We start from the raw sequence: 57671 nt of genomic DNA on the forward strand, positions 1-57671 counted from the left end.
TGCAAATGTCAGATCGTATGCGCCTGTTAGGGCGCGGCTGGTAAGAAAGCCTTACAGGCGCATCAGAAAAACCTCCGGCTATGCCGGAGGATATTTATTGTTTCTAGTCGCCGGTAAGTAATTTTTCGATGGCCGCTGACCACGGCGTCAAATCGCCGATATGGTCGCTAACCCAGGACGGATGGTAATAGGTATCCAGATAGCGATCGCCGCTATCGCACAATAACGTCACGATAGCGCCGGTTTCTCCAGCCTCGCGCATCCGGGCCGCAAGCTGCAGCGCTCCCCACATATTCGTGCCGGTAGAGGCGCCGACTTTACGGCCTAGCTGCGTTTCCAGCCAGTGTGCGGTGGCAACGCTGGCGGCGTCCGGCACGCGCAGCATCTCATCCACGACATCCGGAATAAAAGAAGGCTCTACTCGCGGACGACCAATTCCTTCAATTTTACTGCCCACCGGGCTGCGTAATGAAGCGTCGCGATCCTGCCAGTAAGGTAAAAAGACGGAATTTTCCGGATCCACCACCATGAGCTGAGTATCATAGCCCTGGCAGCGAATATAGCGCCCAATCGTCGCAGAGGTTCCGCCCGTTCCGGCGCTCATGACGATAAATCGCGGTACTGGATGGGGTTCGTTGCGCATCTGGCGGAAAATACTGTCGGCAATATTATTGTTGCCCCGCCAGTCGGTAGCTCGTTCTGCGTAGGTAAACTGGTCCATATAGTGACCGTTCAGTTCATGCGCCAGCCGCTCGGAGGCGGCATAAATTTCGCAGGCGCTCTCCACAAAATGACAGTGGCCGCCGTAAAATTGAATCTGTTCGATTTTACGTTTTGCGGTACAGGCGGGCATGACGGCGATGAACGGTAGTCCCAGTAAACGCGCGAACCAGGCTTCGGAAATCGCCGTTGAGCCTGATGACGCTTCAATAATCGGAGTGCCTTCTTTAATCCAGCCATTGCACAGCCCATAAAGGAACAGCGAGCGCGCCAGACGATGCTTGAGGCTACCGGTGGGATGCGTGCTTTCGTCTTTCAGGTAAAGCTGGATACCTGGAAATGCCGACAGGGGCAAACGAATAAGATGCGTATCCGCCGAGCGCTGGTGGTCAGCGTTAATTTCATTAATGGCATTTTTAACCCAATTGCTACTCATCATTAATATCCATTTATCATTTTGTGCCAAGAGTAGCGAAAAGTACGGAAAAAATTGTTGCTATTTGACCTTTAAATTACAATGTAAGGAGAAAAATATTCTCTATGGAGTGGGTATGTTAGATAAAATTGACCGTAAACTGCTTTGCTTATTGCAGCAGGACTGTACCCTCTCTTTGCAGGCGCTGGCGGATGCCGTTAATCTGACGACAACGCCTTGCTGGAAGCGGCTTAAACGCCTGGAAGATGACGGTATCCTGCTTGGCAGGGTCGCGCTGCTGGACCCGGAAAAACTGGGGCTGGGATTAACTGCTTTTGTGTTGATAAAAACGCAGCACCACAGCAGTGAATGGTACTGTCGGTTCGTGACCGTCGTCTCTGAGATGCCGGAAGTGCTTGGCTTCTGGCGGATGGCGGGGGAATACGACTATCTGATGCGAGTTCAGGTGGCCGACATGAAGCGGTATGACGACTTCTATAAACGTCTGGTCAATAGCGTCCCAGGACTGTCAGACGTCACCTCCAGTTTTGCGATGGAACAGATTAAGTACACCACCTCTCTGCCCATTGAATAATTCTCCCGGTATTGCCGGAAATCATATCAGGAAATAACGCGTGCGATTATTTGCTCAATTAAGCTGGTACTTTCGCCGGGAATGGCGTCGCTATCTTGGCGCGGTGGCCCTGCTTATGCTTATTGCGATGCTTCAGCTGATCCCGCCCAAAGTGGTGGGGATTGTCGTGGATGGCGTAACCGCACAGCATTTTACTCCAGGCCGAATAGCGATGTGGATTGGCACCATTGCTCTGATCGCCGTAGTGGTCTATTTGTTGCGCTATGTCTGGCGCGTGCTGCTATTTGGCGCTTCTTATCAATTAGCCGTCGAACTGCGTGAGGATTATTATCGCCAGCTGAGTCGTCAGCATCCTGAATTTTATCAGCGCCATCGGACGGGCGATCTTATCGCGCGCGCGACGAATGATGTGGATCGCGTCGTATTTGCGGCGGGCGAGGGCGTTCTGACGCTGGTTGACTCGCTGGTAATGGGCTGCGCGGTACTGATTGTCATGTCGACGCAAATTAGCTGGCAGCTAACGCTATTAGCGCTGTTGCCGATGCCGATTATGGCGCTGATGATCAAACGTTACGGCGATCGGCTGCATGATTATTTCAAACTGGCGCAGGCCGCCTTCTCCAGCCTGAACGATCGCACGCAGGAGAGTCTGACCAGCATCCGCATGATCAAAGCGTTTGGTCTGGAGGATCGCCAGTCTTCGCTGTTTGCGGCGGATGCCGAAGATACCGGCAAGAAAAATATGCGCGTGGCGCGTATTGACGCGCGTTTTGATCCAACCATTTACATCGCCATTGGCATGGCGAACCTGCTCGCGATTAGCGGCGGAAGCTGGATGGTGGTTAACGGCAGCCTGACGCTGGGCGAACTCACCAGCTTTATGATGTATCTGGGGTTGATGATTTGGCCGATGCTGGCGCTGGCCTGGATGTTTAATATCGTGGAGCGGGGGAGCGCCGCATACAGCCGCATCCGCGCCATGCTGGCGGAAGCGCCGGTAGTTAAGGATGGCGAAGAGCCGGTCCCGGCGGGGCGCGGCGAACTGACGGCGGCCATTCGTGAGTTTTGTTATCCGCAAACGACGCATCCGGCGCTGGAGAATGTGAACTTTCGTCTTAAACCGGGTCAGATGCTGGGGATATGCGGTCCGACCGGCGCGGGGAAAAGCACAATCTTGTCGCTTATCCAGCGCCATTTTGATGTGACGCAGGGAGAGATCCGATTCCATGACATGCCGTTGACGCATCTGCAACTGGATAGCTGGCGTAGCCGACTGGCGGTCGTCAGCCAGACGCCGTTTTTGTTCTCGGACTCTATTGCCAATAATATTGCACTCGGACGCCCGGAGGCGACTCAGGAGGAGATTGAACAGGTGGCGCGTTTAGCCAGCGTACATGAGGATATTCTCCGTTTGCCTCAGGGCTACGACACGCAGGTAGGTGAACGTGGCGTCATGTTATCGGGAGGGCAAAAACAGCGTATCTCGATTGCCAGAGCGCTACTGTTAAATGCGGAAATTCAGCTTCTTGATGATGCGCTTTCTGCAGTAGATGGCCGCACGGAGCATCAGATTTTGCATAATTTGCGCCAGTGGGGCGAAGGGCGTACGGTCATCATCAGCGCGCATCGTTTATCCGCGCTGACCGACGCCAATGAAATTATCGTTATGCAACATGGTCATGTTGTTCAGCGCGGCGATCACGATCAACTGGCGCAGCAGATTGGCTGGTATCGCGATATGTATCGCTATCAGCAACTGGAGGCCGCTCTGGATGACGCGCCGGAACGCGGCGAGGAGGCGGCGAATGCGTAGTTTTGGACAGCTATGGCCGACGCTGAAACGGTTGCTGGCGTATGGCTCGCCATGGCGAAAACCGCTCTCTGTCGCGGTGATGATGCTGTGGATTGCGGCGGCGGCGGAGGTTAGCGGTCCGCTGCTGATCAGCTATTTCATTGATAACATGGTGGCCCGCCACCATTTACCGTTGGGCAAGGTCGCGGGGCTGGCGGCCGCCTATGTGGGGCTACAGTTTCTGGCGGCGGGTCTCCATTACGCCCAGTCTTTATTATTTAACCGGGCGGCCGTTGGCGTGGTTCAGTCCTTGCGCACGGACGTCATGGATGCCGCCTTGCGTCAGCCGCTAAGCGCCTTCGACACGCAGCCTGTCGGACAATTAATTTCACGCGTGACCAACGATACGGAAGTCATCCGCGATCTATACGTCACGGTCGTCGCAACGGTATTACGTAGCGCGGCGTTGATCGGCGCCATGCTGGTCGCTATGTTCAGCCTTGACTGGCGGATGGCGCTGGTGGCGATTTTGATTTTTCCGGCGGTATTGACCGTGATGATCATTTATCAGCGCTACAGCACGCCGATTGTACGCCGCGTGCGGGCATACCTGGCGGATATTAACGACGGCTTTAACGAAATCATCAATGGGATGAGCGTAATCCAGCAGTTTCGCCAGCAGGCGCGCTTCGGCGAACGCATGGGCGAGGCCAGCCGCTCGCACTACATGGCGCGGATGCAGACGCTGCGCTTGGACGGCTTTTTATTGCGTCCGCTGCTTAGCCTCTTTTCCGCGCTCATTTTATGCGGTTTGTTGATGCTTTTCAGCTTTACGTCTGCCGGCACGATTGAGGTCGGGGTGCTGTATGCGTTCATTAGCTATTTGTCACGTCTGAACGAGCCGCTCATTGAACTGACCACCCAGCAATCCATGCTACAGCAGGCGGTTGTGGCGGGAGAGCGTGTTTTTGAACTGATGGATCGCCCGCGCCAGCGCTATGGCAGCGATGACAGGCCGTTACAAAGCGGGGCGATTGATATTGATCATCTGTCGTTTGCTTACCGCGACGATAATCTTGTTTTACAGGACATTACGCTATCAGTACCGTCCCGTAGCTTTGTGGCGCTGGTGGGGCACACCGGCAGCGGGAAGAGCACGCTCGCCAGCTTATTAATGGGGTATTACCCCCTGACACAAGGCGAAATTCGGCTGGATGGGCGAGAGATCTCCTCTCTTAATCATCGCGTTTTACGCCAGGGCGTGGCGATGGTTCAACAGGACCCGGTAGTGATGGCGGATACCTTTCTGGCTAATGTGACGCTGGGGCGCGATGTCTCCGAGGCGCAGGTGTGGCAGGCGCTGGAAACGGTACAACTGGCAGACCTGGCGCGCGGCCTGAGCGACGGGCTGCATACGCATCTCGGCGAGCAGGGAAATACGCTGTCCGTCGGGCAAAAACAGCTATTGGCGCTGGCGCGCGTGCTGGTTGACGCCCCGCAAATATTAATTCTTGATGAAGCGACGGCCAGCATCGATTCCGGCACGGAGCAGGCGATACAGCAGGCGCTGGCGGCGATTCGCGAGCGCACCACGCTGGTGGTTATTGCCCATCGGCTATCGACAATCGTGGAGGCAGATACCATTCTGGTTCTCCATCGCGGCCAGGCGGTGGAGCGCGGGACGCATCAACAATTGCTGGCGGCGCAAGGGCGCTACTGGCAAATGTATCAATTACAGTTAGTTGGCGAGGAGTTAGCCGCCAGCGTACACGAAGAATCCGGCCCTACGGCGTAAGGTTTGGCGCCACAGGGCAAAACCGCGCCCATCATGCACCGTCGTGGTGCGTTTTTCTTTCCCTGCTTCGATTTTGGGGCGCGTCAATATAAAGACGCGCCGCTAACCGCGCTTTTCCTCGCTCGCCAGCTTCTGGCACATCCTTTGCAATATCCATTCTGAAGAGTCCATGCGCGGCGGCAGCCGTTACCTAATTCTGACTGGAGGGTTCTATGAAGCTGGTTACCGTGATTATCAAACCGTTCAAGCTGGAGGATGTGCGGGAGGCGCTTTCTTCCATTGGCATTCAGGGACTGACCGTCACCGAAGTGAAAGGGTTTGGCCGTCAGAAAGGACACGCCGAACTGTATCGCGGCGCGGAGTACAGCGTGAATTTCCTGCCGAAGGTCAAAATTGATGTGGCTATCGCCGACGACCAACTGGAAGAGGTGATCGATATCATCAGTAAAGCGGCTTACACCGGAAAAATTGGCGACGGCAAAATTTTCGTCGCGGAGCTCATGCGCGTTATTCGGATTCGTACCGGCGAAGCTGACGAAGCAGCGCTGTAAGACCCGCCACACAGCAACAGGAAATGAAAAAATGAAGATAGCGATGATAAAAACCACACTGGCTTCAATGGCGCTGCTGCCTGGGCTAACGATAGCCGCGCCAGCGGTTGCCGATAAAGCGGATAGTGCTTTTATGATGATTTGCACCGCGCTGGTGCTGTTCATGACGATACCGGGTATCGCGCTGTTTTACGGCGGATTAATTCGCGCCAAGAACGTGCTGTCAATGTTAACGCAAGTGACCGTCACCTTTGCGCTGGTCTGTATTTTATGGGTGGTGTACGGCTATTCGCTGGCTTTTGGCGAAGGGAATCATTTCTTCGGTAATGCCGATGGGGCGATGTTGAAGAATATCGCGTTGACGGCGGTAACGGGTACGATTTATCAGTATATTCATGTCGCGTTTCAGGGATCTTTCGCCTGTATTACCGTCGGGCTGATTGTCGGCGCGCTGGCGGAGCGTATTCGTTTTTCGGCGGTACTGATTTTTGTCGTGGTGTGGTTCACGCTCTCTTATATTCCGATTGCGCACATGGTGTGGGGCGGCGGCCTGCTGGCTGCTCACGGCGCGCTGGATTTTGCCGGTGGTACGGTGGTGCATATTAACGCCGCTATCGCCGGGCTGGTGGGGGCTTATTTAATTGGCAAACGCGTCGGCTTTGGGAAAGAAGCATTTAAACCCCATAACCTGCCGATGGTCTTTACCGGTACTGCGATTCTGTATATCGGCTGGTTTGGGTTTAACGCGGGTTCTGCGGGTAGCGCAAACGAGATAGCAGCGCTGGCCTTTGTGAACACCGTGGTGGCGACCGCCGCCGCGATTCTGGGGTGGATTATCGGCGAGTGGACGCTACGCGGTAAGCCTTCCCTGCTGGGAGCGTGTTCCGGCGCGATTGCCGGTCTGGTCGGCGTGACGCCAGCCTGTGGCTATGTTGGCGTTGGCGGCGCGCTGGTTATCGGCGTTATTGCGGGTCTGGCGGGATTGTGGGGAGTCACCATGCTTAAACGTCTGCTACGGGTAGATGATCCGTGCGACGTATTTGGCGTTCACGGCGTTTGCGGAATAGTCGGCTGTATCCTGACCGGCGTTTTTGCCGCCAGTTCGCTGGGCGGCGTTGGCTTTGTCGACGGCGTTACGATGGGACATCAGGTGATGGTACAGCTGGAAAGTATTGCTATTACGGTCGTCTGGTCCGGTGTTGTCGCGTTTGTTGGTTACAAACTGGCGGATATCTTTGTTGGACTGCGTGTACCGGAAGAGCAGGAGCGCGAGGGGCTGGATGTGAACAGTCACGGCGAGAATGCGTATAACGCGTGATTGCGCAACATGCCTGATGGCGCTGCGCTGACCCAGTCTACCGTAGGCCGGATAAGCGCAGCGTCATCAGGCCATTAACGCCGCATAGCGGCATGTTTTTTAATTGTGATTACGCATTACCCCTTCCTGCACGGTTGAAGCGACCAACGCGCCATCCTGAGTATAAAACTCGCCGCGAACAAAGCCCCGGGCGCTGGAGGCGGAAGTGCTCTCCACGCTATAAAGTAGCCATTCATTAAAATTGAACGGACGATGGAACCACATAGAGTGATCAATAGTGGCGATCTGAATGCCCTTTTCCAGAAAACCGATGCCGTGAGGCTGAAGCGCGACGGGAAGGAAATTCAGATCCGAGGCATATCCCAGTAAATATTGATGGACGCGAATGTCATCCGGAACGGTGCCGTTGGCGCGAATCCATACCTGACGCACAGGCGCGGCGACGTGACCTTTCAACGGATTGTGAAATTCGACGGGACGAATTTCCAGCGGGCGATCGCAGAGAAACTTTTCTTTCAGAATCGGCGGCAGTAAATGCGCCAGCGATTGCGCGATTTCCGTTTCTGACGGTAGTCCTTCCGGCCCGACTGCCGTCGGCATGGTTTTTTGATGTTCAAAACCCGGTTCCGGCGCCTGGAATGAGGCGGTCATATAAAAGATGGGTTTCCCGTTCTGAATAGCGGCAACGCGGCGGGCGCTGAAGCTGTTCCCATCGCGCAGCACTTCTACGTCATAGATAATGGGTTTTTGGCTGTCGCCTGGCCGCAGAAAATAACTGTGGAATGAATGTACCAGTCGCGCTTCCGGCACCGTTTCTTTGGCGGCATAGAGCGCCTGGCCCACCACCTGACCGCCAAATACCTGGCGCAGCCCTAAGTCTTCACTTTGGCCCCGAAAGAGTCCTTCTTCAATTTTTTCCAGATTCAATAATGTCAGCAAATTATTCAGTGTCTGACTCATACATACTCTCCAGGTGACAACGATGCCGAAGCGAGGTAGGGCAGAGTATAACGCAATTTTGCAAGTGGTCCGATGGGTACAAAAGTCTGAATAACAGACCAATTCCAGGCAAAAATGAGTGACATGTGCCACACTTAATCACGTTATGTTTCTGTTAACCACTCTTCCGGCGGGGGGAAAGGCCTGCTGGTGCATTGATGATAAGGAGAATTGAATGAAACTCGTGCACATCGTAAGTGGTTTAGCGGTTGCGATATCTCTGGCGGCCTGCGCTGATAAAAGCGCTGATATCCAGACGCCTGCGCCAAACCCTAACATGTCGATTACAGCTAACCAGTCTACTATTCAGCAACCCAATGTTTCCGGTACCGTCTGGATCCGCCAGAAGGTCGCTCTGCCGCCAGATGCGGTGCTGACCGTGACGCTTTCAGATGCTTCGCTGGCTGATGCGCCGTCTAAGGTGCTGTCGCAAAAAGCGGTACGTACCGAAGGTAAACAGGCGCCTTTCAGTTTTGTGTTGCCGTTTAACCCATCAGATATTCAACCTAACGCGCGTATTCTCCTGAGCGCGGCCATCACCGTTGACAATAAGCTGGTATTTATTACCGATAGCGTGAAACCGGTGATTAATAATGGCGGCACTAAAGCGGATCTGACGCTGGTACCGGTACAGCAAACGGCGGTGCCTGTGCAGGCCAGCGGCGGTGCGACGACGACGGTTCCATCGACCTCACCGACCCAGGTCAATCCGTCTTCTGCCGTTCCTGCGCCTACCCAGTATTAATCCTGCGCCACCCCTCTCCGTTACGGAGAGGGTTAATACACCCAGCGATAGCGTTGTAAATCGATTTGTCCGCTTCCCGACACCACCACGCCTTCCGCCAGTAATGCCTGACGTTGCCGCTGTAGATCCGGCCCGGTAAGTGATATTGCGCCGTGGCGGTTCACCACCCGATGCCATGGTAAAGTGCTGCCTTCCGGCAGACGTTTTAAAACTCCGCCGACCTGACGCGCCGCCCGAGGCGAACCGGCAAGCCGGGCGACATCACCGTAGGTCGTGACAAATCCTTCCGGGATCGAGGCGACGATTTGCCAGACGCGTTGAGGAAATGTGTCCTGAATATCCATAATAGAATCCTGCGTTAATGCTTCAGGATAATCTGGAATAAGGGGGGAGGAAAGCCCGGATGCGCAAGAAACCAGCATCCGATGCCTGATGGGTTGCAATTGCGCGATATAGCAGTGATAATGCGCCTGCGCGTTGGTTCACAACGCTCTCAATGGGGGCTCTGTTGGTTCTCCCGCAACGCTACTCTGTTTACCAGGTCAGGTCCGGAAGGAAGCAGCCAAGGCAGATGACGCGTGTGCCGGGATGTAGCTGGCAGGGCCCCCACCCATTTGTGCCTCTCCACACTGTTCTTTTCTGCTGTGCGACGTTATAGCCGCTGTTCCGCCCAAAGAATAAATGCCGTAGCGGGTAGGGGTTTACTGTATAACCAGCCCTGACCATAATGTACGCCATGCTGGCGTAGCCACTGTTCTTGCCTGGTCGTTTCGATGCCTTCTGCGACCATCTTGAGTTTGAGCGTTTTCGCCATTTCAATAATATGCGGCGTGACGTTTTTATATTCCAGCGCATCGACAAAAGATTTATCAATTTTAAGGACATCCACATCCAGATTTTGTAAGTAGCTGAGGCTGGAATAGCCGGTGCCAAAGTCATCAATATAAATGGAATGACCCGCGTTACGGTATCTGGCGACAATGGGCGCGCTGGTTTTCGGATCGGCGAACTCGCGCTCCGTTAACTCAAGCGCGATTTGCGACGGAGAAATTTGGCTACGGTTCAGCAGCGTGCTTAACAGCGTCGGCAACGTTTCCGACGCCAGATCGGATGCCTCAAGATTGATTGAAATATGTTGTTCGGGATGGGACTTTAACCAACTCCCCATGTCTTCAAAAACGGTTTCGATGATTAGCCGGGTTAGCGGCTCCGTGAGCCCGGTTTGTTCAGCCAGCGCGATAAAAATTTCCGGCGAAAGGAAGGTGCCGTCCGCCTGTTGCCAGCGAGCTAAGGCTTCGGCACCGACAATTTTTCCGCTGCTCAGGGAGACAATAGGCTGATAGTGTACGTTAATTTCGCGATTGTCTATCGCATCCTGGAGACGGTGGCGGGGCGACTGTAGCCGACGCAAAATACGCAGAATAAAGGCCGCAGCCAGCAGACCCGTTACGATGCCCGCCGGTAGCCAGATAAACGCTTGTCGATACCAGCTCCTTTCCAGCGGAGCGGTCGGTGCCCAGCTTACGATAGTTATACCCATTTCCGGAAAGGGGTGGATAGCATACTGAATGCCTCGGTTTTCCAGCCGCAGGGGCGTCTCATGGTGAATGAGCGGAAGAATAGCGGGGTCAAGGTTACCGCTGCTGGCAACCACAGTATTGCGTTCCCGGCCAATAATAGCGACGTCAATCGGCCATGCGCCAAACGGAATCACATCGATAAAGGACGCCGGGTCGATCATCACGATATAGCTGTCGCTCCCGAGTGCCGCCATATAGCGTTTTATACCCAGATCGTTTTGCGCCGTAAACCAGGCGCGATAACCGTCGCGAGTGATTTTCATAGGCGGAGGGAAAGCGGGAATATGGCTCTCTTTTTCAAGTGAGGAGCAAACGGGAATCGAATTTTTAAGATACAGAACTTCCTGGACATACCGAAAGCTATAAGACACGCGGCGCATGGCGAGTAAATGGGCGCTGCTGCAGGGCTCGCCTTTAAAGGAGGCAATATGCGTTAACGCGGCTTTTGCCTGGTCACTGACCCTTTCTGTACGTAGCGCCACCCGGGACGAGAAGATATCCAGCTCTTCATTAAACCTTTTTTCAACTTGACGGTGCGCCAGCCACAGGCTCAATCCTATCGGGAAAAGGACAGACAGGATAAGCACTCCCGTTACCAGGCTGACCAGATGTCGTGTTGTCACAGTGATGTCCTTATAAACACAGCGTAGAGAAAGTATATCCGATCGTAAATCGCGCCCTCGAATGATAAAGCTATTTTATCGATTTTACAGATTCAGGCGCCAGACTAACGCGTTACGCCACATTGCTTTTGCCGCCAGGAAGAGATCGTGAATGTTTACCGGTTGAAAAAGGAACGTTGATAGCGTATTTTATTGTTATGTTATAACATAATTGAGAGGGCGCAATGAAACCTGATATTCATCCTGTATACCGCACCGTCGTATTTCATGACACCAGCGTAAATGAATATGTGAAAGTGGGATCAACTATCAAAACTGAACGTGAAATCGAACTGGACGGCGTGACATATCCGTATGTCACTATTGATGTGTCATCAAAATCGCATCCTTTTTATACCGGTAGACAGAAAACGTTTGATAGCGAAAGTAGCGCCGCACGCTTCCAGAAACGTTTCGGTCATTTTATCGGCGCTAAAAGGGGTAAATGAAATGCAGGTGTTAAACTCACTTCGCAATGCAAAACAACGGCATCCGGATTGCCAGATAGTCAAACGCAAAGGACGCTTATACGTGATTTGTAAAACAAATCCGCGTTTTAAGGCGGTTCAGGGGCGTAAAAAAAGACGTTAAAAAAACAACAGTTCAGGGAAAGCAGTGCGTACCAGGGAGGGTGCGCACTTTTTTATTACCGGCTGGCTTCTGCGCGGGCCAGCGTAAAAATATCGTAGAAGGAAAGTTCGCCCTTACGGGCAACCATTTTTTGCAGCTGGACTTTATGTTCATTATCCACCTGTGGAGACTGAAGAATCGTCTCAATGAGCGTGGGGGGAACAAAGCGGGTGTTGTACCATTCGCCGTTGTAACAGACCCGGAGGTCCAGCACATCGATGTCGTTATAGTGATAACGCGGGGCGATGTCGAAAAAGAAGAAGCCATTAAATGCGATAAATAACACCACTAACAGCCACACTGACCCCACCAGCGTTTCTGATTGCAGCATGACCGCCAGCGTCGCAAACCAGGCTGCATACATCGCGATAAATAACCCAGGATGCTTGCGGATAAAACTGATACTAAAACGCGGCCTGTTATCGCGTTTTTCACGGACGTTTAAGTCATCAATAGTTTCGCTAAGCAGGCGCTGTATCTCTGTCATCTTTTGCCTTCATGATTTCTGCGACATAGGGGGTAGTAACAGCCCATTTTAAAGGGAGGTGTAACGTGAAAAAAGTAACAGATTAACCACGAATTAGCATAACAGTTATCATTTTAACTACAATTTTTTAATGATTCGCGCCGGGTTTCCACCTACCACGACGTCTGGCGGTACGTTTTTTGTCACCACAGCGCCTGAAGCGACGACGACGTTATCGCCGATGGTTACGCCAGGATTAACGACGGCTCGTCCGCCTATCCAGACGTTATTTCCGATAGTGACGGGTTTACCTAATTCTCTGCCGCTGTTGCGTTCGACGGCGTCCAGCGGGTGCGTGGCGGTATAGATATGTACCCCTGGCGCGAGCATACAATTATCGCCAATATGAATTGGGCAAACATCAAGCATGACGCAGTCGAAGTTAGCGTAAAAGGAGTGACCAAGAAAAATATTATAGCCGTAGTCGCAACGAAAGGAAGGTTCAATATAGGCGTCTTCGCATCGACCCAACAGGTCGCGTAAAATCGCCTGACGCTTATTTATTTCATCAGGCGTAGTATAATTGTATTGATGGATGAGTTGACGCGCCCGCAGTCGATCCTGGCATAAAGTTTCATCGGTCGGGCAATACAGTGCCCCAGCGATCATTTTTTGTTTTTCGTCACTCATCGCGCGCTCCCCTTGGTGGATATTATCGCAATAGAAGCAATAATAAAGTATTAGAGGGAACGTTCCCTGCTATTGGTATGTGATCTATATCACTGTTCTATAATAGCCCGTTGTGTTATTAGCCAGAACGAGGAGGCAGATAACACCTGCGTGTTCTCTAAAAAGTAATGTAGCGTGATTAACGAATGAATTTCCATACTGAAGAGGGGATCTTGTCGTAGAGTTTGTTCATCGTCAATTCTGCAAGACGGTGATCCGCAGCTGAGTAAAATACAGCCAGCTCATTGTCGGACAATTCATATTTATTTTTCTCAATGACGCGCTCCAGAGTGTCAATTGTCTGACAGCGCCGTAAACGCATCAAATAATCAGTTTTAGTTAATGGTTTATCAGACATAAATTCTACCTATGATTGTAATAATTTTTAACAAGACAAACTAACAGGATTAGCCCTGGTGGCGTTGACGAAACAACGGAACAGGCGGTTGCCCGATTTACGCCATTTTTGCAAATCCTGCGTATTAATACCATAGCTGCTGAACAACATAAAGGTGTCGTCCAGGTATTCATCTATCTGCGCAATCAATTTATTGTCTTCATTATACTTAATTTTATAATTAAGCGCGAAAGTTGCAATATGCTCTATCAGCTCATTGAGCTGCAGGTTGACTGCTGAGGTCGGGTCATTAACCCAGCCATGGTTGCTTTCTTCAAGGTTTGCAAGACAGTCATGATACAGGGTTTCGCAAAGAAATTTAAGCTGTGCTATATCATGTCTTTTGGGTGAGTATTCGTCCATAATGCATCCCCTTTTTAGTGGCTTAAACTAACCGAACACCTTCGGGATGGATACAACTAACTAACCTGGTACTTCCCACGTCACCTTATGATTTAACTATAATCTACTCTAAAAAACTTTTCATCGTCATATTACGAAAAATTACAATTGCGTGAAAGCCGCGTGTTGCCATACTTTTTCGAATTTTAACAGTGATCGTCGGTCGCCTAAAAAGGAACCAGTTTTATTGTTTGTGTAATCATTGGGTTAACGTTTTTTAGCTTTTCAGGCTAAAACAATAGACTCTGACAGGAGAAAATAGCCAGGAATATTCTTAATATTTCTTAATTAATGGATGAATTAAGAAATGGCCAACTTTCCTAAGAAAAGCCTTTAACGCAGTAAGGATTATACCTTTTATTAATATGGCAAAAAATAATCAATCTAACAATAAGCGTATTTTATGATTTTTGCGTAAAAAAGGCCGCTTGCGCGGCCTTATCAACAGTGAGCAAATCAGCGATGTTCTGTCGAATGACTATGCTCAATATCTTCGCTTTTACGGCTAAAGCGGCGGCGTACCACCACGAAGAAGACCGGTACGAAGAAAATAGCCAGTACGGTTGCCGTTACCATCCCGCCCAGTACGCCAGTACCTACCGCATTCTGCGCGCCGGAACCCGCGCCGGAACTGATAACCAGCGGCATAACCCCCAGCATGAACGCTAACGAGGTCATCAGAATCGGGCGCAAACGCATCCGGACGGCCTCCAGCGTCGCTTCTACCAGACCTTTCCCTTCTTTATCCATTAAGTCTTTGGCGAATTCGACGATAAGTATCGCGTTCTTCGCCGACAACCCAATGGTTGTGAGCAGGCCCACCTGGAAGTAAACGTCGTTAGTCAGTCCGCGGAAGGTCGCAGCCAGCAGCGCGCCGATAACCCCAAGCGGAACAACCAGCATTACGGAGAACGGGATAGACCAGCTCTCATACAATGCCGCCAGACACAGGAAGACGACGATCAGCGAGATAGCATACAGGGCAGGGGCCTGGTTGCCGGACAACCGTTCCTGGTAGGACATCCCGGTCCAGTCATACCCAATGCCTGACGGCAGCTTGCTGGCCAGTTCCTCCATCATCGCCATCGCTTCACCAGTACTCTTGCCTGGCGCCGCCTGACCCAGAATTTCCATCGAAGGCAGACCGTTATAGCGTTCCAGACGCGGCGAACCATATTCCCAGCGGGAAGAGGAGAATGCGGAGAACGGCACCATCTGACCATCGCTACCACGAACGTACCAGTCGTTAATATCATCCGGCAACATGCGGTATTTCGCTTCGGACATCACGTAAACTTTCTTCACACGACCGCGATCGATAAAGTCGTTTACATAGCTGCCGCCCCATGCTGCGCCCAGCGTAGTATTAATGTCGCTAATAGACACGCCCAGCGCCTGAGCTTTTTCCTGGTCGATATCGATTTTAAACTGCGGCGTATCTTCCAGGCCGTTAGGTCGAACGCCGACCAGCAGATCAGGATATTTCGCCACCTCGCCGAACAACTGATTACGTGCCTGGGTGAGTTTTTCATGGCCAAGTCCCGCCTGGTCAATCAACTCGAAGTCAAACCCGGTTGCGGTGCCCAGTTCAACAATCGCCGGTAGGTTAAAGGCGAAGACCATCGCATCTTTAATTTGTGAAAACGCTGCGGTTGCCCGCTGGGTAATCGCTTCAACCTTGTTTTTTTCGCCTGGACGATCGGCCCAGTCTTTCAACGACACGAATGCAATACCGGTATTCTGACCGCGCCCTGCAAAACCGAAGCCGTTGACGGCGAATACCGATTCAACGTTGGCTTTCTCTTTGTTCAGATAGTAATCCGTGACCTCATCCAGCACTTTTTGTGTGCGCTCTTGCGTCGCGCCGGCGGGGAGCTGGACCATTGTCAGGAATACGCCCTGGTCTTCATCCGGCAAGAAAGAGCTTGGCAGACGAACGAACAGATAAGCCATACCGACGACGATAATGAGATAGAGCAGCAGGTAACGCCCGGTGCTGCGCAGAATATTCCCTACGCTATCGGTGTAGTGATGCGTGCTCTTATCGAACAGGCGGTTAAACCAGCCGAAAAAGCCTTTTTTCCCTTCGCCATGATCGCCTTTGGCGACGGGTTTGAGCATCGTCGCGCACAGCGCGGGCGTCAGGATCAGCGCGACCAGCACCGACAGCGCCATCGCCGATACGATGGTGATAGAGAACTGACGATAAATTGCCCCGGTTGAGCCGCCAAAGAAGGCCATCGGAATAAATACCGCCGACAGTACCATCGCGATACCCACCAATGCGCCCTGAATCTGGCCCATGGATTTGCGCGTCGCTTCCTTCGGCGGAAGGCCTTCTTCCGTCATAACACGTTCGACGTTCTCGACCACCACGATGGCGTCATCCACCAGCAAGCCGATGGCGAGCACCATCCCGAACATCGTCAGCGTGTTTATCGAGAAACCGAATGCCGCAAGCACGGCAAAGGTTCCCAACAACACCACCGGAACCGCAATAGTCGGAATCAACGTCGCGCGGAAGTTCTGCAGGAACAGGTACATCACCAGGAACACGAGGATAATCGCTTCGACCAGCGTTTTTACCACTTCATGAATAGAGATCTTCACGAACGGCGTGGTGTCATACGGGTAGACGATTTTCATCCCTGGCGGGAAGAATGGTTCCATTTTTTTCAGTTCGGCGCGAATAGCGGTAGCGGTATCCAGCGCGTTGGCGCCGGTAGCCAGTTTGATGCCAAGACCTGACGCTGGCTGACCGTTAAATTTCGCGATGACGTCGTAGTTTTCGCCGCCAAGCTCAATTTTCGCTACATCCCGCAGACGAACCTGGGAGCCATCCTGATTCACCTTCAGCAGGATTTTGCCAAACTCATCCGTTGAGGTCAGACGCGTTTGGGCAATAATCGATGCGTTAAGCTGCTGGCCTTTAACCGGCGGCGTACCACCGAGCTGACCTGCCGCGACCTGGGCGTTCTGCGCTTTGATCGCGTTAATCACGTCGACCGGCGTCAGTTGGTATTTGGTCAGCTCTGTCGGATTCATCCAGATACGCATCGCATACTGCGAACCAAACAGCTGAACGTCGCCCACCCCAGAGGTACGGCTGATCGGATCTTTCATATTGGCGGCAACGTAATCCGAAATATCCTCCTGGGTCATGGTGCCGTCGGTGTTAATGACGCCCACTACCATCAGGAAGCTACTTGAGGACTTCTCAACGCTCACGCCCTGTTGCTGTACTTCCTGGGGAAGTAACGGCATTGCCAGTTGCAACTTGTTCTGAACCTGAACCTGCGCGATATCCGCATCGGTGCCGGATTCAAAGGTCAGCGTGATCTGCACGGTCCCCGTGGAGTCACTGTTGGAGGACATGTACATCAGGTTATCGATACCGTTCATATTCTGTTCGATAACCTGCGTGACGGTATCCTGTACCGTTTTCGCATCAGCGCCAGGGTAGGTTGCGGAGATCGTCACTGCTGGTGGCGCAATCGTCGGATATTGCGCTACCGGCAATTTGAGGATCGCGAGCCCCCCTGCCAACATGATGATGATGGCGATCACCCACGCAAATATAGGGCGATCGATAAAGAAATTAGGCATGTCTTAACGGCTCCTGTTTAAGTTAAGACCTGGGCTGAGCAGGTTGATCACCGCTTGCGGCTTGCTGTTTGTTATCCGCGGTAATTTCCTGCACTTTAACCTGTGCGCCAGGACGTACTTTTTGCAGCCCGCTGACGACTACGCGGTCGCCCGCTTTCAACCCGTCAGTGACCAGCCACTTATCGCCGATCGCCTGGCTTGCGACGATTTGGCGGGTTTCCACTTTGTTATCAGCGCCAACCACCAGCACCGTGGCATCGCCGCGTGGAGTACGGGTAACGCCCTGTTGTGGAACCAGTAATGCCGTCGGTTTTGTCCCTTCCTGCAGACGTGCGCGAACGAACATTCCTGGCAATAAGGTGTGATCCGGGTTAGGGAAGATGGCGCGCAAAGTAATAGATCCGGTGGTTTGGTCAACGGTAACGTCGGAGAATTCAAGCGTACCGGATTGCGGGAATTTGATACCGTCGCTGGTCACCAGATCGACCTTCGCTTTGCCGTTTTCCTGCTTCAGCGAACCATTTGCCAGCTCCTGCTTCAGGCGCAGGAAATCATTGCTGGACTGGGTCACATCGACATAAATAGGGTCCAACTGCTGCACTGTCGCCAGCGCCGACGCCTGACCGTTCTGTACCAGCGCGCCTTCCGTTACGGATGACTTACCAATACGACCGCTAATCGGTGAGGTGACTTTGGTATACGCCAGGTTGATACGTGCGGTTTCAACGGCGGCTTTTGCTGCGACAACGGCGGCAGTCGCTTGTTGCGCGTCAGCCAGCGCCTGATCGTATTCCTGCTTACTGATGTACTGCGTACCCAGCAGCTTTTGATAACGCTTCACCGTCAGTTCAGCGATATTCGCGGCGGCCTGCGCTTTTGCCAAATCGCCCTTAGCGCTGTCGTAAGTCGCCTGGTAGGTCGCAGGATCAATCTGATAGAGAGAGACTCCCGCTTCGATATCACTTCCCTCAACGAAATTACGCTTCAGGATAATGCCGCTTACCTGTGGGCGAACTTCGGCGATACGGTAAGCAACGGTACGACCCGGAAGTTCAGTTGTGATTTGCAGTGGTTCCGTTTTTAGTGTGACAACTCCAACTTCTGGCATCTGCTGGCCGCCTTGCTGGTCCTGTTTGTCGTCACATCCTGTTAGCGCTAAGCTGCCTGAGAGCATCAGAACGACCGCCAGAGGCGTTAACCCTCTGTTTTTGTTCATATGTAAACCTCGAGTGTCCGATTTCAAATTGGTCAATGGTCAAAGGTCCTTAAACCCATTGCTGCGTTTATATTATCGTCGTGCTATGGTACATACATCCATAAATGTATGTAAATCTAACGCCTGTAAATTCACCGACATATGGCACGAAAAACCAAACAACAAGCGCTGGAGACACGACAACACATCCTGGATGTGGCCCTGCGTTTGTTCTCGCAGCAAGGCGTATCAGCAACCTCGCTGGCGGAGATTGCGAACGCTGCTGGCGTGACGCGCGGCGCAATCTATTGGCATTTCAAAAATAAGTCGGATTTATTCAGTGAGATCTGGGAGCTATCAGAATCCAATATTGGTGAGCTTGAGATTGAGTATCAGGCAAAATTCCCCGACGATCCACTATCTGTATTAAGAGAAATTTTAGTTCATATTCTTGAAGCTACTGTAACAGAAGAACGACGCCGCTTATTGATGGAGATTATATTCCATAAATGTGAGTTTGTCGGAGAAATGGTTGTGGTTCAACAGGCGCAACGTAGCCTTTGTCTGGAAAGTTACGATCGGATTGAACAAACGTTAAAACATTGTATTAATGCTAAAATGTTGCCTGAAAATCTGCTGACCCGTCGTGCGGCGATACTGATGCGCAGCTTTATTTCAGGGCTCATGGAAAACTGGTTATTTGCTCCGCAATCGTTTGATTTAAAAAAAGAAGCTCGCGCCTACGTCACGATCCTGCTGGAGATGTATCAATTGTGTCCGACGCTGCGCGCGTCGACGTTCAACGGCTCCACCTGATAATATTCCAGGAAAACTCCTGGACATTTTCTGTGTCGCTATTCTGTTTGTTACAGGCGTGATATTCTTGCGACTCAATTATTTCCGGTCTGCTTGCCGGTTCAGACACTTCATTCTCATGACTATGTTGCAGCTTTATAAACGTTCACAGCATTTTGTTTTTATTACAATTAGCGTCCTTATTATCCTGCTGTCCTGTCAGTCTCTGGCATTTGCCCGGGGGCAAACGAATGGCGACCTGCCGTCAAAAGCGGATGTGCAAAACCAGCTGGATACGCTGAATAAGCAAAAAGATCTCTCCGCCCAGGATAAGCTCGTCCAGCAGGACCTTATTGATACGTTAGCTACGCTGGATAAAATCGAGCGGGTGAAAGAGGAGACCGTACAGCTACGGCAGAAGGTGGCGCAGGCGCCTGAAAAAATGCGTCAGGCGACGGCTGCGTTGAATGCGCTGAGCGACGTCGATAATGATGATGAAATGCGAAAAACGCTGAGTGCGCTTTCGCTACGTCAGCTTGAGCTGCGCGTGGCGCAGGTACTGGATGATTTGCAAAATTCGCAAAACGATCTTGCCGCTTATAACAGCCAGCTTGTTTCGCTACAGACCCAGCCTGAGCGCGTGCAAAACGCCATGTATACCGCCTCACAGCAAATACAGCAAATCCGTAACCGTCTGGACGGCAATAACGTCGGCGAAGCCGCGCTTCGCCCCAGCCAACAGGTGTTATTACAGGCACAACAGGCGCTGCTTAATGCGCAGATCGACCAGCAACGTAAGAGTCTTGAAGGGAATACCGTTTTGCAGGACACCCTGCAAAAACAGCGAGATTACGTGACGGCCAACAGTAATCGCCTTGAACATCAGCTTCAACTTTTACAGGAGGCGGTCAACAGTAAACGACTTACGCTAACGGAAAAAACGGCCCAGGAGGCCATTTCGCCGGACGAAACGGCGCGTATCCAGGCGAACCCGCTGGTAAAACAGGAACTGGATATTAACCATCAACTCAGCCAGCGTCTGATTGTCGCGACCGAAAACGGCAATATGTTGATGCAGCAAAACATTAAAGTAAAAAACTGGCTCGATCGCGCGCTGCAGTCGGAAAGAAATATCAAAGAACAGATTGCCGTCTTAAAAGGCAGCCTGTTGCTGTCGCGTATTCTTTATCAACAGCAGCAAACTCTGCCCTCCGCCGACGAACTCGAAGATATGACCAACCGCATTGCGGATTTGCGTCTGGAGCAGTTTGAAATCAACCAGCAGCGTGATGCCTTATTCCAAAGCGATGCCTTTGTCGACAAGCTGGAGGAGGGGCATACCAGCGAGGTGAATGATGAAGTTCATGATGCGTTGCTTCAGGTGGTGGAGATGCGCCGTGAGCTATTGGATCAGCTAAATAAACAGTTGGGTAACCAGCTGATGATGGCGATTAACCTGCAAGTTAACCAGCAGCAGTTGATGAGCGTATCGAAAAATCTGAAAGCCATTCTGACGCAGCAGATTTTTTGGGTGAACAGTAACCGCCCTATGGACTGGGACTGGCTTAAAGCGTTCCCCCAAACGTTAAAAGAGCAATTCAGCGCCATGAAAATCACGGTGAACTGGCAAAAAGCCTGGCCCGCGGTATTTATTGCTTTTTTGGCCGGGTTGCCGCTCTTGCTCATCGCCGGTTTAATCCGCTGGCGTCTGAAATGGTTAAAAGCGTATCAACAGAAGCTGGCCGCCGCCGTGGGATCGCTGCGTAACGATAGTCAGCTCAATACGCCAAAAGCTATTCTGATCGATCTGATCCGCGCGCTGCCGGTGTGCCTGATTATCCTCGCGCTTGGACTGATCCTGCTGACCATGCAGCTAAATATCAGCGATCTGCTCTGGGCCTTTAGTAAAAAGCTCGCGATGTTCTGGCTGGTCTTTGGGCTGTGCTGGAAGGTGCTGGAAAAAGAGGGCGTGGCGATACGCCATTTTGGTATGCCGGCGCAGTTGACCAGCCACTGGCGTCGCCAGATTGTACGCATTAGCCTCGCATTGCTGCCGCTGCACTTTTGGTCTGTGGTGGCGGAGTTGTCGCCGCTGAATCTGATGGATGACGTGCTGGGGCAGGCGGTTATTTTCCTCAATCTGCTGGTCATAACATTGCTGGTGTGGCCACTGTGCCGGGAAAGCTGGCGCGATAAAGAATCTCACGGCATTCGACTGGTGACCGTGACGATTCTTTCCATCATTCCGGTGGCGTTAATGGTATTAACGGCGACCGGCTATTTCTATACCACCCTGCGCCTGGCGGGACGCTGGATTGAAACCGTCTATCTGGTCATTATCTGGAACCTGCTTTATCAAACGGTGCTGCACGGGTTAAGCGTAGCGGCACGCCGGATTGCCTGGCGACGCGCGCTGGCTCGTCGTCAGAACCTGGTAAAAGAGGGAGCGGAAGGCGCGGAGCCACAGGAAGAACCCGCCATCGCGTTGGAGCAGATTAACCAGCAAACATTACGTATCACGATGCTGCTAATGCTTGCCCTGTTCGGCGTTATGTTCTGGGCGATTTGGTCCGATTTGATCACCGTATTCAGCTATCTTGATAGCATCACGCTGTGGCACTACAACGGCTCCGAAGCTGGCGCTGCGGTGGTGAAAAGCGTGACGATGGGCAGCTTGCTATTCGCCATTATTGCCGCGATGGTGGCCTGGGCGCTCATCCGCAACTTACCCGGCCTGTTGGAAGTGCTGGTGCTTTCACGTCTGAATATGCGCCAGGGGGCTTCGTATGCGATCACCACGATCCTTAACTACGTCATTATCGCTGTTGGCGCGATGACAGTATTCGGATCGCTCGGCGTCTCGTGGGATAAACTCCAGTGGCTGGCGGCGGCGTTGTCGGTGGGTCTCGGTTTTGGGCTACAGGAGATCTTCGGTAACTTTGTCTCGGGTTTAATCATCCTCTTCGAACGTCCGGTACGCATTGGCGATACGGTAACGATCGGCACCTACTCCGGCACGGTCAGTAAGATTCGTATTCGCGCCACCACTATTACCGATTTTGATCGTAAAGAAGTGATCATTCCGAACAAAGCATTCGTAACGGAGCGGCTGATTAACTGGTCCCTCTCCGATACCACGACCCGTCTGGTTATCCGGCTTGGCGTGGCTTATGGCTCGGATCTGGAGAAAGTGAAAAGAGTCCTGCTACAGGCGGCGATGGAGCATCCGAAGGTGATGCACGATCCGGAACCTGCCGTATTCTTCACCACCTTTGGCGCCAGCACTCTGGATCATGAACTGCGTCTGTATGTGCGTGAATTGCGCGATCGTAGCCATACGGTGGATGAACTGAACCGCGCGATCGATCGACTGTGCCGTGAAAATGATATCAATATCGCCTTTAACCAGCTTGAGGTGCATCTGCATAACGCGAAGGGCGACGAAGTCACTGAAGTGAAGCGCGATCTCAACGGCGGCGATCTGGCGCCGGCGGCAAGCTAAAAGGCGGTGGGCTGCGCGCTTTATGAGTGCGCGCGGCGCCGCTAATGCGAAAGCGTAGAAAGCTCTTCCGGCGTAATGCCGGTGACGCTGGCGATGAGCCCAGGTTCCAGCCCGTTGGCAAGCATTTTGCGGGCAATAGCGCGCGCTTCGGCCTCACGGCCTTGTGCTAACCCTTGCTCAAGGCCTTTTTGCAGACCCTTTTGCAACCCTTCCGTTCGGCCTTTTTCTTCCAGCCATTCCGCTATTGTCATCAGTTGTTCCTTATACTGCGGCGCGCCCTGCGCCAGTTGACGAATTAGCGCCCCGGGTTCTGCGGCGTTTCCTGCTTTCAACATATAGTTGATCAGCACACTGAGCTGCGTGTCCGTCAAATGATCCTGCGTTAAAAGCGTGATAAGGGGGTCGAGCAGTTCGCTTAAATCGCGTTGACGAATATGTTTTTGCAGGAGCTCTAACATCGCTATCCGCCGATGCTGCAAAAGCTGATTATCCGGCATTGTCGTTAGGTCGACCAGCGCAAATTCATGACTGTATAAGGCCTTCGCCATATCCGGTTTCACAAACATATTATGCCAGTTAAGGCTATAGGGCCACGGGCTTTCCGGACCGTGATAAAAGAGGATTGGTACCACCAGCGGCAAGGTATCATGACCGGCATCCAGATGACGCTGCATGGCGGCAATGGCGTACCGCATCAGGCGAAAAGCCATCAGCCGGTCTGATTTGCTCTGATGTTCAATGAGCGCGTAAACATACCCGGGGCCGTGTTGGGTATGCAGAGAGTAGAGAATATCTGAATAGCGGCTGCGTAAATTGTCTTCAACAAAACTCCCTGACTCCAGCTTCAGTGAATCCAGATCGCAGATTGCAAGAAAGTCTTCTGGCAAGTGGATAGCCAGAAAGTCGCGGGCGACCTCTTTTTGCATCAGCATCTGTCGAAATACCGCATCGTGCGGCGTGGTGGGTAGACGTTCCATGACCCATCCCTTGTTGCCTGACTGTAGCGACCACTCTGTCAGCGACAACGAGGACAAACCAGAGGGCAATTACTCTGTTTGCGAGTCGTCTTCCGTACTTTTTAACTTGTTTTCATAATCTCGCATAACTATTTCCAGCGCGCGTAGCACCGTTCGTGCCGGTAAGCGATTCTCTTCAAGCAGCACAATTAAATCCACGGCCAGTTTGACTTCATCAGGGGCATTTTCAAGCGACATACTTTCTCCAGGGTTAGCGGGTTAAACGCGCCAGTACGTTTTCTATTTTCTCCAGCGCATGTCGGCAACGCGCCAGCCGTCCTTCATAGATCTCGACTTCCTTTTGCAGCGTTTGTTGTTCGACAAGGCCGGTCGCCTGCGCCAGACGAATTTTGCGCTCCTGTGTCATCGCCAGTAGTCGACGTTCAAACTCCTGATGCTGTATTCGTCTGCGCTGCCAACGGCCAAGCCCTGGCGCGGCGGTGTCCCACTGGCGCAGCGACCAGGCGGCGGTTTCACGCGATATCGCCTCCAGTTGCGAAGCCAGATGTTCCGCCAGCCAGGCGACTTGCGGCAGTTGCTCATGTTTTACCGCCTGACGCAACGCGGCGAGATTGGCGTCAGCCTCTTCCAGATATCCCTGCAACAGAGTACTGCGGGTACGGAAAAGGTGTCGGTCAAAGCGCGCGCTTAACGTCGCATGTTGCGCCAGCGGCGCGCAGCGTTGGCGTAGCGTCGCCAGCCTCTCTTCCAGCGTCTGTAACAGCATAGCGGTTTTCAATTCAACACCCCGATGAAAATAAGACAGGCTGTGCTACAGTAGCCTTCTGTTTGATAACGATTCGCATTATGCAACGTACTATTTTAATCATCATTGGCTGGCTGGCGGTAGTATTAGGGACATTGGGCGTGGTTTTGCCCCTGTTGCCGACTACGCCGTTCATTTTACTGGCGGCCTGGTGTTTCGCCCGCTCGTCGCCGCGTTTCCATGCCTGGTTGTTATACCGCTCATGGTTTGGCGGTTATCTGCGCCACTGGCAGCGCTATCGGGCCATGCCGCCGGGAGCGAAACCGCGAGCGTTCGCGTTGATATTGCTGACCTTTGGTATTTCGCTGTGGCTGGTGAATATGATGTGGGTGCGGATGCTGCTGTTGGTTATTTTGGCCTGTCTGCTGATTTTTATGTGGCGGATACCGGTGATTGATGAAAAGCAACAAAAGCGCTGAAGCACACGAATCGCTGTTGCAATTGTCGTTCACAGCCAGTAAATTCGACCGTTTTCGAGCACAGGCGCAGGCGGTCAAAGAGTAACCGAGCGTTACCCCTGACCGAAAAGTATTGCGCCGTGAGTAACACCGTACTTAGCAGGCATATATCCATGACCGCGACTGCACAGCAGCTTGAGTTTCTCAAAAACAGCATCAAAAGCATTCAGGATTACCCGAAACCGGGCATTCTTTTCCGTGATGTCACCAGCTTACTGGAAGACCCGAAAGCCTACGCGCTCAGTATTGAACTGTTGGTTGAGCGTTATAAAAATGCGGGTATCACCAAAGTGGTCGGCACCGAAGCGCGTGGCTTCCTGTTTGGCGCGCCGGTTGCGCTTGGGCTGGGCGTTGGTTTTGTTCCGGTACGTAAACCGCGCAAATTACCGCGTGAAACTATTGCCGAGACCTATGAATTAGAGTACGGCACCGATCAGCTGGAAATCCATGTCGACGCGATTAAACCTGGCGACAACGTGCTGGTCGTGGACGATCTGCTGGCGACTGGCGGCACCATTGAGGCGACCGTGAAGCTGATCCGTCGTCTGGGCGGGAAAGTCACCGATGCGGCGTTCATCATTAATTTGTTCGATCTGGGCGGCGAGCAGCGTCTGGAAAAGCAGGGGATTACCTGTTATAGCCTGGTGCCGTTTCCTGGGCATTGATTCAGGCTATCCGCACTGCTATTTTAGCCAGAGAGACAACCTCGCTGTATCGGCGAGGTTGTGTTAGCATTACCCTTCTATGAATCCACCTTCCAGCGTTTCAGAGCCTGCCAATGAGTTATCAGGTCTTAGCCAGAAAATGGCGCCCACAAACCTTTGCTGACGTCGTCGGCCAGGAACATGTGCTGACCGCACTGGCGAACGGCTTGTCGTTAGGGCGCATTCATCACGCATATCTTTTTTCCGGCACGCGCGGCGTCGGTAAAACCTCTATCGCCCGACTGCTGGCGAAGGGGCTGAACTGCGAAACCGGTATTACCGCGACGCCGTGCGGCGTTTGCGATAACTGTCGGGAAATTGAGCAGGGGCGTTGTGTCGATCTCATTGAGATTGACGCCGCATCGCGTACCAAAGTCGAAGACACCCGCGACCTGCTGGATAACGTCCAGTACGCGCCTGCGCGCGGTCGCTTTAAAGTCTATCTGATCGATGAAGTCCACATGCTGTCGCGCCACAGCTTTAATGCGCTACTTAAAACGCTTGAAGAGCCGCCAGCGCATGTGAAATTTTTACTGGCGACCACCGATCCGCAGAAGCTGCCGGTGACCATTTTGTCGCGCTGCCTACAGTTTCATCTCAAAGCGCTGGATGTTGAACAGATTCGCCATCAGCTTGAGCATATTCTCAATGAGGAACATATCGCTCACGAACCCCGCGCGTTGCAGTTGTTATCGCGTGCGGCTGACGGCAGCCTGCGCGATGCATTAAGTCTGACTGACCAGGCGATCGCCAGCGGCGACGGGCAGGTTTCGACGCAGGCGGTAAGCGCCATGCTCGGTACGCTGGACGACGACCAGGCTTTGTCATTAGTCGAGGCGGTGGTTGACGCTAACGGCGAACGCGTCATGTCGCTTATCAACGAGGCGGCGGCGCGCGGTATTGAATGGGAAGCGCTGCTGGTCGAAATGCTTAGCCTGCTGCACCGTATTGCGATGGTGCAACTTTCGCCTGCCGCGTTAGGCAGCGATATGGCGGCTATCGAGCAACGGATGCGCGAACTTGCCCGGACGGTGCCTCCCGGCGATCTTCAGCTCTATTATCAGACGTTGTTGATTGGTCGCAAAGAATTGCCCTGGGCGCCGGACCGGCGGATGGGCGTTGAAATGACGTTACTGCGTGCACTGGCGTTTCACCCGCGTATGCCCTTGCCGGAGCCTGAAACGCCGCGGCAGTCTTTTGCGCCCGTGGCCCCAACGGCGGTAATGACGCCGCCGCAGGTGCAGCAGCCGTCGGCGCCCGCGCCGCAGACATCGCCAGCGCCGCTGCCGGCATCTACCAGTCAGGTGCTGGCGGCGCGCAATCAGCTACAGCGCGCGCAGGGAGTAACCAAAACAAAAAAGAGTGAACCGGCAGCCGCATCCCGCGCGCGGCCGGTGAATAACTCTGCGCTGGAGCGGCTGGCCTCGGTTTCGGAGCGCGTACAGGCGCGCCCGGCGCCGTCTGCGCTGGAAACGGCGCCAGTAAAGAAAGAGGCTTATCGCTGGAAGGCCACCACGCCGGTAGTACAAACCAAAGAAGTGGTGGCTACGCCAAAAGCGCTTAAGAAAGCTCTGGAGCATGAAAAAACGCCGGAGCTGGCGGCTAAACTGGCGGCGGAAGCGATTGAGCGCGATCCGTGGGCGGCGCAGGTAAGCCAGCTTTCTTTGCCTAAGCTGGTGGAGCAAGTGGCGCTTAATGCCTGGAAGGAGCAGAACGGCAACGCGGTTTGTCTGCATCTGCGCTCGACGCAGCGGCACCTCAATTCCAGCGGCGCGCAGCAAAAGCTGGCGCAAGCGCTCAGCGATCTGACGGGAACGACGGTTGAACTGACCATCGTTGAAGATGATAATCCCGCGGTGCGTACGCCGCTGGAATGGCGTCAGGCCATTTATGAAGAGAAACTCGCGCAAGCGCGTGAGTCAATTATTGCGGATAATAACATTCAGACGCTGCGTCGATTCTTCGACGCCGAGCTGGATGAAGAGAGTATCCGCCCCATTTGATCGTAAGCCTGGCTTGCGATTGTGAACCATCAAGAGAGAGAGCTTATGTTTGGAAAAGGCGGTCTGGGCAATCTGATGAAGCAGGCCCAGCAGATGCAGGAAAAAATGCAGAAAATGCAGGAAGAGATTGCGCAGCTGGAAGTGACCGGCGAATCCGGCGCGGGTCTGGTGAAGGTTACCATCAACGGCGCGCATAACTGCCGCCGCGTGGAAATTGACCCAAGCCTGCTGGAAGATGACAAAGAGATGCTGGAAGATCTGGTCGCTGCGGCCTTCAACGATGCGGCGCGCCGCATTGAAGAGACGCAAAAAGAGAAGATGGCTTCCGTCTCTTCCGGTATGCAACTGCCGCCAGGCTTTAAGATGCCATTCTGATGCAAACCAGTCCGCTGTTAACTCAGCTTATGGAAGCGTTGCGCTGCCTTCCGGGCGTCGGCCCTAAGTCGGCGCAGCGGATGGCGTTTACCCTGTTGCAGCGCGATCGCAGCGGCGGAATGCGCCTGGCGCAGGCGCTGACCCGGGCGATGTCGGAAATCGGCCACTGCGCCGACTGCCGCACCTTTACCGAGCAGGATGTTTGTAATATCTGTTCGAACCCGCGGCGTCAGGAAAACGGCCAGATTTGCGTGGTGGAGAGTCCTGCGGATATCTACGCCATTGAGCAGACCGGGCAATTTTCCGGGCGGTATTTCGTGCTGATGGGCCACCTGTCGCCGCTGGACGGCATCGGGCCGGATGATATCGGTCTCGATCGTCTGGAACAGCGGCTGGCGTCAGAAAAAATCAGTGAGCTGATCCTCGCGACCAACCCGACGGTTGAAGGAGAGGCTACCGCGAACTATATTGCCGAGCTGTGCGCGGAGGCCGGCGTCGAAGCCAGTCGTATCGCCCACGGCGTGCCGGTTGGCGGCGAACTGGAGATGGTCGACGGTACGACGCTGTCCCACTCGCTGGCGGGACGCCATAAGATTATTTTCTGAACAAACGGAGGCGGCATTCGCGGCCTCCGCTTGAAATCACACCCGCTTGTCCCCATCTCACCCTCAACGTATTTTTACCATTAAAAATGGCATTGTTGAGGTCTATCCACATGAAAGGACAAGAAACGCGTGGTTTTCAGTCAGAAGTTAAACAACTTCTGCACCTGATGATCCATTCTCTTTATTCCAATAAAGAAATCTTCCTGCGTGAACTCATCTCTAACGCCTCAGATGCGGCGGACAAGTTGCGTTTCCGCGCTCTGTCAAACCCGGACCTGTATGAAGGAGATGGCGAGCTGCGTGTGCGCGTCTCTTTCGATAAAGATAAGCGTACGTTGACCATTGCCGATAACGGCGTGGGGATGAATCGTGATGAGGTGATTGACCACTTAGGCACCATTGCCAAGTCCGGCACCAAATCTTTCCTCGAATCAATGGGGTCCGATCAGGCGAAAGATAGCCAGCTCATTGGTCAGTTTGGCGTAGGCTTCTACTCCGCGTTTATTGTGGCCGATAAAGTGACCGTACGTACCCGTGCAGCAGGCGACAAGCCGGAAAATGGCGTGTTCTGGGAATCGGCAGGCGAAGGCGAATACACCGTTGCCGATATCACCAAAAATGACCGTGGTACGGAAATCACCTTACACCTGCGTGAAGGCGAAGATGAATTCCTCGATGACTGGCGCGTACGCTCGATTATCAGTAAATATTCCGATCACATCGCATTGCCGGTAGAGATTGAAAAACGGGAAGAAAAAGACGGCGAAACCGTGATCTCCTGGGAGAAAATCAACAAGGCTCAGGCGTTGTGGACCCGCAACAAGTCGGAAATTAAAGACGACGAGTACAACGAGTTTTACAAGCACATCGCGCATGATTTCACCGATCCGCTGACCTGGAGCCACAACCGCGTGGAAGGTAAGCAGGAGTACACCAGCCTGCTGTATATCCCGTCGCAGGCGCCGTGGGATCTGTGGAACCGCGATCACAAACATGGTCTGAAGCTGTACGTACAGCGCGTGTTCATTATGGACGATGCCGAGCAGTTCATGCCGAACTATCTGCGTTTCGTGCGCGGCCTGATTGATTCTAATGACCTGCCGTTGAACGTCTCCCGTGAAATCCTGCAGGACAGCACGGTAACGCGTAATCTGCGCAGCGCCCTAACCAAACGCGTTCTGCAAATGCTGGAAAAACTGGCGAAAGACGACGCGGAAAAATACCAAACCTTCTGGAAACAGTTCGGTCTGGTGCTGAAAGAAGGCCCGGCGGAAGATCACGCCAACCAGGAAGCGATCGCTAAACTGTTGCGCTTTGCCTCCACCCATACCGACTCTTCCGCCCAGACCGTGTCGCTGGAAGATTACGTCTCCCGGATGAAAGAAGGGCAGGAAAAAATCTACTACATCACCGCAGACAGCTATGCGGCGGCGAAAAACAGCCCGCACCTGGAACTGCTGCGTAAGAAAGGCATTGAAGTGCTGCTGCTCTCCGATCGCATCGACGAGTGGATGATGAACTACCTGACCGAGTTTGACGGTAAAGCATTCCAGTCGGTCGCTAAAGCCGATGAGTCCATCGAAAAACTGGCGGATGAAGTCGACGAAAACGCGAAAGAAGCGGAAAAGGCGCTTGAGCCGTTCGTGGAGCGTGTCAAAACCCTGCTGGGCGATCGCGTGAAAGAGGTGCGTCTGACGCACCGTTTAACCGACACGCCGGCGATTGTCACCACCGATGCGGATGAAATGAGCACCCAGATGGCGAAACTGTTCGCCGCGGCCGGTCAGTCCGTGCCGGAAGTGAAATACATCTTTGAGCTCAACCCGGATCATGTGCTGGTCAAACGCACTGCCGATACCGAGGATGAAGCGCAGTTTAAAGAGTGGGTCGAGCTGCTGCTGGATCAGGCGCTGTTCGCTGAACGCGGTACGCTGGAAGATCCGAACCAGTTTATCCGCCGTATGAACCAGTTGCTGGTATCCTGATAACGCTCATCTGATTGCCGGATAGCGACGCGAAGCATCTTATCCGGCCTACGGACGGGTACTGTTTTGTGACTGCCGGATGGCGACGTGAAACGTCTTATCCGGCCTACGGACGGGTACTGTTTTGTGACTGCCGGATGGCGACGCGAAGCGTCTTATCCGGCCTACGGGCGAGTACTGTTTTGTGACTGCCGGATGGCGACGCGAAGCATCTTATCCGGCCTACGGGCGAGTACTGTTTGTAGGCCGGATAAGCGCCAGCGCCATCCGGCATTTTTTATAATACCTTCTCTTTTCTCGATTTCTCTTCGTTAACCGTTTCAGCATCAGGCGGCTTCCTTGAGCGAAATGCGTGATGGTGGTATCGTTTAGCGCTTTTTAAAAAATATCGACAACCTTTGAGGGGATTTTCGTAATGCGTATTATTCTGCTTGGCGCTCCGGGCGCGGGTAAAGGAACTCAGGCTCAGTTCATCATGGAGAAATATGGTATTCCGCAAATCTCCACTGGCGATATGCTGCGCGCCGCAGTGAAATCAGGCTCCGAGTTGGGCAAACAGGCGAAAGATATCATGGACGCCGGTAAACTGGTGACCGATGAACTGGTGATTGCGCTGGTTAAAGAGCGTATCGCCCAGGAAGACTGCCGTAACGGTTTTCTGCTGGACGGTTTCCCGCGCACGATCCCGCAGGCTGACGCGATGAAAGAAGCGGGTATTGTCGTGGATTACGTGCTGGAATTCGACGTACCGGACGAACTGATCGTTGATCGTATTGTGGGTCGTCGCGTACACGCCGCCTCTGGCCGCGTTTACCACGTAAAGTTTAATCCGCCGAAAGTGGAAGGCAAAGATGACGTCACCGGCGAAGATCTGACCACCCGTAAAGACGATCAGGAAGAGACCGTTCGCAAACGTCTGGTGGAATATCATCAGATGACCGCGCCGCTGATTGGCTACTACCAGAAAGAAGCGGAAGCGGGCAACACCAAATACGCTAAAGTTGACGGTACGCAGGCCGTTGCCGACGTGCGCGCAGCTCTGGAAAAAATCCTCGGTTAATTTTTTCGCGTAGTGAACCGCTTATCAGGCCTGCCATTATCCCGCAAGCCTGATAAGCGTAGCGCCATCAGGCAATCGGTGCCGGATGGCGGCCTGAACGCCTTATCCGGCCTGCTGGTATCGTTAGCGCCATTCGGCGAATTCTCGTCTTACCTCTCGCAGCAATTAGTTCTTCTTTATCGCTTTTCCGCTACAATTATCAACAATTTGAATAGATAAGAGGCGGCAATGCGTCAGACGAAAACCGGTATCCTGCTGGCTAACCTTGGCACGCCAGATGCCCCAACTCCTGAAGCGGTAAAGCGCTACCTGAAACAATTTTTAAGCGACAGACGCGTGGTGGATACTCCTCGTCTGCTGTGGTGGCCGCTGCTGCGTGGCGTTATTTTACCGCTGCGTTCGCCGCGCGTCGCGAAACTCTATCAATCTATCTGGATGGATGGCGGTTCGCCGCTCATGGTATATAGCCGCGAACAGCAACAGGCGCTGGCCGCGCGGTTGCCAGACACGCCCGTCGCGCTGGGGATGAGCTACGGCTCGCCCTCGCTGGAAAGCGCTGTCGATGAACTGTTAGCAAGCGACGTCGACCATATCGTCGTGCTGCCGTTGTACCCGCAATACTCTTGCTCAACGGTGGGCGCAGTCTGGGACGAACTGGGGCGGATACTGGCGCGTAAACGCCGTATTCCCGGTATCTCATTTATTCGCGATTACGCAGATGACGGCGCTTATATCGATGCGCTGGCGAAAAGCGCGCGTGAGTCGTTCGCCAGACACGGCGAGCCGGATGTGCTTCTGCTCTCCTATCACGGCATTCCACAACGTTATGCGGATGAAGGCGATGACTACCCGCAGCGCTGTCGCGATACCACGCGCGAACTGGTTTCCGCATTGGGACTGCCGCCGGAAAAGGTAATGATGACGTTCCAGTCGCGCTTTGGCCGTGAGCCGTGGCTGACGCCGTACACCGATGAAACGCTAAAAATGTTGGGTGAAAAGGGGACTGGCCATATTCAGGTCATGTGTCCGGGGTTTGCCGCGGATTGTCTGGAGACGCTGGAAGAGATAGCGGAACAGAACCGCGAGATTTTCCTTGAAGCGGGCGGTAAAAAATATGCGTACATTCCGGCGCTGAACGCGACGCCGGAACATATTGATATGATGCTGAAACTCACGGCGCCGTACCGTTAACGCGGCGTCTTCATCCTCGCCATAAAGAAGCGCGCGCCGTCCTGCAAGGCATCGTCGGCGATTGTCATCATTCGCGAATAGTGCAGAAAGGCGTGCAGCGTGCCGGGATACATTTTGTATTCGCAGGGCTGCTGGTGCGCCTGTAATGTCTGGTGCAGCAAGCGGCTGTCATCAATGAGCGGATCAAACTCCGCGCTGGCAATAAAGCAGGGCGGCACATCGCGCGTGAGATCGTTATTAAACAGACAATACCAGGGCGATTCCCGATCTTCATCGTTACGCAGATAGGCCTTTTCGTACATGTCCAGATCTTCACGCGTCAGGCCGTCCCACGCGCCGCCGAACAGACGGCGGCTTACCGAATCTTGCAACCCATACAGCCCATACCACAACAGAATCGCGATAACGTTACCGCAGCGAATGTGCTTATCACGTAACCAGAGCGCGCTGGCAAGCGCCAGCATGGCGCCTGCGGAATCCCCGGCGAAACCGATTTTCTCCACGTTGAGCGAGTATTCATCGGCATGTTGAGAGAAGTAGCTGCATACCGCGACGGTTTCTTCAATGGCCTGCGGATAACGCGCTTGCGGCGACAGCGAATAATCAATACCGATCACGGTGCAGCCGGTATAACGCGCCAGCAGACGCATTATCCGGTCATGCGTATCCAGATTACCGAGGATAAATCCGCCGCCGTGCAGATAGTATAAGGTGGCCTGGCTGGTCGGCTGCGGCGAGTAGAGCCGGGTTGTTACATCGCCATAAGGCGTAGGGACGACGCAGGTGCGGGTGGTCATGGACGGCGCGTCGGCATTCCAGAAACGGCGCTCAAGAAGATAATACTGACGCTGGGTCTCAATATCGCCATCGGCAGGCCAGGGGGGAAGGCCTGGTTGCTGGAAGTTTACGACGGCTGTCATTTCGTCAGATAGTCGGGTGAGTACGGGAATTTTATTTTCCGGCTTCATAAAACGCTCCTTGTGAAAGTGAACCATTGTAAAAAACGCGGCTGGAGAAACTGCGATCTCGTCGTCCGATATTGAAACGCCATCGTCCGTCGCGCGCAGCAGGGGGAATGTGCTACCATGCAGCGCTCCGTTATTCATCCGTAAGCACAATCATGAAATTTCCCGGTAAACGTAAATCCAAACACTATTTTCCCGTCAATGCGCGTGACCCGTTGTTGCAACAAATTCAGCCAGAACAGGAAACCAACGCCTCCTGGGTCGTCGGTATCGACCAGACGTTGGTGGATATTGAGGCGAAAGTGGATGACGATTTTATTACACGCTATGGATTAAGCGCCGGGCATTCTCTGGTGATAGAAGACGAGGTGGCGGAGAAGCTGTATCAGGAACTGACGCGGGAAAATCTGATCACCCATCAGTTTGCTGGCGGCACCATAGGCAATACGATGCACAATTACTCGGTACTGGCGGATGACCGTTCGGTGTTACTGGGCGTGATGTGCAGCAACATTGAGATTGGCAGCTACGCTTATCGCTACCTGTGTAATACTTCCAGCCGTACCGACCTGAATTATCTGCAAGCGGTAGATGGCCCGATTGGCCGCTGTTTCACGCTGATTGGCGAATCCGGCGAGCGTACCTTCGCTATCAGCCCCGGCCATATGAATCAGTTACGGGCGGAAAGTATTCCGGAAGCGGTGATCGTTGGCGCTTCCGCGCTGGTGTTGACCTCATATCTGGTGCGCTGTAAGCCTGGCGAACCGATGCCTGACGCGACGATGAAAGCGATCGAATACGCGAAAAAGCATAACGTGCCGGTTGTCATGACACTGGGCACCAAATTTGTGATCGCCGATAATCCGCAGTGGTGGCAGGCGTTTCTCAAAGAGAATGTCTCGATTCTGGCAATGAACGAAGAAGAAGCGGAAGCGCTGACCGGCGAAAACGACCCGCTGCTGGCGGCGGATAAGGCACTGGACTGGGTCGACCTGGTGTTATGCACCGCCGGGCCGATAGGGTTATATATGGCAGGCTTCACCGAAGAGGAAGCAAAACGTAAAACCCAGCATCCGCTGCTGCCGGGGGCTATTGCTGAATTTAACCAGTATGAATTTAGCCGGGCAATGCGCCATAAAGATTGTATTAATCCGCTGCGCGTTTATTCGCATATTGCGCCGTATATGGGCGGGCCGGAAAAAATCATGAACACCAACGGCGCGGGCGATGGCGCGCTGGCGGCGCTGCTGCACGATATTACGGCGAACAGTTACCATCGTAGCAACGTACCGAACTCCAGTAAGCACAAATTCACCTGGCTGACCTATTCGTCGCTGGCGCAGGTGTGTAAATATGCTAACCGTGTCAGTTATCAGGTACTGAACCAGCATTCTCCGCGTCTGACACGCGGGCTGCCGGAGCGTGAGGACAGCCTGGAAGAGTCGTACTGGGATCGCTAATCTGGCTTGCCCGATGGCGCTGCGCGCATCGGGCCGTCCGGCAAACCCTTAACTGGCGACGACTTCACCTGCGGGCGGCGTTTCAAGCAGTTCCAGCATCGCCCGGGCAATTTCTCGCTCGCCCATCACTACCTGATTGGCTCCCCGCTCGGTAATATATTTCACTTCATCATCATAGTGCGCGCGGGCGATTATCTCGATATCAGGGCTTTTTTCCCGCGCTGAGGCGACAATTTCGCCGGCTTCGTACCCGTTGGGGATGGTCAACAACAGCCAGCGGGCGCAGTCCAGATGCGCCAGATTCATGATTTCTTCGTTAGCGGCGTTGCCCAGCACGGCGCGAATCCCGCGTTCGCGCAGCTCATCCACGCGGGTACGGGACGTTTCGATAACCACCAGCGGAATCCCCGCCGCCAGTAATTTTTCTCCCAGCAGACTGCCTACGCGGCCAAAACCCACCAGCAGGGCATGATTACAGATATCCACCGGAATTTGCTTCTCTTCTTCGATAGCCTCTTCCAGAGTTTGCTCTTCCAGCGTTTCGGTTTTCGCCAGATACTTCTCCAGCAGGGTAAACAGTACGGGATTAAGCATAATCGACAAAATAGCGCCTGCCAGCACCAGGTTCTGTCCCGCTTGCGGCAGCAGGTTGAGCGCCATGCCGAGTCCGGCGAGAATAAAGGCGAACTCGCCGATTTGCGCCAGGCTGGCGGCAATGGTCAGCGCGGTTCGCGGCGAGTGGCCGAACATACGCACCAGGAAAAACGCAGCGATCGATTTGCCAAAGACGATAATGGCAAGCGTCGCCAGCACCGCCAGCGGCTGTTGAATCAAGACTAACGGATCGAACAACATGCCGACGGAAACAAAAAACAGGACGGCAAAGGCGTCGCGCAGCGGCAACGTATCGTGCGCCGCCCGGTGACTCAGTTCCGACTCATTAAGCACCATTCCAGCGAAGAACGCGCCCAGCGCAAAAGAGACGTCAAACAGTTCTACCGCGCCAAACGCAATGCCTAACGCCAGCGCCAGTACGGAAAGGGTAAATAATTCGCGCGAGCCGGTGGCGGCGCTGCGGGCCATAATCCACGGCACCAGGCGGCGTCCGACCAGCATCATGATGGCGATAAACGCCACCACTTTACCAATGGTTATCCCCATATCGACTGCCAGCGAGGCTATGCCGACATCGCCTTTTTCCACCATGCCGGCAACGGCGGGCAGCAAGACCAGCGTCAGCACCATCACCAGATCTTCGACAATCAGCCAGCCGATGGCGATTTGTCCGCGCTGGCTATCAAGGAGTTGCCGCTCCTCAAGCGCGCGCAGCAGGACGACGGTACTGGCGGTAGACAGACAGAGCCCAAAAACGATGCCGGTCATTAATGACCATCCCAGCACGGCGGAAAGCGCCATACCCAGCAGCGTCGCCACCGCTATCTGAGCGACAGCGCCGGGAATGGCGATAGACTTTACCGCCATCAAATCCTTCAGCGAAAAATGCAGCCCGACGCCGAACATCAATAGAATCACGCCGAGCTCCGCCAGCTCCGGCGCCAGTTTGGTATCCGCAACAAAACCCGGGGTAAAAGGTCCCGCCAGAACGCCCGCTAACAGATATCCCACCAGTGGAGAAATACGCAATTTGTTGGCAATCATGCCGAGAATAAAAGCGAGCACAAGGCCGCCGACAATGGTGGTGATAAGCGGGGTAGCGTGATGCATTCCGTCTCCTTTGGTTGCTGGACTCCAAAACTCCGGGTAATAGTTTATGACAATTTCAATCAGGATGTTTATAAAAAATGGTTGTGTTTTATAAAAAAATACAATCTGACGGTAAAAAGAGCACGGAACGGAAAAGGGATAAGTATGGGATAGGCAAAGCATGATGGCATCGGGATGTACAGGCGGTTAAAGCGTACCTTTAACCGCCATAAAATCACGCTTTATGTCGATTATCAGGTAAGAATATGGTCAGTATCCCCAGAAGCGGCAGGAAAGCACATATTTTATAAACTAAATAGATACTGGTATGGTCGGCAATCAGCCCCAGCACCGCTGCGCCCAGGCCTCCCATCCCGAAGGCAAACCCGAAAAACAGGCCGGAAACCATACCGATGCGTCCTGGCAGCAGCTCCTGGGCATACACCAGAATGGCGGAAAACGCCGACGCGAGAATAAAGCCGATAATCACCGTTAAAATCCCCGTCCAGTACAGTGTGGCGTAGGGTAAAACAAGGGTAAACGGCGCGACGCCGAGAATAGAGCCCCAAATCACATATTTCCTGCCGATTTTATCGCCCACCGGCCCGCCGATTACCGTCCCGGCAGCCACCGCAAACAGGAAGGCAAACAGATGGAGCTGCGCGTTTTGTATTGATAATCCGAATTTTTGCATCAGATAAAAGGTGTAATAGCTACTGATGCTCGCCATATAGAAATATTTCGAGAAAATGAGTAGCAATAATACGCTGACCGCCAGCACGACTTTATTGCGCGGCAGCGGGTTAGCGATTATCGCTTTTGGCTTGCCTTTCGCTATCCGGTGCTGGGCGGCATACCAGCGGCTGATCTGCGCCAGCACCACGATCGCCAGCAGCGCAGCCAGCACAAACCAGGCGACATTCCCTTTGCCATAGGGCGCGATAATCACGGCGGCCAGCAGCGGGCCCAATGAACTGCCGAAGTTACCGCCGACCTGGAAGATAGACTGCGCCAGACCATGACGTCCGCCGGAGGCCATGCGCGCCACGCGGGACGATTCCGGGTGAAAAACGGACGAGCCGGTACCCACCAGCGCCGCAGCGAGCAATACGCCGCCAAAACTTCCCGCCATTGCCAGCAGTACCAGCCCGCTCAGGGTAAAACACATGCCGACAGGCAGCGACCACGGCATGGGATACTTATCCGTCCAGTAGCCGACGACCGGTTGCAGCAGCGATGAGGCGAGCTGGAACGTCAGGGTGATCAAACCTATCTGGACGAAAGTCAGCGAAAACTCCGCCTGCAACAGGGGATAAATGGCTAAGATTAGCGACTGGATCATATCGTTCAGCAGATGGGAAAGACTGATCGCGCCCAAAATACCAAACGAAGTACGTGCTTTAGCGGCCGCTGCGGGCGCGCCGGCTAACGGCTGGGTTGGTTCACTCATGGCCATAGAAAGTCACTTAAATTTTATGCGATGTTGGAGATAGTAGGATGTGTAATTATTACTTGCCTAACATACCTGTGAAATGTGTTTGAAGGAAGTCTCAATTCTGAAAACATATTTGTCTATTATTGCAAGGAAAGGTAATTTCTGCGGTTGATATTGAGTCAGGGAGAGAAAGATGAAATTTTTGAAACGGGGTGTGGCGCTAGCGTTACTGGCGGCGTTCGCGCTGACGACTCAGCCTGCACAGGCTTACGAAAAAGATAAAACCTATAAAATTACTATCCTGCATACCAACGATCACCACGGTCACTTCTGGCGCAGCGAATATGGCGAATATGGTCTGGCGGCGCAAAAAACGCTGGTGGACAGTATCCGTAAAGAGGTGGCGCAAGAGGGGGGAAGCGTCCTGTTGTTATCCGGCGGCGACATTAATACCGGGGTGCCGGAATCCGATCTCCAGGATGCGGAGCCCGATTTCCGCGGGATGAATCTGATTGGCTACGACGCTATGGCCGTCGGTAATCATGAATTTGATAACCCGCTCACCGTATTGCGCCAGCAGGAAAAGTGGGCGAAGTTTCCCTTTCTTTCCGCCAATATTTATCAAAAAAGTACCGGCGAGCGTCTGTTTAAGCCGTGGGCTATTTTTACACGCCAGGATATAAAAATCGCGGTAATCGGCTTAACCACCGATGACACGGCGAAAATAGGCAACCCGGAATATTTCACCGATATTGAGTTTCGTAAACCTGCTGAAGAAGCAAAGGTGGTGATTCAGGAACTTAATATGAATGAAAAACCGGACGTGATTATCGCGACCACGCATATGGGACATTATGACAACGGCGATCACGGTTCGAACGCGCCGGGCGACGTTGAGATGGCGCGTAGCCTGCCTGCCGGTTCGTTGGCGATGATTGTGGGCGGTCACTCACAAGACCCGGTATGCATGGCGTCGGAAAATAAAAAACAGGTGAATTACGTACCGGGAACGCCCTGCGCGCCGGATAAGCAAAATGGCATCTGGATCGTGCAGGCGCATGAGTGGGGTAAATATGTGGGTCGCGCGGATTTCGAATTCCGTAACGGCGAGATGAAAATGGTTAACTACCAGCTTATTCCGGTAAATCTCAAGAAAAAAGTGACCTGGGATAATGGGAAAAGTGAGCGTGTACTTTACACGCCGGAAATCGCAGAAAATCCGCAAATGCTCTCGTTATTAACGCCGTTCCAGAATAAAGGTAAAGCGCAACTGGAGGTGAAAATTGGTAGCGTGAATGGCCTTCTTGAAGGCGATCGCAGTAAGGTCAGATTTGTCCAGACCAATATGGGACGGGTGATTCTGGCTGCGCAGATCGCGCGCACCGGCGCCGATTTTGGCGTGATGAGCGGCGGCGGTATTCGCGACTCGATTGAGGCGGGAGATATTACCTATAAAAGCGTGCTCAAGGTACAGCCGTTCGGCAACATTGTGGTGTATGCCGATATGAGCGGCAAAGAGGTAGTTGATTATCTCACCGCCGTAGCACAGATGAAACCGGACTCCGGCGCCTATCCACAGTTCGCCAATGTGAGCTTTGTCGCCAAAGAGGGCAAGCTCACCGATCTGAAAATCAAAGGCGAGCCTGTTGATCCGGCCAAAACCTACCGCATGGCGACGCTGAGTTTCAACGCCACGGGCGGCGATGGTTATCCGCGCATTGATAACAAACCGGGCTACGTGAATACCGGGTTTATTGACGCGGAAGTGCTGAAAGAGTTTATTCAGCAAAATTCACCGCTGGATGCGGCGGCGTTTACGCCAAAGGGTGAGGTGAGCTGGCTGTAGCGGTACGGATAGCCATTTCTGCCTGATAGCGCGCAGCCTTAAGGCCTACGGATTATGTCTGCTGTAGGCCGGATAAGGCGTTTGCGCCGCTATCCGGCAATGTATTTTACGCAGGCTTAATCCCGACGCGCGATATCAGCGAATTTAGCACCCAGTATGGCGGCCAAATCGTCAGCCGCCAGTTCAATATCCAGCCCGCGTTTACCACCGGAAACATAAATAGTGGCAAACGTGCGGGCTGGCGCGTCAATCAGCGTAGGCAGCCGTTTCTTCTGTCCCAGCGGACTGATCCCGCCGACCAGATATCCCGTGGTGCGTTGCGCCACCATCGGGTCGGCCATATCGACCTTTTTCGCGCCCAGAGCTTTGGCGACTTTTTTCAAATCCAGCTGTCCGGCTACAGGCGTCACGGCGACGGCCAGTTGCTTCATATCGCCATTCACGGCAACCAAAAGCGTTTTATACACCTGATCGGCGTTTAGCCCGAGCTTACGCACCACTTCATCGCCAAAGTTAGTTTCATTCGGATCGTGATCGTAGGTGTGAATGTTAAACGGAATCTTGTTTTTTTCGAGTAACTTAACTGCGGGTGTCATAACGTTCCTTCTTACTACAGACGTGATTTGCCATCAGCATACGCCCGAAAGCGGACTAAAAAATAGTATAATCTTGTGCATTAGGTCTTGGCAGTTGCGGCAACTTTGAGCGACAATCTGAAGATCCGAAGCGAAAGCGTCGGGATAATAATAACGATGAAATTCCTCTTTGACGGGCCAATAGCGATATTGGCCATTTTTTTATTTCAATATTTGCGGTAGGTTGCCTTCGCCGTACAGATGTAGCGCCCCTACGGCTACCACGTAGCGTCCCGGCGGCAGTGCCAGCAGCGCGTCGCGCCAGGCTTCATTGCGTTTCACCATCAGTACATCATACAGCGGTTGGCTAAACGTTCTGGGGAGCGAAGCGCCGACGCTGGTCGGCGGCTGTTCAAGCCACCAGCCGATCATCACCTGCAAAAGCCGTGCGTTGGTGTGCCAGTGCGTCAGCGTGTCGTCGAGCAGCGCCATCCCGCCATCGGGCAGATCGCAGAGTAGTTCGAGCTGGTGTTTCGCCCCTTCCAGCTCTTGCACCGGCAGCGACATTTCGCGGGCAGCCTGTAATAGCTGATAATCAATGCCATAGTCCGGACGCAATCCCAGCCGTTGCGCCTGCGTGGCCTGTAGCACCATAGCTATCTGCCATAAAGGTTGATTATCAAAATGGATCAGCGGCATACCCAACTCGCTGACCCGTTTTTCCAGTGCGCTTAGCTGCCCGGCGCTGAGACGTTCGACCAACGGCGGGTATTTGGGGAGATTGCTGAATGGCGTTTCGTTACCAGAAATATCCGCTTCAACGACCAGCGCATCGGCCTGGCGTAGCTTTTTCACCAGCTTTGCTGGAAGAGGAGCCATATCGCGTGTCCCCATATGAATACTGCCAACCAGATGCAGATGACGACCGCCGGGCAGGGAGAGATCGATAGCAGGCCAACTATTTGGGGTACCACGCAGCGCGCGCCATAAACGTTTAAGTTGATTTAATAACTCCATACGCGCTCCCTTTGAAAAAGCTCATGCTAGCGCGTTGGAGAAAAGGGCGCAATGCGCCCTGACGGGACGTCAACGATCGGTCGGGTTATTCGCTGCCGTCGAGATAGGCCGTTCTGGCGATGGTCATTTCAAGCTGGCATTTATAAATACTGATGCGCTTTTCAGCGGGTATGGCCTCGGATTTGGCATCGCTAAGTTTGCCGCACTGCTGCTCTTTTTTTGTCACCCAGACTCGCTGCTCTTGTTTTAATGCCGTTCGGGCAGAGGCGGGTAGCGATTTCCAGACCTGATTAAGCTCGCGATCTCTACTCTCAAATTTCTTTGCTGCGATTTCAATCAGTGAGTTATTTTTTTTCTTTATAATACTATCACCAGATACCGTCATTCTTGCCATTACATAAATAGATCGCGCCAATTTATCGGTTTTTTGCACAGAGGTGACAACAATATCTTTGTTGTTGTCTGCTAGCTGAATATTGTAGTTAACCTGTTTCCAGGTCACCGTATTGTTTATTACCTGTCCATCCCCTTGTGAAATATAGAATAGAGTATTTGGTAAGTCTTTCATTAATTTAAACAATGGCTGAGGAATACTCATGGCGACGGTAGCCGAGCAAGTTCGTAGGTTGGCATTTTCTGGTTGAGGGTTCTGCGTGATTACATCACTGAATTGAACAGGAATAGCCCGGAGTTGTTGCTCGTATTGAGTCTGGGGGATATCGAAGAAAAGCGTGGAGGGCTCTTTAATATAGTCTTGCTGTAAACGACCTAATGCTTCATTGTAAATCCATTCTTTTGCCGCCGTGACTGCATTATCGTTGCCACATTTTAACTCTGGAGTGGAATCAAATAACCCTGCATAACTGACGGCGGGAGAAAGCAGGAAAAGAAGCGTAACTGCTTTTCTAAACATAAATAACACATCCTTATGATTCAAAAAAACATTATAAAATGTTGATTTTTATTTTTCTACAGGATGTGCGGTTAAATTTTATATATATTGATACGGTAAATTACTGATGGCTTAATAATATATCAGGCAGCTGATGCTGCCTGATATAGCGTTTTTACGCTTTCGGTTTAAAGCGCAATAGCCGGTTGGCATTGCTGACGACGGTAATGGAAGACAGCGCCATTGCCGCGCCCGCTACTACCGGGTTTAACAAGGTACCGGTAAACGGCCACAGAATACCGGCGGCCACCGGGATACCAATGCTGTTGTAGATAAATGCGCCAAGCAGGTTTTGCTTCATATTGCGCAACGTCGCGCGCGAAATGGCCAGCGCATCCGCCACGCCCATCAGACTATGGCGCATCAGCGTAATCGCCGCGGTTTCAATCGCCACATCGCTGCCGCCGCCCATCGCGATACCGACGTCCGCCTGCGCCAGCGCGGGCGCATCGTTGATACCATCGCCGACCATCGCAACCTGACGACCCTGGCTTTGCAGACGTTTAATCGCATCGGCTTTGCCATCCGGCAGAACGCCCGCAATCACTTCATCAATGCCCGCTTCTTTGGCAATCGCGTTAGCCGTCGTTGGGTTATCCCCGGTGAGCATTACCAGACGGTATCCGGCGTTGTGCAGGCGTTCAAGCGCGGCAATACTATCGCTGCGCAATGGATCGCGTACCGCCAGTAACGCCGCCGCTTTACCGTCAATCGCCAGCAGGACCGGAGTCGAGCCTTGCGAGGCCTGCGCGGTGATTTCTGCCGTCATATCATCCGTGGCGACGTGCTGTTCGTTCAGCAACGCCTGGTTCCCCAGAAGCAGTTGATGACCTTCCGCTTCACCGCTGACGCCCAGTCCGCGTAGCGTTCTGAAACCGTTCACCTGCGGCAGTTTATCGTCGCCGGCTTTTTCCAGAATCGCATGGGCCAGCGGGTGGCTGGAGCCTTGTTCGAGCGCGGCTGCCAGACGTAATGCCTGAGCTTCATCAACGCCGTTAAAGGTTTTTACCGCCACCACTTGCGGCTTGCCTTCCGTCAGCGTCCCGGTTTTATCAAAAACGAGGGTATCCAGCGTACTGGCGCGTTGCAGGGCATCGGCGTCGCGTACCAGCACGCCGAATTCGGCAGCGCGGCCTACGCCGGAAATAATCGACATTGGCGTCGCCAGGCCTAATGCGCAAGGGCAGGCGATAATCAGTACGGTGGTGGCGATGACCAGCGTATAAACAATTTGCGGCGCCGGTCCGAAGAAATACCAGATAGCGGCGCTGAACAGCGCAATGGCCACGACGACGGGAACGAATACCGCGGAGATTTTATCGGCCAGTTGGCCAATTTCCGGTTTACTGCTCTGCGCCTGGCGTACCATGCGAATAATGCGTGACAGCGTGGTATGACTGCCCACCGCGCTGGCGCGGAACAGGACGCTGCCGTCCTGGACGACGGTGCCGGCATGAACGCTGTCGCCTTCGCCTTTTTGCTGCGGAATGGGTTCGCCGGTCAGCATGGCTTCATCAAGCCACGCTTCGCCCTGGGTAATTTCGCCATCCACCGGCACGCGATCGCCGGTAGTGAGCCGCAGCAGCATCCCTGGCTGAACGTCCGCCAGCGGGACGCTTTTTTCGCCGTCTTCTGTCACGACGCGTGCGGTGGGCGGGGTGAGATCGAGTAATTTTTCCAGCGCTTTTGAGGAACGCTGACGGGCGCGCGCTTCCAGCATGTGTCCGAGATTAATCAAACCGATAATCATCGCGCTGGCTTCGTAATAGAGGTGCCGCGCTTCCATCGGGAACCACTGCGGCCACAGGTTGACGCTCATGGAGTAGAGCCAGGCGACCCCGGTGCCGAGCGCCACCAGCGTATCCATCGTCGCCGTGCCGTTCAGCAGGCTTTTCCACGCGTTACGGTAAAAGTGACCGCCCGCAAAGACCATCACCGCAAGCGTGATCAGGCCAATAGCCAGCCACAGGCTGCGGTTGTCGCCGGTCACCATCATGTTATCGCCGATCATCCCCCAGACCATGACCGGTATACCGACCGCCAGGGCGACGATGGCCTGCCAGCGAAAACGTTTCATGGTGGCGATGGCGGTTTCCTGCTGGCGTTCGCGGCGTTTGATGTCATCTTCAATCGCTTCTGCGCCGTAGCCGGCTTTTTCCACCGCCTGCACTAAATCAGCGGCGGACGCGCTGCCCATCACCAGCGCAGTGCGTTCCGCCAGGTTTACCCGTGCCTGCGTGACACCCGGTACGCTTTGTAGCGCATGTTGTACGCGGGTGACACAACTGGCGCAGCTCATGCCGCTTAACAGCAACTGTTGGCTTTCTTCATCGGCCGTCGCTACCGGAAGCTCATGAGGAACCGCTGCCAGTGCTTCCGACGGGATTGATGACTCCGTCAGCGGTTTAGCCTTTGGGTGGCTTAACGTCGCGCCATACCCGGCTTGTTTGATGGTTTCAATTAACGCGTCCGCACTGGCGGTACCGGTAACGTGCGCTTCGGTTACGGTAACGTCCGCCAGCTCAACATCCGGACGTTGTTCAAGACTTTCTTTCACGCGTTTAACGCAATGACCGCAGGACAAACCGTCCAGGGTCAGGTCGATAGTTTGAGACATAGTAAAAACTCCTTTATGATTGGTCATCAATTCATTGACCTTAGTAATCGTAGTGACTCACTGTGATAAAGGTTAAACCTTCCAGCAAGGTTAAGGTCAAGGGGGAAATATGAATATTAGCGATGTGGCGAAAAAAACCGGTTTAACCAGCAAAGCCATTCGGTTTTATGAAGAGAAAGGGCTGGTGACGCCGCCATTACGTAGCGAAAATGGTTATCGCACCTACACGCAGAAGCATTTAAACGAGCTGACGTTGCTGCGACAGGCGAGGCAGGTGGGGTTTAATCTGGAAGAGTGTGGCGAACTGGTCAATCTGTTTAACGATCCGCGACGCCATAGCGCAGATGTGAAAAAGCGGACGCTGGAAAAGGTCGCGGAGATCGAGCGCCATATCAGCGAGCTGCAATCAATGCGCGATCAACTGCTGGCGTTGGCGGAGAGTTGTCCCGGCGATGACAGCGCCGACTGCCCGATTATTGATAATCTTTCCGGCTGCTGTCATCACAAGGCGCAAAAGCCACGTTGATTAAACGGCACGAATGCGTAAGGTGATGCCTTCCACGGCGATCACTTCGACATGCGTACCTGCGCGCAGGTCTTCGTCAGCGCATACCGGCCACGAGCTGTCGCCGACACGCATATGACCCCGTCCGTTCACTAACGCGGCATCAAGCATAAACCGGCGGCCTACCAGTTGTTGTCCGCGTTGGTTAAGGCGGCTGTCGGTCGGCTTTTGTTCCCGCACGCGACGCGCCAGCCAGCGCCACCAAAGCCAGGCCGCCAGCAACGTTAAGGCCGCAAACAGCACGCCCTGCCATTCCCAGCCGAGCGGTAAGAGCCAGACGGTTAAGCCGGTAATCACTGCCGCCACGCCGCTCCACAGCAAATAGCCGTTACCGCCGAGCATTTCCGCAGCCAACAACAGGCCGCCGAGGCTAAGCCAGAAGATATGCGGATGTACCAGAATCATCGCTATCATGCTTTTTTCCGTTCGCTGGCGCTGTCCTTAACCAGCTCGCTGATCCCGGCGATAGCGCCCATCAGACTGCTGGCATCCAACGGCATCATGACCACTTTGCTGTTATTCGCCGAGCCGATTTGCTGTAACGCTTCGGTGTATTTCTGCGCCACGAAGTAGTTTATCGCCTGAATATCCCCGGCGGCGATGGCTTCAGACACCATCTGCGTAGCGCGGGCTTCCGCTTCGGCGGAACGTTCGCGCGCTTCCGCCTGCAGGAAAGCGGACTGACGTTCGCCTTCGGCTTTCAGAATCTGCGACTGTTTTTCCCCCTCGGCTTTCAGGATTTCCGCCTGACGTACCCCTTCGGCCTCAAGGATATAGGCGCGTTTGGTACGTTCCGCTTTCATCTGGGCGTTCATCGAGGAGATCAATTCCGCGGGCGGGCGGACATCGCGAATTTCGATACGGGTAACTTTAATTCCCCACGGGTTGGTGGCTTCATCGACAATATGCAGCAGCCGCGTGTTGATGCTGTCGCGCTGGGAGAGCATTTCATCCAGCTCCATCGAACCGAGCACCGTACGGATATTGGTCATGGTCAGGTTAATGATCGCCAGTTCCAGGTTACTGACTTCATAGGCGGCGCGCGGCGCATCGATAACCTGAATAAAACAGACCGCATCGATAGTGACGTTGGCGTTATCTTTTGAGATCACCTCCTGCGACGGAATATCCAGCACTTGCTCCATCATATTGATCTTGCGACCAATTCTGTCCATAAACGGTACAACAAGGCTTAATCCCGGCTGCAGGGTTTTGGTGTAACGTCCAAAGCGCTCCACCGTCCACTGGTATCCCTGCGGAACGATTTTGACGCCCGCGCCGACGATCACCAGCGCGACGAAAATGAGAATAGGGATAAGAATGAGCATAGCTAAACCTCCTGTTGCGTTGTCCATAAACCGATTTTGCTGACGAATTAAGCGAATTATACCTGATTCAGTAAAGCATGTTCCCCCCTTATTAATTACAGGGATACACTATCGCTATAAAAATATGAACAACGGATGCGCAATAAATGACAGAACGTAGCATGTTGCTTGAGTTAAAGCAGGTCGGTTACCGGACTGCGACGACAAAAATAGTGAATAACATCAGTTTTACGCTGCAACGCGGCGAATTTAAGTTAATTACCGGTCCTTCTGGTTGCGGAAAAAGTACGTTGTTGAAAATGGTGGCCTCGTTAATAAGCCCTGATATCGGCGTGATTCTTTTTGAGGGGCAGGATATTACTACTCTGAGTCCGGAAGCCTATCGCCAGCAGGTTTCTTATTGCGCTCAGACGCCAGCGCTATTTGGCGATACGGTTTACGATAACCTGATTTTTCCCTGGCAAATTCGCCATCAGCGCCCGCAGCCGACAGCCTTCGCAGACGATCTGGCGCGTTTTGAACTGCCGGAGACGATTCTGCAAAAACCGATTGCCGCGCTTTCCGGCGGGGAAAAACAGCGTATTGCTCTAATTCGTAATCTACAGTTTCTGCCGAAAATACTGTTACTCGACGAAATAACCAGCGCGCTGGATGAACATAACAAACGGAATGTAAATGATATTATTCATCGCTATGTTCGCGATAAGCAGGTCGCTGTCTTGTGGGTAACGCATGATAAAGATGAAATTCAACACGCGGATAAGGTGATAACGTTAACGCCATCTGCCGGAGAGATGCAGGAGGCGCGTTATGAACGAGCATAATATTACCAATACCTCGCTGGCGTTATCGATGCTGCTGGTGGTGGTCGCGATGCTCATCAGTCACAAGGAAAAGCTGGCGCTGGAAAAAGATATTCTGTGGAGCGTATGCCGGGCGGTGATACAGCTCATTATTGTCGGCTATGTACTGAAATACATCTTTGGCGTTAATCATGCCGCCCTGACGCTGCTGATGGTGCTGTTCATCTGTTTTAACGCCGCCTGGAACGCGCAAAAGCGCAGTAAATATATCGATAAGGCATTTCTCTCCTCGTTTATCGCCATCACCGTCGGCGCCGGACTAACGCTGACGGTACTGGTGCTTACCGGTTCGATTGAATTTGCGCCGATGCAGGTGATTCCCATCGCTGGCATGGTTGCCGGCAATGCGATGGTGGCGGTAGGGCTGTGCTACAACCAACTGGGGCTGCGTTTTCATAGCGAGCAGCAGCAAATCCAGGAAAAATTAAGTTTGGGCGCAACGCCGAAAATGGCTTCCGCCGGGCTTATCCGCGATAGCATCCGCGCATCGCTTATCCCGACGATCGACTCGGCAAAGACCGTTGGGCTGGTGAGCCTGCCGGGGATGATGTCCGGGCTGATTTTTGCCGGGATCGATCCGGTAAAAGCGATTAAATATCAAATTATGGTAACGTTTATGCTGTTGTCGACAGCCAGCCTGTCTACCATCATTGCCTGCTATTTAACCTACCGGAAGTTCTATAATTCGCGTCATCAGTTGGTAGTGATGCCGCTCAAGAAATCATGATAGTGGCCGGATGATGGCGCAAGCGCTTTATCCGGCCTGAGGACGACAGGTAGGCCAGATAAGCGCGCCATCAGGCAAGAGAGGATTAATACAGTAGCGCGTACAACTGGCGGCGGTATTTCGACGCCAGCGCGTCGCCGGTGCCGAGCGCGGCAAGGATCTCCTGGAAGGTTTTGCGCGTCTGTCCCTCGGCGGCGGTAAGATCTTTTCTCAGATGGCTGAACAGCAATTCCAGCGCTTCTTCATTACGTCCGACCTGGTGCAACTGCAACGCCAGTTGCGTTGCCAAAGCCGCATCCTGCGGATTCTCCGCGACTTGCTGCTGAAGTTGCTGAATTTCCGGCGTATCCGCCGCCTGTTTAAGCAGTTCGATCTGCGCAACCAGCCCCTGATAACGGGTATCCTGATCCTGTAGCGGTATAGTTTTTAACACCGCTTCGGCCTCTTCAGAGCGGTTCAGCGCAATTTGCGCTTCCGCCAGTAACAGGCCAATCTCACCGTTCTGCGAAGAGAGCTGCCAGGCGTCTTTGAGCAACGGCAGCGCGTCAATGTAGTTGCCCTCCTGCATTAACTGCATCGCTTGTTGCGCTTTTAGCTCTTCTTCACGCGGCAGTACTTTATCCAGCAGAGCGCGGATCGCCTCTTCCGGCTGCGGCCCCTGGAAACCATCGACCGGTTGGCCATTCTGGAACAGATAGACAGTCGGGATGGCGCGCAGACCAAACTGAGCGGCGATCATCTGTTCGGCGTCGCAGTCCAGCTTTGCCAGAATAAACTGACCGTGGTACTGGGCAGCCAGACTTTCCAGCACTGGCGTTAATTGCAGACAGTGTTGGCTGCGTTCAGACCAGAAATAGAACAGTACCGGCGTGGTCATGGACTGCTCTAAGGTCTGCTGCAGGTTGGATTCATTAATATTGACAATGTTCTGTACGGACATGGCGTCGCTCTCTTTTGTCTGTGTCACGTTTACATGGGGGCTGACTGGCGCGCTTCAACTCAGCTTTGTAAAATTTTATCCAGCATCCGGCCCGGCAATAGGCGTTTCAGCGCCATCACCGCCCAGGTGACCAGCGTAACGGGATAGCGCAGCCTGGGTTTATCGCTTGCAAAAGCATGACGGACTTTCGCTACTACCGCGTCAGGATCGCGGGTGAAACGTGCGGCGATGCCGGGATTTTCTACCGGTTTATCACGCTGCGTCTGGTTAACGTTATCCGTAAAACGGGTACGAATCGGCCCCGGTTCTATCAGGCTCACTTTAATGCCTGTGTGCCGTAGCTCCATACGTAGCGCGTCAGACCAGGCTTCGAGCGCATATTTGCTGGCGGCGTAAGCGCCGCGCCCTGGGGTGGAAATCAGCCCCATCACCGATGAGGTCATCACAATGCGTCCTTCGCCATGCGGCAACATGGCGGGAAGTAAGCGCATAGTAAGCTGATGCGCGCCGAAGAAATTACTGGAAAACTGTTGCTCCATCTGCTCACGGCTGATGGTGGAAAGGGGGCCATACACGCCGTAGCCGGCATTGTTAAAGATCCCATACAGACGATTATCGGTCAGGGCGATCACTTCATCGGCGGCACGATCCACGCTTTCAGGGGAGTCGAGATCGATCAACACGCCGGTAAATCCCATACTGTTCATCCGGGCGACATCATCAGGTTTGCGGCAGCCCGCCAGGATTTGAAAGCCCTGGCGTTTAAGTTCAAGCGCGCTGTCCAGACCGATTCCGCTGGAACATCCTGTTATTAAGACCGATTTTTGCATAACTTTACCTGTCAGGATCTCCGTTGATTTAAGAGTCGTGGTTAACTATATCCGTCATACTTCAAGTTGCCTGTGCGTTCGTTTACTCCAGTCACATAGGTATCTATGCTCCTGGAAATTCTCTTACGTGCCGCCTTCATGCAACTCGAATTATTCAGGAGAGAAAAGGGGTCAACTGCTTCGCCATCCAGTCGGCAATAAACGGCTGGGCGTCGCGGTTGGGATGAATGCCGTCATCCTGCATCCACTGCGGTTTCAGATATACCTCTTCCATAAAAAACGGTAACAGAGGAATATCGAACTCTTTGGCGAGCTTAGGATAAATGGCGCTAAAGGATTCATTATAACGGCGACCGTAGTTAGCGGGCAGATGAATTTGCATCAGTAACGGTTGGGCATCGGCGGCTTTCACCGTCTGAATGATTTTACGTAGCGTCTGTTCGGTTTGCGCAGGCGCAAAACCGCGTAGGCCATCGTTGCCGCCAAGTTCCACCACTACCCAGCGCGGGTGATGCTGTTGCAACAGCGCCGGCAAACGCGCCAGTCCCTGCTGCGAGGTATCACCGCTTATACTGGCATTAACGACCGACGTTTTGTTTTGCCATTTATCATTAAGGAGCGACGGCCATGCCGCGCTGGCGGCCATACGGTAACCGGCGCTGAGACTATCGCCCAGAATTAATAAGGTGTCTGCGGCGGCGGCACGGAAAGTTAACAGGATCAAAAACAGGAAGGGCAAATGCCAGCGGAAAACAGTGTTGAAGTTCATCGTCTCAGGAAGTCCGTCGGTCAGGGTGAGCATGAGCTTTCCATCCTTACCGGAGTTGAACTGGTTGTCAAACGCGGCGAAACCATTGCGCTGATTGGCGAATCAGGATCGGGAAAATCTACGCTGCTGGCGATTCTCGCCGGACTGGATGACGGCAGTAGCGGAGAGGTCAGTCTGGTCGGGAAACCGCTTCACCAGATGGACGAAGAGGCGCGGGCGCAGCTTCGCGCTCAGCATGTCGGTTTTGTTTTTCAATCCTTCATGCTTATTCCTACGCTTAACGCGCTGGAAAACGTTGAGCTACCGGCCCTGCTACGCGGTGAAAACAGCGGTCAGAGTAAGGCGGGGGCGAAAGCGCTGCTCGAACAACTGGGACTGGGAAAACGGCTTGACCACCTTCCGGCACAGCTTTCCGGCGGCGAACAGCAGCGTGTAGCGCTGGCGCGCGCGTTTAACGGGCGTCCTGATGTGCTGTTTGCCGATGAGCCGACGGGCAACCTTGACCGTCAGACCGGAGATAAAATCGCCGACCTGCTATTTTCGCTTAACCGCGAGCACGGCACCACGCTGATTCTGGTGACGCACGACCCGGCGCTGGCGGCGCGCTGCGACCGGCGGCTGCGGTTGGTCAACGGTCAGTTACAGGAGGAGGCATGATAGCTCGCTGGTTCTGGCGCGAATGGCGCTCGCCGTCGCTGATTATTGTCTGGCTGGCGTTGAGTCTGGCGGTGGCCTGCGTACTGGCGCTCGGCAGTATCAGCGACCGGATGGAAAAAGGGTTAAGTCAGCAAAGCCGCGAGTTTATGGCAGGCGATCGGACGCTGCAAAGTTCGCGGGAGGTACCAAAGGCCTGGCTTGAAGAGGCGCGTAAACGCGGCCTTAACGTGGGCGAGCAGTTAACCTTTGCGACCATGACGTTTGCCGGCGATACGCCGCAACTGGCCAGCGTGAAGGCGGTAGATAGCGTTTATCCGATGTACGGCGAATTGCAAACCCGTCCAGGCGGAATGAAACCGCAGCCGGGTAGCGTACTGCTGGCGCCGCGTCTGATGGCGCTGCTTAATTTGAAAACGGGCGATACCATTGATGTCGGCGACGTGACCTTGCGTATTGCCGGTGAAGTGGTGCAGGAGCCGGATTCCGGGTTTAACCCTTTTCAGATGGCGCCGCGTCTGATGATGAATATGGCCGATGTGGCAAAAACCGGTGCGATACAGCCGGGGAGTCGCGTGATGTGGCGGTATAAATTCGGCGGAACGCCGCAACAGCTTGCTGGCTATGAAAGCTGGCTGTTACCGCAGCTTAAACCGGAACATCGCTGGTACGGACTGGAGCAGGATGACGGGGCATTGGGGAAATCGCTCGAACGTTCGCAGCAGTTTTTGCTGCTTTCGGCGTTATTAACGCTACTGCTGGCGGTAGCTGCCGTCGCGGTGGCGATGAGCCATTACTGCCGTAGCCGCTACGATCTGGTGGCGATTTTAAAAACGTTGGGCGCGGGCCGGGCCCAGTTGCGTAAACTTATCATCGGACAGTGGTTGATGGTGCTGGGGCTTTCCGCCGTCACGGGAGGCGCGATTGGGTTACTGTTTGAAAACATATTGTTGGTGCTGCTAAAACCGGTACTGCCCGCCGATTTGCCGCCCGCCAGCCTGTGGCCCTGGCTGTGGGCGCTGGGCGCGATGACGGTCATCTCTCTGCTGGTCGGTTTACGGCCTTATCGATTGTTGCTGGCGACCCAGCCGCTACGGGTGCTGCGCCGCGATGTTGTCGCTCGCGTCTGGCCGTTAAAAATTTATTTGCCTGTCGCCTGCGCCGTCGTGGTGGCGTTGCTCGTCGGATTGATGGGCGGAAGTATGCTGTTGTGGGCGGTTCTGGCGGGCGCCGTGATACTGGCGCTGCTGTGCGGTCTGGTGGGCTGGATGCTGCTTAACGTGCTGCGCGGCATGACGTTGACGTCGCTACCGCTGCGTCTGGCCGTCAGCCGACTTCTGCGTCAGCCGTGGTCAACGTTGAGTCAGCTTTCGGCGTTTTCGCTTTCGTTTATGCTGCTGGCGCTCTTGCTGGTGCTGCGCGGCGACCTCCTTGATCGCTGGCAACAGCAGCTCCCGCCGGAAAGTCCGAACTATTTCCTTATCAATATTGCTTCAGAACAGGTCGCGCCGCTGAAAGCCTTTTTGGCGGAACATCAGGTGATCCCGCAGACGTTTTATCCGATTGTGCGGGCGCGGTTAACGAAGATAAACGGTAATCCGACGGAAGGTCAGCAGGATGAGTCGCTCAACCGTGAACTGAATTTGACCTGGCAGGATACGCGCCCGGCGCATAATCCGCTGGTCGCCGGTCACTGGCCGCCAAAATCGGGCGAAGTCTCTATGGAAGAGGGGCTGGCGAAGCGGCTGAACGTCAAACTCGGCGATAGCGTAACCTTTATGGGCGATACCCAGGCATTTAGCGCTAAAGTCACCAGCCTGCGTCAAGTGGACTGGGAAAGCCTGCGGCCCAACTTTTTCTTCATTTTTCCTTCCGGGGCGCTGGACGGGCAACCGCAAAGCTGGTTGACCAGTTTTCGCTGGGAGAATGGCAACGGCATGTTAACGCAGCTTAACCGCGAGTTTCCTACCGTCAGCCTGTTAGATATCGGGGCGATCCTGAAACAGGTGGGACAGGTGCTGGAGCAGGTCAGTCGGGCGCTGGAGGTGATGGTTGTGCTAGTCACCCTCTGCGGCATGTTGCTATTACTGGCCCAGGTACAGGTCGGGATGCGTCAGCGCCATCAGGAGCTGGTGGTGTGGCGCACGTTAGGAGCCGGAAAGAAACTGTTGCGTACCACACTCTGGTGCGAATTCGCCATGCTGGGGTTAGTTGCCGGGCTGGTCGCCGCGATTGGCGCGGAAACGGCGCTGGCGATCTTACAAATCAACGTTTTTGATTTCCCCTGGGAGCCGGACTGGCGTTTATGGGGCGCACTGCCGTTTTGCGGCGCGCTGCTGCTTTCAGTATGCGGCGGCTGGCTTGGCGTTCGTTTGCTGAAAGGCAAAGCGCTATTCCGCCAGTTTAGCGGATGATTCATGATGTGAATAATTTCGCGCCGGTTTTTAAAACGGCGCGTACTTTTTTAGTCGCACAAATTGATAACTCCTTGATTTTTAGTAGCACAAATCATTAAAAAATACACAACACGTAAGGTTTTATAACAGTTATTATTTGCCTGCTAAATGATTTGGATTGGCTATCTATCAAGGAAAATATAATGACAATTAAAATAACAGCGTTGGCGGCATCGATCGGCGCGGCAGTGGCTTTCATGCCTTTCGCCACTCAGGCGGAAATCACCGTTTTAAAACAAGATCCCCAGGCGGGTAATCCACTCAGCCGACTCAATTTCACCGTCGGCGGGAGTATTCGTCCGCAGTTCCAGAATATGACCGGCAATGACGGCGCGAACGGTTATAAACGTAATGGTTTTGATGGCGGGACGCGTTTCCGCTTCGCCGCGGATTATTATCTGTTTGATGATATCAGTTGGATTAGCTATTACGAGCTGGGCGTCAATATCCCTGCGGTATTTGACTGGGATAACCATTATGCGAAGGGCGCGACTGATACCACTCGCCGTATGCTGTATACCGGCTTCAAGAGCGCGACGTGGGGAACGCTGACCTTCGGTCAACAGAACAGCATTTATTACGATGTGGTGGGCGTAAAAACCGATATCTGGGATTACGACATGATAGGTCAGGCGCCGGGCAACGGGATTAACGGCGACTACGATGGTTCTTATCGCACGCGTAAGTCATTGAAGTATAAGAAAAGCATTGGCAATGTCGATCTCTACGCATCTTATCTGTTCAGCGACGATTATAATGCCAATAACGGCCTGAATTACAAACGTAAAGGCGGCGGTTCTTTAGGCGCGGATTACCATCTCACCGACGATCTGACCTGGGGGACGGCATGGAACTATACCCGTGCGGAGATGCGCGGCAACGGCAATAAAACTTACGATCAAAATATTGTCGGTACCGCGTTAAGCTGGACGCCGGAAAACTGGACTATCGCCGCAGGCGGCGGTTGGTATCAGAACTTTATGACGACCAAAAAAGTGTCTGTGAATGATTACTTTGCCGGCGATGCGTGGGGTCTGGAATATTTTGTCGGTTACGCTTTCCCGATTGGTCAGTATGCCGTGAAAGCTATTCAACCGTACTTTATGGGCGACCGCATTGAATATGTGAATGGCCGCGACTATCTGCGCACCGATAACGGCGTGGGGATCACCTTCCAACTGGATTATGGTTTCCGCGTTGATTATGAACATGTTTTCACCTCCAGCACTGACAATCTGGGCGATATGAACCTGGTGCGTCTGCGTTACGATTTCTAAAGCGTTTTCCTCTGCCGGATGTTGGCGTTAAGACCTCTTATCCGGCATTTCCCTCTACGCCATTCCCGCCTGACACACGCCTGAGCGCCTGCCTCGTACATTTAACGACACACCAGGAAACATCATGAAATAATTTCAAGGACAGCAGGCTGTGATCTGTGTCATGTTAAGAAATAGCCTTTCGTTTGGGCCAAAACAGACGATGCCGCATGAACGGCATCCGGCACAGCATCACACTATTTAAAATGGAGAAATTATGGGATTGCGTCAGAGTTTACGCATTGCGGCCAGCACGCTATTACTGGCCTGCGGATTACAGTTTGCCCATGCCAATAGTTCCCCGCAAACGATCGTATTTGGCGTCGCGCCAGGGCCGTATGGCGATATGGTGAAGCAGGCGATTGCGCCGACATTAAAAGAAAAAGGGTATAAGGTTGTGGTGCGCGAGTTTAGCGACTATGTCCAGCCCAATATGGCGTTAGCTAACGGCAGCATTGACGCCAACCTCTTTCAACATACCCTCTATTTTGACAAATTCACCGCTGACAAAGGGCTGAAGCTCAGCAAACTTATTGTGGTACCGACCGCCGGGATGGGCTTCTATTCACGTAAAATCAACAGTCTGGATGCGCTTAAAAAAGGGGACATTATTACCCTCTCCAACGATCCGACTAACCTGGCGCGCGGCCTTCGCTTCCTGCAATCGTTGGGGCTTATCACGATTAAGGACAATATCGATCCGACCAAAGCCTCTGAACGAGATATCGCCAGCAATCCAAAAGGACTGGTTTTCAAACCGCTGGAAGCCGCACAGCTACCGCGCACGCTGGATGGCGTGACCGGCGCGCTGGTTAACGGGAACTTTGCGGTGGCGGCAGGACTCGATCTCTCCAGCGCGATTAAGCAGGAACACCTGGATGAGAATCTGAAAAATATCATTGCGGTACGCAGTGAAGATGCCGATAAGCCGTTTGCCAAAGATATTGTCGAGGCGGTGAAATCGCCGGCTTATCGCGCGGTCATCGACGATCCAAAGAATATTTATAGCGCCTTCCAGAAACCGGAATGGATGACCGCGACACCCTGATCGCAGCGGTAGCCATCCCCAATTTCTGAGGTGAATATGATTGAAATAGAAAAAGTCTGCGTCGATTTTACCGCCGGTCGCGGTACCCCCACGCGCGCGGTGGATGATGTGAGCCTGCATATCGCCGCGGGCGAGATTTTTGGCATTGTCGGTACCAGCGGCGCAGGAAAAAGCACTCTGCTGCGTACCCTGAACGCCTTAACGCGTCCCAGCCAGGGGCGCGTCAACGTCAACGGCGTGGAAATTTCGGCGCTGGACGGAAAAGCGTTACGCCAGGCGCGGCAGCGTATTGGTATGATTTTCCAGCATTTTAACTTAATGCATACCCGGACAGTGGCGCAAAACGTTGCGTTTAGCCTGAAAGCGGCTGGCTGGGAACGCAGCAAAATCGCGCCGCGGGTGGCGGAAATTTTAACGCTGGTGGGCCTTGCCGATAAAGCGAACCGTTTCCCGGTACAGCTCAGCGGCGGGCAAAAACAGCGGGTGGGGATAGCCCGCGCCATCGCTAACCATCCGGATGTTTTGCTGTGTGATGAACCGACTTCCG

53 protein-coding genes, 1 other RNA gene and 1 other annotated feature (1 of these 55 running past the window's edge) are annotated in these 57671 nt (G+C 53.5%); of the genes, 29 read left to right on the top strand and 25 right to left on the bottom strand.

Annotated features, from left to right (window positions below):
- Positions 1-103 precede the first annotated feature (103 nt).
- Positions 104-1159, bottom strand: coding sequence for a cysteine desulfhydrase (gene cdsH, locus ACLJR2_RS10225; RefSeq protein WP_000987851.1), 1056 nt, complete (start codon positions 1157-1159; stop codon positions 104-106).
- A gap of 112 nt (positions 1160-1271) precedes the next feature.
- Between cdsH and decR the strand changes: the two genes are divergently transcribed.
- The 5 genes from decR to amtB all read left to right on the top strand — a co-directional run bounded on the left by decR (position 1272) and on the right by amtB (position 7186).
- Positions 1272-1730 (top strand): DNA-binding transcriptional regulator DecR, encoded by a 459-nt coding sequence (decR, locus tag ACLJR2_RS10230; protein WP_000884593.1) that lies wholly within the window; start codon positions 1272-1274, stop codon positions 1728-1730.
- A gap of 40 nt (positions 1731-1770) precedes the next feature.
- The gene (locus tag ACLJR2_RS10235; RefSeq protein ID WP_001235561.1) at positions 1771-3543 is read left to right on the top strand and encodes a SmdA family multidrug ABC transporter permease/ATP-binding protein; all 1773 of its coding nucleotides are present in this window, start codon (positions 1771-1773) and stop codon (positions 3541-3543) included.
- Positions 3536-5317: a SmdB family multidrug efflux ABC transporter permease/ATP-binding protein gene (locus ACLJR2_RS10240; RefSeq protein ID WP_001256076.1), complete on the top strand. Its 1782-nt coding sequence runs from the start codon at positions 3536-3538 to the stop codon at positions 5315-5317. The genes ACLJR2_RS10235 and ACLJR2_RS10240 overlap by 8 nt, the downstream gene beginning before the upstream one ends.
- Positions 5318-5529: 212 nt before the next feature.
- On the top strand, positions 5530-5868 hold the full coding sequence (gene glnK / locus ACLJR2_RS10245) for a P-II family nitrogen regulator (RefSeq protein WP_000780341.1): 339 nt from the start codon (positions 5530-5532) through the stop codon (positions 5866-5868).
- Positions 5869-5899: 31 nt separating this feature from the next.
- A complete protein-coding gene (gene amtB, locus ACLJR2_RS10250; protein WP_000684924.1) occupies positions 5900-7186 on the top strand; it encodes an ammonium transporter AmtB in 1287 nt (428 codons plus the stop codon).
- Positions 7187-7285: 99 nt separating this feature from the next.
- On the opposite strand, the gene tesB is transcribed toward amtB, so the two are convergent.
- Positions 7286-8146, bottom strand: a complete 861-nt coding sequence (tesB, locus tag ACLJR2_RS10255) for an acyl-CoA thioesterase II (protein ID WP_000084176.1) — start codon at positions 8144-8146, stop codon at positions 7286-7288.
- Positions 8147-8360: 214 nt separating this feature from the next.
- Between tesB and ACLJR2_RS10260 the strand changes: the two genes are divergently transcribed.
- Entirely contained in the window at positions 8361-8930 is a 570-nt protein-coding gene (locus ACLJR2_RS10260) for a YbaY family lipoprotein (RefSeq protein ID WP_000779802.1), read from the top strand.
- A 32-nt stretch (positions 8931-8962) separates the two neighbouring features.
- On the opposite strand, the gene ACLJR2_RS10265 is transcribed toward ACLJR2_RS10260, so the two are convergent.
- Positions 8963-9352 carry an MGMT family protein gene (locus tag ACLJR2_RS10265; protein ID WP_000961285.1) on the bottom strand — a complete coding sequence of 130 codons (390 nt, stop codon included), beginning with the start codon at positions 9350-9352 and terminating at the stop codon, positions 8963-8965.
- 84 nt (positions 9353-9436) lie between these two features.
- Between ACLJR2_RS10265 and ffs the strand changes: the two genes are divergently transcribed.
- An RNA gene (ffs, locus tag ACLJR2_RS10270) (signal recognition particle sRNA small type) lies at positions 9437-9533 on the top strand.
- A 49-nt stretch (positions 9534-9582) separates the two neighbouring features.
- Here ffs and ACLJR2_RS10275 read toward each other — a convergent pair.
- Positions 9583-11133, bottom strand: a complete 1551-nt coding sequence (locus ACLJR2_RS10275) for an EAL domain-containing protein (protein ID WP_000213145.1) — start codon at positions 11131-11133, stop codon at positions 9583-9585.
- Positions 11134-11357: 224 nt separating this feature from the next.
- Here ACLJR2_RS10275 and ACLJR2_RS10280 point away from each other — a divergent pair, with 224 nt between their 5' ends.
- Together ACLJR2_RS10280 and ykgO are read left to right on the top strand one after the other, a co-directional pair.
- On the top strand, positions 11358-11621 hold the full coding sequence (locus tag ACLJR2_RS10280; protein ID WP_000801422.1) for a type B 50S ribosomal protein L31: 264 nt from the start codon (positions 11358-11360) through the stop codon (positions 11619-11621).
- 1 nt (position 11622) lies between these two features.
- Positions 11623-11763, top strand: a complete 141-nt coding sequence (gene ykgO / locus ACLJR2_RS10285) for a type B 50S ribosomal protein L36 (RefSeq protein ID WP_001197749.1) — start codon at positions 11623-11625, stop codon at positions 11761-11763.
- Between the two features lie 55 nt (positions 11764-11818).
- Here the strand turns inward: ykgO and ACLJR2_RS10290 are convergent, their stop codons facing one another.
- The 6 genes from ACLJR2_RS10290 to acrA all read right to left on the bottom strand — a co-directional run bounded on the left by ACLJR2_RS10290 (position 11819) and on the right by acrA (position 18618).
- Positions 11819-12289: a YlaC family protein gene (locus ACLJR2_RS10290; RefSeq protein WP_000136183.1), complete on the bottom strand. Its 471-nt coding sequence runs from the start codon at positions 12287-12289 to the stop codon at positions 11819-11821.
- A 117-nt stretch (positions 12290-12406) separates the two neighbouring features.
- The gene (maa, locus tag ACLJR2_RS10295) at positions 12407-12958 is read right to left on the bottom strand and encodes a maltose O-acetyltransferase (RefSeq protein ID WP_001278793.1); all 552 of its coding nucleotides are present in this window, start codon (positions 12956-12958) and stop codon (positions 12407-12409) included.
- 178 nt (positions 12959-13136) lie between these two features.
- Positions 13137-13355: an HHA domain-containing protein gene (locus ACLJR2_RS10300; RefSeq protein ID WP_001280991.1), complete on the bottom strand. Its 219-nt coding sequence runs from the start codon at positions 13353-13355 to the stop codon at positions 13137-13139.
- A 27-nt stretch (positions 13356-13382) separates the two neighbouring features.
- Positions 13383-13757: an Hha toxicity modulator TomB gene (gene tomB, locus ACLJR2_RS10305; protein WP_000344807.1), complete on the bottom strand. Its 375-nt coding sequence runs from the start codon at positions 13755-13757 to the stop codon at positions 13383-13385.
- 495 nt (positions 13758-14252) lie between these two features.
- Positions 14253-17402, bottom strand: a complete 3150-nt coding sequence (acrB, locus tag ACLJR2_RS10310) for an efflux RND transporter permease AcrB (protein ID WP_001132508.1) — start codon at positions 17400-17402, stop codon at positions 14253-14255.
- Positions 17403-17424: 22 nt separating this feature from the next.
- Positions 17425-18618, bottom strand: a complete 1194-nt coding sequence (acrA, locus tag ACLJR2_RS10315; protein WP_001039202.1) for a multidrug efflux RND transporter periplasmic adaptor subunit AcrA — start codon at positions 18616-18618, stop codon at positions 17425-17427.
- A gap of 141 nt (positions 18619-18759) precedes the next feature.
- On the opposite strand from acrA, the gene acrR reads away from it, so the two are divergent.
- Both acrR and mscK read left to right on the top strand, forming a co-directional pair.
- A complete protein-coding gene (gene acrR, locus ACLJR2_RS10320; RefSeq protein ID WP_000101754.1) occupies positions 18760-19413 on the top strand; it encodes a multidrug efflux transporter transcriptional repressor AcrR in 654 nt (217 codons plus the stop codon).
- A 118-nt stretch (positions 19414-19531) separates the two neighbouring features.
- Complete coding sequence (gene mscK / locus ACLJR2_RS10325) at positions 19532-22894, top strand: mechanosensitive channel MscK (protein ID WP_043991109.1); 3363 nt, start codon at positions 19532-19534, stop codon at positions 22892-22894.
- A 41-nt stretch (positions 22895-22935) separates the two neighbouring features.
- On the opposite strand, the gene ACLJR2_RS10330 is transcribed toward mscK, so the two are convergent.
- The 3 genes from ACLJR2_RS10330 to priC form a co-directional block, all read right to left on the bottom strand.
- Positions 22936-23871 (bottom strand): Rpn family recombination-promoting nuclease/putative transposase, encoded by a 936-nt coding sequence (locus tag ACLJR2_RS10330; protein WP_000440517.1) that lies wholly within the window; start codon positions 23869-23871, stop codon positions 22936-22938.
- Positions 23872-23940: 69 nt separating this feature from the next.
- The gene (rsmS, locus tag ACLJR2_RS10335; protein WP_000051161.1) at positions 23941-24108 is read right to left on the bottom strand and encodes a pleiotropic regulatory protein RsmS; all 168 of its coding nucleotides are present in this window, start codon (positions 24106-24108) and stop codon (positions 23941-23943) included.
- A 13-nt stretch (positions 24109-24121) separates the two neighbouring features.
- The gene (priC, locus tag ACLJR2_RS10340; protein WP_001519637.1) at positions 24122-24649 is read right to left on the bottom strand and encodes a primosomal replication protein N''; all 528 of its coding nucleotides are present in this window, start codon (positions 24647-24649) and stop codon (positions 24122-24124) included.
- A gap of 68 nt (positions 24650-24717) precedes the next feature.
- Here priC and ACLJR2_RS10345 point away from each other — a divergent pair, with 68 nt between their 5' ends.
- The 8 genes from ACLJR2_RS10345 to hemH all read left to right on the top strand — a co-directional run bounded on the left by ACLJR2_RS10345 (position 24718) and on the right by hemH (position 33057).
- On the top strand, positions 24718-25095 hold the full coding sequence (locus ACLJR2_RS10345) for a DUF454 family protein (protein ID WP_001533991.1): 378 nt from the start codon (positions 24718-24720) through the stop codon (positions 25093-25095).
- Positions 25096-25247: 152 nt separating this feature from the next.
- The gene (apt, locus tag ACLJR2_RS10350; protein ID WP_000127350.1) at positions 25248-25799 is read left to right on the top strand and encodes an adenine phosphoribosyltransferase; all 552 of its coding nucleotides are present in this window, start codon (positions 25248-25250) and stop codon (positions 25797-25799) included.
- Between the two features lie 113 nt (positions 25800-25912).
- Positions 25913-27841 (top strand): DNA polymerase III subunit gamma/tau, encoded by a 1929-nt coding sequence (gene dnaX / locus ACLJR2_RS10355; RefSeq protein WP_001533973.1) that lies wholly within the window; start codon positions 25913-25915, stop codon positions 27839-27841.
- Positions 27174-27238: a sequence feature (DnaX frameshifting element), on the top strand. Its footprint overlaps the gene before it by 65 nt.
- A gap of 45 nt (positions 27842-27886) precedes the next feature.
- On the top strand, positions 27887-28216 hold the full coding sequence (locus ACLJR2_RS10360) for a YbaB/EbfC family nucleoid-associated protein (protein ID WP_000467098.1): 330 nt from the start codon (positions 27887-27889) through the stop codon (positions 28214-28216).
- Entirely contained in the window at positions 28216-28821 is a 606-nt protein-coding gene (recR, locus tag ACLJR2_RS10365) for a recombination mediator RecR (protein WP_001195023.1), read from the top strand. Before ACLJR2_RS10360 ends, recR begins: the two co-directional genes overlap by 1 nt.
- Positions 28822-28931: 110 nt before the next feature.
- Positions 28932-30806 carry a molecular chaperone HtpG gene (htpG, locus tag ACLJR2_RS10370; protein ID WP_001523272.1) on the top strand — a complete coding sequence of 625 codons (1875 nt, stop codon included), beginning with the start codon at positions 28932-28934 and terminating at the stop codon, positions 30804-30806.
- 415 nt (positions 30807-31221) lie between these two features.
- Entirely contained in the window at positions 31222-31866 is a 645-nt protein-coding gene (adk, locus tag ACLJR2_RS10375; protein ID WP_001220237.1) for an adenylate kinase, read from the top strand.
- A 228-nt stretch (positions 31867-32094) separates the two neighbouring features.
- Positions 32095-33057 (top strand): ferrochelatase, encoded by a 963-nt coding sequence (gene hemH, locus ACLJR2_RS10380; RefSeq protein WP_001250078.1) that lies wholly within the window; start codon positions 32095-32097, stop codon positions 33055-33057.
- Here the strand turns inward: hemH and aes are convergent.
- Positions 33054-34025 carry an acetyl esterase gene (gene aes, locus ACLJR2_RS10385; RefSeq protein WP_000801789.1) on the bottom strand — a complete coding sequence of 324 codons (972 nt, stop codon included), beginning with the start codon at positions 34023-34025 and terminating at the stop codon, positions 33054-33056. The two genes, hemH and aes, sit on opposite strands and share 4 nt — an antisense overlap.
- A 152-nt stretch (positions 34026-34177) precedes the next feature.
- On the opposite strand from aes, the gene gsk reads away from it, so the two are divergent.
- A complete protein-coding gene (gsk, locus tag ACLJR2_RS10390; RefSeq protein ID WP_001533999.1) occupies positions 34178-35482 on the top strand; it encodes an inosine/guanosine kinase in 1305 nt (434 codons plus the stop codon).
- 48 nt (positions 35483-35530) lie between these two features.
- On the opposite strand, the gene ybaL is transcribed toward gsk, so the two are convergent.
- Together ybaL and ACLJR2_RS10400 are read right to left on the bottom strand one after the other, a co-directional pair.
- On the bottom strand, positions 35531-37207 hold the full coding sequence (gene ybaL / locus ACLJR2_RS10395) for a YbaL family putative K(+) efflux transporter (RefSeq protein ID WP_000546202.1): 1677 nt from the start codon (positions 37205-37207) through the stop codon (positions 35531-35533).
- A gap of 214 nt (positions 37208-37421) precedes the next feature.
- Complete coding sequence (locus ACLJR2_RS10400; RefSeq protein ID WP_001251593.1) at positions 37422-38642, bottom strand: MFS transporter; 1221 nt, start codon at positions 38640-38642, stop codon at positions 37422-37424.
- A 172-nt stretch (positions 38643-38814) separates the two neighbouring features.
- On the opposite strand from ACLJR2_RS10400, the gene ushA reads away from it, so the two are divergent.
- Positions 38815-40467, top strand: coding sequence for a bifunctional UDP-sugar hydrolase/5'-nucleotidase UshA (gene ushA, locus ACLJR2_RS10405; RefSeq protein WP_000670398.1), 1653 nt, complete (start codon positions 38815-38817; stop codon positions 40465-40467).
- Positions 40468-40583: 116 nt separating this feature from the next.
- Here the strand turns inward: ushA and ybaK are convergent, their stop codons facing one another.
- The 4 genes from ybaK to copA form a co-directional block, all read right to left on the bottom strand.
- Positions 40584-41063 carry a Cys-tRNA(Pro)/Cys-tRNA(Cys) deacylase YbaK gene (ybaK, locus tag ACLJR2_RS10410; RefSeq protein ID WP_000186618.1) on the bottom strand — a complete coding sequence of 160 codons (480 nt, stop codon included), beginning with the start codon at positions 41061-41063 and terminating at the stop codon, positions 40584-40586.
- 201 nt (positions 41064-41264) lie between these two features.
- Positions 41265-42059 (bottom strand): TraB/GumN family protein, encoded by a 795-nt coding sequence (locus tag ACLJR2_RS10415; RefSeq protein ID WP_000421865.1) that lies wholly within the window; start codon positions 42057-42059, stop codon positions 41265-41267.
- A gap of 85 nt (positions 42060-42144) precedes the next feature.
- The gene (locus tag ACLJR2_RS10420) at positions 42145-42972 is read right to left on the bottom strand and encodes a lysozyme inhibitor LprI family protein (protein WP_000488557.1); all 828 of its coding nucleotides are present in this window, start codon (positions 42970-42972) and stop codon (positions 42145-42147) included.
- A gap of 154 nt (positions 42973-43126) precedes the next feature.
- A complete protein-coding gene (copA, locus tag ACLJR2_RS10425) occupies positions 43127-45628 on the bottom strand; it encodes a copper-exporting P-type ATPase CopA (protein ID WP_000083910.1) in 2502 nt (833 codons plus the stop codon).
- A 109-nt stretch (positions 45629-45737) separates the two neighbouring features.
- Here copA and cueR point away from each other — a divergent pair, with 109 nt between their 5' ends.
- The gene (cueR, locus tag ACLJR2_RS10430; protein ID WP_001026760.1) at positions 45738-46154 is read left to right on the top strand and encodes a Cu(I)-responsive transcriptional regulator; all 417 of its coding nucleotides are present in this window, start codon (positions 45738-45740) and stop codon (positions 46152-46154) included.
- Here the strand turns inward: cueR and ACLJR2_RS10435 are convergent, their stop codons facing one another.
- The gene (locus tag ACLJR2_RS10435; protein ID WP_000561177.1) at positions 46155-46607 is read right to left on the bottom strand and encodes an NfeD family protein; all 453 of its coding nucleotides are present in this window, start codon (positions 46605-46607) and stop codon (positions 46155-46157) included.
- Positions 46604-47521, bottom strand: coding sequence for an SPFH domain-containing protein (locus ACLJR2_RS10440; RefSeq protein WP_000906146.1), 918 nt, complete (start codon positions 47519-47521; stop codon positions 46604-46606). The genes ACLJR2_RS10435 and ACLJR2_RS10440 overlap by 4 nt, the downstream gene beginning before the upstream one ends.
- Before the next feature lie 146 nt (positions 47522-47667).
- Between ACLJR2_RS10440 and fetA the strand changes: the two genes are divergently transcribed.
- Positions 47668-48345, top strand: a complete 678-nt coding sequence (gene fetA, locus ACLJR2_RS10445) for an iron efflux ABC transporter ATP-binding subunit FetA (protein ID WP_000140192.1) — start codon at positions 47668-47670, stop codon at positions 48343-48345.
- Positions 48332-49111 (top strand): iron efflux ABC transporter permease subunit FetB, encoded by a 780-nt coding sequence (gene fetB, locus ACLJR2_RS10450; RefSeq protein WP_001002130.1) that lies wholly within the window; start codon positions 48332-48334, stop codon positions 49109-49111. The genes fetA and fetB overlap by 14 nt, the downstream gene beginning before the upstream one ends.
- Positions 49112-49196: 85 nt before the next feature.
- Here the strand turns inward: fetB and cnoX are convergent, their stop codons facing one another.
- The 3 genes from cnoX to tesA form a co-directional block, all read right to left on the bottom strand.
- Positions 49197-50051: a chaperedoxin gene (gene cnoX, locus ACLJR2_RS10455; protein ID WP_000116056.1), complete on the bottom strand. Its 855-nt coding sequence runs from the start codon at positions 50049-50051 to the stop codon at positions 49197-49199.
- Positions 50052-50110: 59 nt separating this feature from the next.
- Entirely contained in the window at positions 50111-50881 is a 771-nt protein-coding gene (locus tag ACLJR2_RS10460) for an SDR family oxidoreductase (RefSeq protein WP_001172804.1), read from the bottom strand.
- Between the two features lie 154 nt (positions 50882-51035).
- Positions 51036-51650 carry a multifunctional acyl-CoA thioesterase I/protease I/lysophospholipase L1 gene (gene tesA / locus ACLJR2_RS10465; protein ID WP_001010574.1) on the bottom strand — a complete coding sequence of 205 codons (615 nt, stop codon included), beginning with the start codon at positions 51648-51650 and terminating at the stop codon, positions 51036-51038.
- Between tesA and ybbA the strand changes: the two genes are divergently transcribed.
- From ybbA to sfbB, 5 genes are all read left to right on the top strand, one after another.
- Complete coding sequence (gene ybbA, locus ACLJR2_RS10470; protein ID WP_001110598.1) at positions 51621-52307, top strand: putative ABC transporter ATP-binding protein YbbA; 687 nt, start codon at positions 51621-51623, stop codon at positions 52305-52307. The two genes, tesA and ybbA, sit on opposite strands and share 30 nt — an antisense overlap.
- Positions 52304-54718: a putative ABC transporter permease subunit YbbP gene (gene ybbP, locus ACLJR2_RS10475; RefSeq protein WP_000561774.1), complete on the top strand. Its 2415-nt coding sequence runs from the start codon at positions 52304-52306 to the stop codon at positions 54716-54718. The genes ybbA and ybbP overlap by 4 nt, the downstream gene beginning before the upstream one ends.
- Positions 54719-54903: 185 nt before the next feature.
- Positions 54904-56037, top strand: coding sequence for a porin (locus ACLJR2_RS10480; RefSeq protein WP_000152869.1), 1134 nt, complete (start codon positions 54904-54906; stop codon positions 56035-56037).
- Between the two features lie 256 nt (positions 56038-56293).
- Positions 56294-57124 (top strand): MetQ/NlpA family ABC transporter substrate-binding protein, encoded by an 831-nt coding sequence (locus ACLJR2_RS10485; protein ID WP_000524321.1) that lies wholly within the window; start codon positions 56294-56296, stop codon positions 57122-57124.
- Positions 57125-57160: 36 nt separating this feature from the next.
- On the top strand, positions 57161-57671 hold the 5' portion of the coding sequence (gene sfbB, locus ACLJR2_RS10490; protein WP_000569658.1) for a virulence-associated ABC transporter ATP-binding protein SfbB. 506 nt of this gene lie beyond the right edge of the window; 511 of the gene's 1017 nt are visible here — the first part of the coding sequence; the start codon lies at positions 57161-57163; the stop codon falls past the right edge of the window.

Source organism: Salmonella sp. SAL03688 (assembly GCF_046551895.1).
GTDB lineage: Bacteria > Pseudomonadota > Gammaproteobacteria > Enterobacterales > Enterobacteriaceae > Salmonella > Salmonella enterica.

Excerpts from the sequence above, each read along its gene's own strand:
- cdsH (WP_000987851.1), bottom strand. The coding sequence starts at position 1,159 with ATGATGAGTAGCAATTGGGTTAAAAATGCCATTAATGAAATTAACGCT.
- decR (WP_000884593.1), top strand. The coding sequence starts at position 1,272 with ATGTTAGATAAAATTGACCGTAAACTGCTTTGCTTATTGCAGCAGGAC.
- ACLJR2_RS10240 (WP_001256076.1), top strand. The coding sequence starts at position 3,536 with ATGCGTAGTTTTGGACAGCTATGGCCGACGCTGAAACGGTTGCTGGCG.
- glnK (WP_000780341.1), top strand. The coding sequence starts at position 5,530 with ATGAAGCTGGTTACCGTGATTATCAAACCGTTCAAGCTGGAGGATGTG.
- amtB (WP_000684924.1), top strand. The coding sequence starts at position 5,900 with ATGAAGATAGCGATGATAAAAACCACACTGGCTTCAATGGCGCTGCTG.
- tesB (WP_000084176.1), bottom strand. The coding sequence starts at position 8,146 with ATGAGTCAGACACTGAATAATTTGCTGACATTATTGAATCTGGAAAAA.
- ACLJR2_RS10260 (WP_000779802.1), top strand. The coding sequence starts at position 8,361 with ATGAAACTCGTGCACATCGTAAGTGGTTTAGCGGTTGCGATATCTCTG.
- ACLJR2_RS10265 (WP_000961285.1), bottom strand. The coding sequence starts at position 9,352 with ATGCTGGTTTCTTGCGCATCCGGGCTTTCCTCCCCCCTTATTCCAGAT.
- ACLJR2_RS10280 (WP_000801422.1), top strand. The coding sequence starts at position 11,358 with ATGAAACCTGATATTCATCCTGTATACCGCACCGTCGTATTTCATGAC.
- ykgO (WP_001197749.1), top strand. The coding sequence starts at position 11,623 with ATGCAGGTGTTAAACTCACTTCGCAATGCAAAACAACGGCATCCGGAT.
- ACLJR2_RS10290 (WP_000136183.1), bottom strand. The coding sequence starts at position 12,289 with ATGACAGAGATACAGCGCCTGCTTAGCGAAACTATTGATGACTTAAAC.
- maa (WP_001278793.1), bottom strand. The coding sequence starts at position 12,958 with ATGAGTGACGAAAAACAAAAAATGATCGCTGGGGCACTGTATTGCCCG.
- ACLJR2_RS10300 (WP_001280991.1), bottom strand. The coding sequence starts at position 13,355 with ATGTCTGATAAACCATTAACTAAAACTGATTATTTGATGCGTTTACGG.
- tomB (WP_000344807.1), bottom strand. The coding sequence starts at position 13,757 with ATGGACGAATACTCACCCAAAAGACATGATATAGCACAGCTTAAATTT.
- acrB (WP_001132508.1), bottom strand. The coding sequence starts at position 17,402 with ATGCCTAATTTCTTTATCGATCGCCCTATATTTGCGTGGGTGATCGCC.
- acrA (WP_001039202.1), bottom strand. The coding sequence starts at position 18,618 with ATGAACAAAAACAGAGGGTTAACGCCTCTGGCGGTCGTTCTGATGCTC.
- acrR (WP_000101754.1), top strand. The coding sequence starts at position 18,760 with ATGGCACGAAAAACCAAACAACAAGCGCTGGAGACACGACAACACATC.
- mscK (WP_043991109.1), top strand. The coding sequence starts at position 19,532 with ATGACTATGTTGCAGCTTTATAAACGTTCACAGCATTTTGTTTTTATT.
- ACLJR2_RS10330 (WP_000440517.1), bottom strand. The coding sequence starts at position 23,871 with ATGGAACGTCTACCCACCACGCCGCACGATGCGGTATTTCGACAGATG.
- rsmS (WP_000051161.1), bottom strand. The coding sequence starts at position 24,108 with ATGTCGCTTGAAAATGCCCCTGATGAAGTCAAACTGGCCGTGGATTTA.
- ACLJR2_RS10345 (WP_001533991.1), top strand. The coding sequence starts at position 24,718 with ATGCAACGTACTATTTTAATCATCATTGGCTGGCTGGCGGTAGTATTA.
- apt (WP_000127350.1), top strand. The coding sequence starts at position 25,248 with ATGACCGCGACTGCACAGCAGCTTGAGTTTCTCAAAAACAGCATCAAA.
- dnaX (WP_001533973.1), top strand. The coding sequence starts at position 25,913 with ATGAGTTATCAGGTCTTAGCCAGAAAATGGCGCCCACAAACCTTTGCT.
- ACLJR2_RS10360 (WP_000467098.1), top strand. The coding sequence starts at position 27,887 with ATGTTTGGAAAAGGCGGTCTGGGCAATCTGATGAAGCAGGCCCAGCAG.
- recR (WP_001195023.1), top strand. The coding sequence starts at position 28,216 with ATGCAAACCAGTCCGCTGTTAACTCAGCTTATGGAAGCGTTGCGCTGC.
- htpG (WP_001523272.1), top strand. The coding sequence starts at position 28,932 with ATGAAAGGACAAGAAACGCGTGGTTTTCAGTCAGAAGTTAAACAACTT.
- adk (WP_001220237.1), top strand. The coding sequence starts at position 31,222 with ATGCGTATTATTCTGCTTGGCGCTCCGGGCGCGGGTAAAGGAACTCAG.
- hemH (WP_001250078.1), top strand. The coding sequence starts at position 32,095 with ATGCGTCAGACGAAAACCGGTATCCTGCTGGCTAACCTTGGCACGCCA.
- aes (WP_000801789.1), bottom strand. The coding sequence starts at position 34,025 with ATGAAGCCGGAAAATAAAATTCCCGTACTCACCCGACTATCTGACGAA.
- gsk (WP_001533999.1), top strand. The coding sequence starts at position 34,178 with ATGAAATTTCCCGGTAAACGTAAATCCAAACACTATTTTCCCGTCAAT.
- ybaL (WP_000546202.1), bottom strand. The coding sequence starts at position 37,207 with ATGCATCACGCTACCCCGCTTATCACCACCATTGTCGGCGGCCTTGTG.
- ACLJR2_RS10400 (WP_001251593.1), bottom strand. The coding sequence starts at position 38,642 with ATGGCCATGAGTGAACCAACCCAGCCGTTAGCCGGCGCGCCCGCAGCG.
- ushA (WP_000670398.1), top strand. The coding sequence starts at position 38,815 with ATGAAATTTTTGAAACGGGGTGTGGCGCTAGCGTTACTGGCGGCGTTC.
- ybaK (WP_000186618.1), bottom strand. The coding sequence starts at position 41,063 with ATGACACCCGCAGTTAAGTTACTCGAAAAAAACAAGATTCCGTTTAAC.
- ACLJR2_RS10415 (WP_000421865.1), bottom strand. The coding sequence starts at position 42,059 with ATGGAGTTATTAAATCAACTTAAACGTTTATGGCGCGCGCTGCGTGGT.
- ACLJR2_RS10420 (WP_000488557.1), bottom strand. The coding sequence starts at position 42,972 with ATGTTTAGAAAAGCAGTTACGCTTCTTTTCCTGCTTTCTCCCGCCGTC.
- copA (WP_000083910.1), bottom strand. The coding sequence starts at position 45,628 with ATGTCTCAAACTATCGACCTGACCCTGGACGGTTTGTCCTGCGGTCAT.
- cueR (WP_001026760.1), top strand. The coding sequence starts at position 45,738 with ATGAATATTAGCGATGTGGCGAAAAAAACCGGTTTAACCAGCAAAGCC.
- ACLJR2_RS10435 (WP_000561177.1), bottom strand. The coding sequence starts at position 46,607 with ATGATAGCGATGATTCTGGTACATCCGCATATCTTCTGGCTTAGCCTC.
- ACLJR2_RS10440 (WP_000906146.1), bottom strand. The coding sequence starts at position 47,521 with ATGCTCATTCTTATCCCTATTCTCATTTTCGTCGCGCTGGTGATCGTC.
- fetA (WP_000140192.1), top strand. The coding sequence starts at position 47,668 with ATGACAGAACGTAGCATGTTGCTTGAGTTAAAGCAGGTCGGTTACCGG.
- fetB (WP_001002130.1), top strand. The coding sequence starts at position 48,332 with ATGAACGAGCATAATATTACCAATACCTCGCTGGCGTTATCGATGCTG.
- cnoX (WP_000116056.1), bottom strand. The coding sequence starts at position 50,051 with ATGTCCGTACAGAACATTGTCAATATTAATGAATCCAACCTGCAGCAG.
- ACLJR2_RS10460 (WP_001172804.1), bottom strand. The coding sequence starts at position 50,881 with ATGCAAAAATCGGTCTTAATAACAGGATGTTCCAGCGGAATCGGTCTG.
- ybbA (WP_001110598.1), top strand. The coding sequence starts at position 51,621 with ATGCCAGCGGAAAACAGTGTTGAAGTTCATCGTCTCAGGAAGTCCGTC.
- tesA (WP_001010574.1), bottom strand. The coding sequence starts at position 51,650 with ATGAACTTCAACACTGTTTTCCGCTGGCATTTGCCCTTCCTGTTTTTG.
- ybbP (WP_000561774.1), top strand. The coding sequence starts at position 52,304 with ATGATAGCTCGCTGGTTCTGGCGCGAATGGCGCTCGCCGTCGCTGATT.
- ACLJR2_RS10480 (WP_000152869.1), top strand. The coding sequence starts at position 54,904 with ATGACAATTAAAATAACAGCGTTGGCGGCATCGATCGGCGCGGCAGTG.
- ACLJR2_RS10485 (WP_000524321.1), top strand. The coding sequence starts at position 56,294 with ATGGGATTGCGTCAGAGTTTACGCATTGCGGCCAGCACGCTATTACTG.